General features: G+C 52.1%; 56 protein-coding genes and 1 tRNA gene (2 of these 57 only partly in view). 42 read left to right on the forward strand and 15 right to left on the reverse strand.

What is annotated here, in order from left to right; all coding sequences use genetic code 11:
* The 3 genes from BM231_RS10170 to BM231_RS10180 form a co-directional block, all read left to right on the forward strand.
* Positions 1-412, forward strand: the 3' portion of a protein-coding gene (locus BM231_RS10170) for an outer membrane protein (protein WP_159437957.1). Its footprint begins 1550 nt before the window's first position; the window shows 412 of its 1962 coding nt (coding positions 1551-1962); its start codon lies off the left edge, out of view; it ends in the stop codon at positions 410-412.
* A gap of 824 nt (positions 413-1236) precedes the next feature.
* Complete coding sequence (gene bamE, locus BM231_RS10175) at positions 1237-1626, forward strand: outer membrane protein assembly factor BamE domain-containing protein (RefSeq protein ID WP_244271719.1); 390 nt, start codon at positions 1237-1239, stop codon at positions 1624-1626.
* Positions 1627-1923: 297 nt separating this feature from the next.
* Complete coding sequence (locus BM231_RS10180) at positions 1924-2361, forward strand: DUF134 domain-containing protein (protein WP_093518995.1); 438 nt, start codon at positions 1924-1926, stop codon at positions 2359-2361.
* Between the two features lie 154 nt (positions 2362-2515).
* On the opposite strand, the gene pheT is transcribed toward BM231_RS10180, so the two are convergent.
* Both pheT and pheS read right to left on the reverse strand, forming a co-directional pair.
* Positions 2516-4939: a phenylalanine--tRNA ligase subunit beta gene (gene pheT, locus BM231_RS10185; RefSeq protein ID WP_093518997.1), complete on the reverse strand. Its 2424-nt coding sequence runs from the start codon at positions 4937-4939 to the stop codon at positions 2516-2518.
* Positions 4940-4967: 28 nt separating this feature from the next.
* Entirely contained in the window at positions 4968-6050 is a 1083-nt protein-coding gene (pheS, locus tag BM231_RS10190) for a phenylalanine--tRNA ligase subunit alpha (RefSeq protein WP_093518999.1), read from the reverse strand.
* Positions 6051-6228: 178 nt separating this feature from the next.
* Between pheS and BM231_RS26940 the strand changes: the two genes are divergently transcribed.
* The 5 genes from BM231_RS26940 (at position 6229) to BM231_RS10210 (ending at position 9524) form a co-directional block, all read left to right on the forward strand.
* The gene (locus BM231_RS26940) at positions 6229-6384 is read left to right on the forward strand and encodes a hypothetical protein (RefSeq protein WP_159437958.1); all 156 of its coding nucleotides are present in this window, start codon (positions 6229-6231) and stop codon (positions 6382-6384) included.
* A gap of 215 nt (positions 6385-6599) precedes the next feature.
* Complete coding sequence (locus BM231_RS10195) at positions 6600-7088, forward strand: TIR domain-containing protein (protein WP_093519001.1); 489 nt, start codon at positions 6600-6602, stop codon at positions 7086-7088.
* A 9-nt stretch (positions 7089-7097) separates the two neighbouring features.
* A complete protein-coding gene (locus BM231_RS10200; protein ID WP_093519003.1) occupies positions 7098-7967 on the forward strand; it encodes a macro domain-containing protein in 870 nt (289 codons plus the stop codon).
* 56 nt (positions 7968-8023) lie between these two features.
* Positions 8024-8923 carry a hypothetical protein gene (locus BM231_RS10205; protein ID WP_093519005.1) on the forward strand — a complete coding sequence of 300 codons (900 nt, stop codon included), beginning with the start codon at positions 8024-8026 and terminating at the stop codon, positions 8921-8923.
* A gap of 328 nt (positions 8924-9251) precedes the next feature.
* The gene (locus BM231_RS10210) at positions 9252-9524 is read left to right on the forward strand and encodes a hypothetical protein (protein ID WP_093519007.1); all 273 of its coding nucleotides are present in this window, start codon (positions 9252-9254) and stop codon (positions 9522-9524) included.
* 259 nt (positions 9525-9783) lie between these two features.
* On the opposite strand, the gene BM231_RS27065 is transcribed toward BM231_RS10210, so the two are convergent.
* A complete protein-coding gene (locus BM231_RS27065) occupies positions 9784-9954 on the reverse strand; it encodes a hypothetical protein (protein WP_167550287.1) in 171 nt (56 codons plus the stop codon).
* Positions 9955-10046: 92 nt separating this feature from the next.
* On the opposite strand from BM231_RS27065, the gene BM231_RS10215 reads away from it, so the two are divergent.
* Positions 10047-10907, forward strand: coding sequence for a LysR family transcriptional regulator (locus BM231_RS10215; protein ID WP_093519009.1), 861 nt, complete (start codon positions 10047-10049; stop codon positions 10905-10907).
* Positions 10908-10971: 64 nt separating this feature from the next.
* On the opposite strand, the gene BM231_RS10220 is transcribed toward BM231_RS10215, so the two are convergent.
* Entirely contained in the window at positions 10972-11340 is a 369-nt protein-coding gene (locus BM231_RS10220; RefSeq protein ID WP_093519011.1) for a PH domain-containing protein, read from the reverse strand.
* A gap of 370 nt (positions 11341-11710) precedes the next feature.
* On the opposite strand from BM231_RS10220, the gene BM231_RS26945 reads away from it, so the two are divergent.
* From BM231_RS26945 to BM231_RS26860, 5 genes are all read left to right on the forward strand, one after another.
* The gene (locus tag BM231_RS26945; RefSeq protein WP_159437959.1) at positions 11711-11887 is read left to right on the forward strand and encodes a hypothetical protein; all 177 of its coding nucleotides are present in this window, start codon (positions 11711-11713) and stop codon (positions 11885-11887) included.
* Positions 11884-12687 (forward strand): helix-turn-helix domain-containing protein, encoded by an 804-nt coding sequence (locus BM231_RS10225; protein ID WP_093519013.1) that lies wholly within the window; start codon positions 11884-11886, stop codon positions 12685-12687. Before BM231_RS26945 ends, BM231_RS10225 begins: the two co-directional genes overlap by 4 nt.
* A gap of 118 nt (positions 12688-12805) precedes the next feature.
* The gene (locus BM231_RS10230; protein WP_093519015.1) at positions 12806-13345 is read left to right on the forward strand and encodes a hypothetical protein; all 540 of its coding nucleotides are present in this window, start codon (positions 12806-12808) and stop codon (positions 13343-13345) included.
* Positions 13338-15194: a phage terminase large subunit family protein gene (locus BM231_RS10235; RefSeq protein WP_093519017.1), complete on the forward strand. Its 1857-nt coding sequence runs from the start codon at positions 13338-13340 to the stop codon at positions 15192-15194. The genes BM231_RS10230 and BM231_RS10235 overlap by 8 nt, the downstream gene beginning before the upstream one ends.
* 431 nt (positions 15195-15625) lie before the next feature.
* Positions 15626-15826 (forward strand): hypothetical protein, encoded by a 201-nt coding sequence (locus BM231_RS26860; protein ID WP_139226349.1) that lies wholly within the window; start codon positions 15626-15628, stop codon positions 15824-15826.
* Positions 15827-15939: 113 nt separating this feature from the next.
* On the opposite strand, the gene BM231_RS10240 is transcribed toward BM231_RS26860, so the two are convergent.
* The 3 genes from BM231_RS10240 to BM231_RS10250 all read right to left on the reverse strand — a co-directional run bounded on the left by BM231_RS10240 (position 15940) and on the right by BM231_RS10250 (position 17128).
* Complete coding sequence (locus tag BM231_RS10240; RefSeq protein ID WP_093519019.1) at positions 15940-16149, reverse strand: hypothetical protein; 210 nt, start codon at positions 16147-16149, stop codon at positions 15940-15942.
* A gap of 1 nt (position 16150) precedes the next feature.
* The gene (locus tag BM231_RS10245) at positions 16151-16747 is read right to left on the reverse strand and encodes a hypothetical protein (protein ID WP_093519021.1); all 597 of its coding nucleotides are present in this window, start codon (positions 16745-16747) and stop codon (positions 16151-16153) included.
* Between the two features lie 87 nt (positions 16748-16834).
* On the reverse strand, positions 16835-17128 hold the full coding sequence (locus tag BM231_RS10250) for a helix-turn-helix domain-containing protein (RefSeq protein ID WP_244527157.1): 294 nt from the start codon (positions 17126-17128) through the stop codon (positions 16835-16837).
* 26 nt (positions 17129-17154) lie between these two features.
* Between BM231_RS10250 and BM231_RS10255 the strand changes: the two genes are divergently transcribed.
* From BM231_RS10255 to BM231_RS10290, 8 genes are all read left to right on the forward strand, one after another.
* Positions 17155-17562 (forward strand): hypothetical protein, encoded by a 408-nt coding sequence (locus BM231_RS10255; protein WP_139226350.1) that lies wholly within the window; start codon positions 17155-17157, stop codon positions 17560-17562.
* A 78-nt stretch (positions 17563-17640) separates the two neighbouring features.
* Entirely contained in the window at positions 17641-18285 is a 645-nt protein-coding gene (locus tag BM231_RS10260; protein WP_139226351.1) for a hypothetical protein, read from the forward strand.
* Positions 18286-18291: 6 nt separating this feature from the next.
* A complete protein-coding gene (locus BM231_RS10265) occupies positions 18292-19707 on the forward strand; it encodes a phage portal protein (RefSeq protein ID WP_093519029.1) in 1416 nt (471 codons plus the stop codon).
* Positions 19704-21485, forward strand: a complete 1782-nt coding sequence (locus tag BM231_RS10270; protein ID WP_093519031.1) for a prohead protease/major capsid protein fusion protein — start codon at positions 19704-19706, stop codon at positions 21483-21485. Before BM231_RS10265 ends, BM231_RS10270 begins: the two co-directional genes overlap by 4 nt.
* A complete protein-coding gene (locus tag BM231_RS10275; protein WP_093519033.1) occupies positions 21485-21697 on the forward strand; it encodes a phage head-tail joining protein in 213 nt (70 codons plus the stop codon). The genes BM231_RS10270 and BM231_RS10275 overlap by 1 nt, the downstream gene beginning before the upstream one ends.
* Positions 21698-21712: 15 nt before the next feature.
* On the forward strand, positions 21713-22045 hold the full coding sequence (locus BM231_RS10280; protein ID WP_093519035.1) for a DUF2190 family protein: 333 nt from the start codon (positions 21713-21715) through the stop codon (positions 22043-22045).
* Positions 22046-22053: 8 nt separating this feature from the next.
* Positions 22054-22242 carry a hypothetical protein gene (locus BM231_RS10285; RefSeq protein WP_093519037.1) on the forward strand — a complete coding sequence of 63 codons (189 nt, stop codon included), beginning with the start codon at positions 22054-22056 and terminating at the stop codon, positions 22240-22242.
* Positions 22239-23285 carry a site-specific integrase gene (locus tag BM231_RS10290; RefSeq protein WP_093519039.1) on the forward strand — a complete coding sequence of 349 codons (1047 nt, stop codon included), beginning with the start codon at positions 22239-22241 and terminating at the stop codon, positions 23283-23285. Before BM231_RS10285 ends, BM231_RS10290 begins: the two co-directional genes overlap by 4 nt.
* 74 nt (positions 23286-23359) lie before the next feature.
* Here the strand turns inward: BM231_RS10290 and BM231_RS10295 are convergent.
* A tRNA-Ser gene (locus BM231_RS10295) sits at positions 23360-23449 on the reverse strand.
* Positions 23450-23759: 310 nt separating this feature from the next.
* Here BM231_RS10295 and BM231_RS10300 point away from each other — a divergent pair.
* From BM231_RS10300 to xsc, 6 genes are all read left to right on the forward strand, one after another.
* Positions 23760-24077 carry a hypothetical protein gene (locus BM231_RS10300; protein ID WP_208860253.1) on the forward strand — a complete coding sequence of 106 codons (318 nt, stop codon included), beginning with the start codon at positions 23760-23762 and terminating at the stop codon, positions 24075-24077.
* A gap of 26 nt (positions 24078-24103) precedes the next feature.
* The gene (gene msrA, locus BM231_RS10305; RefSeq protein ID WP_208860254.1) at positions 24104-24778 is read left to right on the forward strand and encodes a peptide-methionine (S)-S-oxide reductase MsrA; all 675 of its coding nucleotides are present in this window, start codon (positions 24104-24106) and stop codon (positions 24776-24778) included.
* A 208-nt stretch (positions 24779-24986) separates the two neighbouring features.
* Positions 24987-25466, forward strand: coding sequence for a MarR family winged helix-turn-helix transcriptional regulator (locus BM231_RS10310; RefSeq protein WP_063286691.1), 480 nt, complete (start codon positions 24987-24989; stop codon positions 25464-25466).
* 416 nt (positions 25467-25882) lie between these two features.
* Positions 25883-27355, forward strand: coding sequence for a methyl-accepting chemotaxis protein (locus BM231_RS10315; protein WP_244527158.1), 1473 nt, complete (start codon positions 25883-25885; stop codon positions 27353-27355).
* A 244-nt stretch (positions 27356-27599) separates the two neighbouring features.
* Positions 27600-29405, forward strand: a complete 1806-nt coding sequence (gene pabB, locus BM231_RS10320) for an aminodeoxychorismate synthase component I (protein WP_093519045.1) — start codon at positions 27600-27602, stop codon at positions 29403-29405.
* 181 nt (positions 29406-29586) lie between these two features.
* Positions 29587-31365, forward strand: coding sequence for a sulfoacetaldehyde acetyltransferase (gene xsc, locus BM231_RS10325; protein ID WP_093519047.1), 1779 nt, complete (start codon positions 29587-29589; stop codon positions 31363-31365).
* A 189-nt stretch (positions 31366-31554) separates the two neighbouring features.
* Here xsc and BM231_RS10330 read toward each other — a convergent pair whose 3' ends face one another.
* On the reverse strand, positions 31555-34029 hold the full coding sequence (locus tag BM231_RS10330) for a GcvT family protein (RefSeq protein WP_093519049.1): 2475 nt from the start codon (positions 34027-34029) through the stop codon (positions 31555-31557).
* Positions 34030-34108: 79 nt separating this feature from the next.
* The gene (gene aptA / locus BM231_RS10335; protein ID WP_093519051.1) at positions 34109-35446 is read right to left on the reverse strand and encodes an omega-aminotransferase AptA; all 1338 of its coding nucleotides are present in this window, start codon (positions 35444-35446) and stop codon (positions 34109-34111) included.
* A gap of 171 nt (positions 35447-35617) precedes the next feature.
* Between aptA and pdxR the strand changes: the two genes are divergently transcribed.
* The 5 genes from pdxR to BM231_RS10360 all read left to right on the forward strand — a co-directional run bounded on the left by pdxR (position 35618) and on the right by BM231_RS10360 (position 41398).
* The gene (gene pdxR / locus BM231_RS10340) at positions 35618-37132 is read left to right on the forward strand and encodes a MocR-like pyridoxine biosynthesis transcription factor PdxR (RefSeq protein ID WP_093519053.1); all 1515 of its coding nucleotides are present in this window, start codon (positions 35618-35620) and stop codon (positions 37130-37132) included.
* A gap of 293 nt (positions 37133-37425) precedes the next feature.
* The gene (locus BM231_RS10345; protein ID WP_093519055.1) at positions 37426-38412 is read left to right on the forward strand and encodes a taurine ABC transporter substrate-binding protein; all 987 of its coding nucleotides are present in this window, start codon (positions 37426-37428) and stop codon (positions 38410-38412) included.
* Between the two features lie 123 nt (positions 38413-38535).
* Positions 38536-39318: a taurine ABC transporter ATP-binding protein gene (locus BM231_RS10350; protein WP_093519057.1), complete on the forward strand. Its 783-nt coding sequence runs from the start codon at positions 38536-38538 to the stop codon at positions 39316-39318.
* Positions 39319-39327: 9 nt separating this feature from the next.
* Complete coding sequence (locus BM231_RS10355) at positions 39328-40197, forward strand: ABC transporter permease (protein ID WP_093519059.1); 870 nt, start codon at positions 39328-39330, stop codon at positions 40195-40197.
* Between the two features lie 331 nt (positions 40198-40528).
* A complete protein-coding gene (locus tag BM231_RS10360) occupies positions 40529-41398 on the forward strand; it encodes an SDR family oxidoreductase (protein WP_093519061.1) in 870 nt (289 codons plus the stop codon).
* 6 nt (positions 41399-41404) lie between these two features.
* On the opposite strand, the gene BM231_RS10365 is transcribed toward BM231_RS10360, so the two are convergent.
* Both BM231_RS10365 and BM231_RS10370 read right to left on the reverse strand, forming a co-directional pair.
* Complete coding sequence (locus tag BM231_RS10365; RefSeq protein WP_093519063.1) at positions 41405-42115, reverse strand: histidine utilization transcriptional repressor HutC; 711 nt, start codon at positions 42113-42115, stop codon at positions 41405-41407.
* Positions 42116-42158: 43 nt separating this feature from the next.
* Complete coding sequence (locus BM231_RS10370; RefSeq protein WP_093519065.1) at positions 42159-43535, reverse strand: formimidoylglutamate deiminase; 1377 nt, start codon at positions 43533-43535, stop codon at positions 42159-42161.
* Between the two features lie 275 nt (positions 43536-43810).
* On the opposite strand from BM231_RS10370, the gene hutI reads away from it, so the two are divergent.
* From hutI to BM231_RS10405, 7 genes are all read left to right on the forward strand, one after another.
* Positions 43811-45046 carry an imidazolonepropionase gene (hutI, locus tag BM231_RS10375; RefSeq protein ID WP_093519067.1) on the forward strand — a complete coding sequence of 412 codons (1236 nt, stop codon included), beginning with the start codon at positions 43811-43813 and terminating at the stop codon, positions 45044-45046.
* 14 nt (positions 45047-45060) lie between these two features.
* On the forward strand, positions 45061-46629 hold the full coding sequence (hutH, locus tag BM231_RS10380; RefSeq protein WP_093519069.1) for a histidine ammonia-lyase: 1569 nt from the start codon (positions 45061-45063) through the stop codon (positions 46627-46629).
* The gene (hutG, locus tag BM231_RS10385) at positions 46630-47457 is read left to right on the forward strand and encodes an N-formylglutamate deformylase (protein ID WP_093519071.1); all 828 of its coding nucleotides are present in this window, start codon (positions 46630-46632) and stop codon (positions 47455-47457) included.
* Between the two features lie 86 nt (positions 47458-47543).
* A complete protein-coding gene (gene hutU, locus BM231_RS10390) occupies positions 47544-49229 on the forward strand; it encodes a urocanate hydratase (protein WP_093519073.1) in 1686 nt (561 codons plus the stop codon).
* Positions 49230-49388: 159 nt separating this feature from the next.
* Positions 49389-50489: a TRAP transporter substrate-binding protein gene (locus BM231_RS10395; RefSeq protein WP_014283772.1), complete on the forward strand. Its 1101-nt coding sequence runs from the start codon at positions 49389-49391 to the stop codon at positions 50487-50489.
* A gap of 190 nt (positions 50490-50679) precedes the next feature.
* Positions 50680-51198 (forward strand): TRAP transporter small permease subunit, encoded by a 519-nt coding sequence (locus BM231_RS10400; protein WP_093519075.1) that lies wholly within the window; start codon positions 50680-50682, stop codon positions 51196-51198.
* A complete protein-coding gene (locus BM231_RS10405) occupies positions 51195-52754 on the forward strand; it encodes a TRAP transporter large permease (RefSeq protein ID WP_093519077.1) in 1560 nt (519 codons plus the stop codon). The genes BM231_RS10400 and BM231_RS10405 overlap by 4 nt, the downstream gene beginning before the upstream one ends.
* Before the next feature lie 53 nt (positions 52755-52807).
* Here the strand turns inward: BM231_RS10405 and BM231_RS10410 are convergent, their stop codons facing one another.
* Positions 52808-53164, reverse strand: coding sequence for a winged helix-turn-helix transcriptional regulator (locus BM231_RS10410; RefSeq protein ID WP_093519079.1), 357 nt, complete (start codon positions 53162-53164; stop codon positions 52808-52810).
* Positions 53165-53248: 84 nt separating this feature from the next.
* On the opposite strand from BM231_RS10410, the gene BM231_RS10415 reads away from it, so the two are divergent.
* A complete protein-coding gene (locus BM231_RS10415) occupies positions 53249-53698 on the forward strand; it encodes a GFA family protein (RefSeq protein ID WP_063309420.1) in 450 nt (149 codons plus the stop codon).
* Between the two features lie 133 nt (positions 53699-53831).
* Here BM231_RS10415 and BM231_RS10420 read toward each other — a convergent pair whose 3' ends face one another.
* The gene (locus BM231_RS10420; RefSeq protein ID WP_093519081.1) at positions 53832-55094 is read right to left on the reverse strand and encodes a NupC/NupG family nucleoside CNT transporter; all 1263 of its coding nucleotides are present in this window, start codon (positions 55092-55094) and stop codon (positions 53832-53834) included.
* 577 nt (positions 55095-55671) lie between these two features.
* Here BM231_RS10420 and BM231_RS10430 point away from each other — a divergent pair.
* Positions 55672-56598, forward strand: a complete 927-nt coding sequence (locus tag BM231_RS10430) for a LysR substrate-binding domain-containing protein (protein WP_057464105.1) — start codon at positions 55672-55674, stop codon at positions 56596-56598.
* Positions 56599-56629: 31 nt separating this feature from the next.
* Here the strand turns inward: BM231_RS10430 and BM231_RS10435 are convergent, their stop codons facing one another.
* On the reverse strand, positions 56630-57671 hold the 3' portion of the coding sequence (locus BM231_RS10435; protein ID WP_093519085.1) for an ABC transporter ATP-binding protein. 56 nt of this gene lie beyond the right edge of the window; the window shows 1042 of its 1098 coding nt (coding positions 57-1098); its start codon lies off the right edge, out of view; the stop codon is at positions 56630-56632.

The following is a 57671-nucleotide window of genomic DNA, read 5'->3' on the forward strand; positions in this document are numbered from 1 at the left end:
TCTGGAGGCCGATATTGCATGGTCCAGCTGGGACCAGAAGCACTTATTCGATGACAAGAGTGAAGTTAATAGTTCCCGAATGCCTTGGCTTGCAACAGCAAGAGCACGCGCAGGCTTAGCTGCGGGGAATGGATTGTTATATGCAACCGCTGGCGTTGCAATTGCACAAACAGAACAGAACTTTGGTGACGCCCGCAATCCGGAAGCTTCCGTCAAAAAAACACACTATGGGTATGTCTTTGGTGCTGGTGTTGAGCATAACTTCTCACAGGATTGGACCGCCCGTCTTGAAGGCCTTCGTGTAGCCTTCCCAAGCATCACCGATAAGTCATTTTCTGACGATTATCCGATAAACTTCACAAGCTCATCCACGATGGTCCGCTTTGGATTGACCAAGCGCTTCAAACTGTAAATCAGTGAAAAATTAATCCTGGCATGGCATTTTGCTTGCCGGGATTTTTAGCCACGGGATCTGCTCGGGTGGAGTTGGTGTTGAGAGTTGTAGCCGGTTCCCTCTAGGCGTCTTCCCGCACTCGATGCGGGATCTAGGGCCAAGGGCACGGGCTTGCCGAACTAATTCCAGATGCAAATCCTGCTAAGTCGGATTGGTGCGCTCATTCTTTCAAGCTTATGGCCAGCACTTCAGCTGTTCTTGCGTGGCTAGTTTCAGCTGGATCCCGCAACAAGTGCGGGAAGACGACGGTGGGGAGCGCATCGGGCTGATGAACTCCAGCTAGTAAGGTAATGCGGGGATAAGTTTAGTTTTGGGTGATGCGAGTGGTACGCTGCCTGAGGCTCATAGCTCCGGCACTTATTCCCCTTCTGCGGGGTGAGATGGCGGTTTGGGTGGTACTGTTCTACCAATTTCCATAGGAACGCAGAAAAACGCAAAGGTGCGCATAGCAACGCAAAAAGACGTTTGCAGGGTTATGCCCGCTGGGGCTCTTGTGATTGTGCTGGAATCTTCCACATGATGTGTGCGGGGCATTTTGCCAGCTTTGGTGTTTTGGGCGTGCTGGCATTTTCTTTAATACGCTGAATTTATTACATTATTTGATATAAAAATCGCACCCTGACAGTTCTGACACGAGTCTTATCTCAGGTTTACAGGGCTGCGTTCTGGCGCCACGCTCGGCTTAGAGAACGAAGTTCTATTCCCAGTTAAGAAGAACTCGCCGTGCGTTGTCTTTACGGAACAACGCAAACCAACGCAAAAGGGGCATAGATTTGCGAATTGTGCACGTTATCCTCGCTCTGGGGCTTGGGCTGGTTGTGGCTGGCTGCGCTTCTGTTGGCAATGAGAGCCTTCGGCATTTGACGCGCGAGGGGTTGGAAAGCCAGCTGGAGAACGGCAAGACGACCAAGGAAGATGTGCGCGTTGCATTGGGCGATCCAAACACCACTGACTTTACCGATAGCGGCAATGAGATTTGGAAATACAGGCATGTACGGACGCAGGCGAAGGTTGAGAACTTCATTCCTGTGGTTGATTTGCTTGCCAGTGGACAGGATGTGACCACCAAGGAAGTGGCCCTGTTTTTTGACCAGGACGGTTTGCTGAGGAACTACTCCATGATTGAGGTGGAGGACGAGGTTCGTACCGGACTTATCACCGCGAACATGTAGCATAGATTTTTGCTGGTTTGATGCGCTCGAGGCTGATGTTTCGGGCGTTTTTGGTGTTTGCTCCCCTCTCTGCTGCTGGTTATGCCCGTTTGCGGCGGGGTGGCATTATGAGCATATGTTCTTTTCCTAGCTTGTCAGCGGCGGATGGGAGGCGCAATATAATGAACATATGCTCATTAGAGTTGGCCGCGTGCTCTCATTTCACGCCCCCTGCTCTAGGTTTATGTTGCTGTGCGTCTCCTTGCCCAAAACTCAATGACGGCTTTTACGGGATACGCTGTGAAGGGAGTGTTTGTTATGCCACGTCCAAGAAAACCACGCCGGATTCATGGAACCGCAGGAGTGCGCTTTTTCAAGCCGCAGGGGGTTCCGCTACGCAAGCTTCAGGCGGCTGTATTATCCGAGGATGGGATGGAAGCCTTGCGTTTGGCCGATGCGGAAGGGCTGGAGCATACAGCTGCGGCGGACCTGATGGGGATTTCGCGGCCCACGTTCTCGCGGCTTGTCTCCCACGCCCGCACGGTGGTTGCGACGGCGCTGACTGAAGGGCTGGCGCTGAAGATTGAGGGCGGTGCTGTTGCGGTGAACGGCGCTTGCTCTCCAGAGGCGGAGTTGAGCGACGAGGACTGTCAGCACATGCAGCGGCGTCGGCGGCGGGGTTTCTGCGGGCGGGCGAGTGTGATCTCTGAGCCTGTGCAGCTGGATGAGGCGGATGCGCGTGAGGGAACGGACTGAGCGTGTTGGCTCTGCGTTTGATTATGCCCGTTGATGCGTGAAGTTATGCCCCTGTTGGCGGGCCGATTTTGGCTAATTTTGCAACAAAAAACGCGGTTTCCGGAATTTTCGGAAACCGCGTTTTTTAGTGTTCGTCAGCGTTGTTCAGCGGGAGTTATCCGCGCAGGGTACCGCCGGTAGCCTTTTGAACGGACGCAACAATCTTGTTTGAGACCGCCTCGATATCCTCATCGGTGAGGGTTTTCTTGGTCGGCTGCAGGGTCACATCAATCGCGAGAGAGCGATGACCTTCCGGCACGCCCTGCCCTTCGTAGATATCGAAGAGATTCACGTTTGTGATCAACGCCTTATCCGCACCTTTGGCAGCTTTCAGAAGCTTCTCAACCGGGATAGAGCTGTCTACCAGGAACGCAAAGTCCCGTTTTACCGGCATAAGATCCGCAGCATTCAGCGCACCCTTGGATTTGGTCGCTTTCTTCTTCGGCTGAGGAACAGCGTCAATGAAGACTTCGAACGCCACGAGCGGGCCTTCAATGTCCAATGCTTCCAAGGTCTTAGGGTGGATCTCACCGAAGTACGCCAGGGTGTTTTTCGGGCCCATTTTGAGGGCACCGGAGCGGCCTGGGTGGTAGTAGGATGGGGCGTCGGTGAAGACCATCAGGTTGTTTACCTGCGCACCAATGGACTGCAGTACCGCGCCTGCATCAGCCTTCGCGTCGAAAACATCAATGTTTTCAGCGTTTCCGGACCAATGGCGACCAGAACCGGTTGGTTTGGCGGTACCACGGCGGATGCCGGCGATGACCATCTTCTGGCCTTTTTCGCTATCGTTTTCAAAGACTTGGCCGACTTCGAACAAGGCGACATCGGCATAACCGCGGTCTGCGTTGCGCTGTGCTGCGGAGAGCAGACCAGGCAGCAGGGACGGACGCATGTCGGACATGTCTGCGGAGATCGGATTTGCCAATGATAGCAGTGGGTTACCACCGCCGAAGTGCTCTGCGTGGGCTTTTGGAATGAAGGACCACAGAACAGCCTCGTCCATGCCGCGTGTTGCGAGTGCGCGGCGGGCATTAGAGCGGCGGATCTGGCTAACAGTTAGAACCTTCTGGGAGATTGGCTCCATGCGCGGCAGGGTAGCAGTTGGCACTTTGTCGATGCCGACAATGCGCATAACCTCTTCTACCAAATCAGCTTTTCCGTGTACGTCCGGACGCCAGCTTGGAGGAGAAACCTTGACCACATCGCCGTTGCCAGCGACCCAGAAGCCCAGCAGGGAGAGGATAGCTTTGATCTCGCCGTGGGATACTTCCAGACCGGAGAGGCGTTTGACTTCGCTGAGAGGGAAGTCGATGATGCGCTCTTCCTGTGGCACTTCTCCTACAACGTGCGCGTCGGAAGCTTCGCCGCCGCCACATAGGTCCATGACCAATTTCGTAGCAACTTCAAGGCCTTCCACCATGTACGCCGGGTCCACACCGCGCTCGAAGCGGTAGCGGGCGTCGGTAGATACTCCCAGTTTACGACCGGTACGAGCGATGTTGAGGGGATCCCAGAGAGCGCTTTCGATCACCACGTTGGTGGTGTTTTCGTCGCAACCTGTTGATTCTCCGCCCATAATTCCGCCGAGGGACTCCAGACCGTTGTCGTCGGCAATGACAACCACGTTCTCATCGACAGCATAAGTTTTTCCGTCGAGGCCAACAAGTTCTTCACCTGCTTTGCCGTGACGGACGGTCAGGTCGCCGGAAACCTTATCTGCATCAAAGACATGCAGCGGGCGGCCCTGATCGAAGGTCATGTAGTTGGTGATGTCCACGAGGGCATTAATCGGGCGCAGACCGATAGCAACCAGACGCTTCTGCATCCATTTTGGAGACGGGCCGTTTTTGATCCCACGGACCACACGGTAGCCGAATGCAGGGCAGTGTTCCGGGCTATCCCCTAGATCCAAAAGGATTTTTAGGTCGTTTGCGTTGCTATGTGCGTTGATTTGCGTTTTTTGCGGGGTTTTTAGCGTTCCTAAGCCGGAAGCAGCCAAATCACGCGCAATTCCGAACACGCTTGCACAGTCGGAGCGGTTTGGGGTCAGGCCTATTTCGATGACCGGATCGTCCAGACCAGCATATGCAACAAACGGGGTGCCGACTGGCGCGTCTTCTGGCAGGTCGATGACGCCGTCGTGTTCGTCGGATAATTCCAGCTCGCGCTCGGAGGCCATCATGCCGTGGCTTTCCACGTCGCGGATTTTACCGACGGACAATGTTACATCGAGACCGGGGATGTAATCGCCCGGTTTTGCGAACACGCCAATCAGGCCTTTGCGGGCGTTTGGTGCGCCGCAGACAACCTGCAGGGGCTCACCTTCGCCGGTGTCCACTTTCAGCACGCGCAGACGATCTGCATTTGGATGCTGCTCGGCTTCCAGAACGCGGGCGATTTTGAATGTGCCAAGGCGATCAGCTGGATTGGTGATTTCTTCCACTTCCAGCCCGATCAGCGTCAGGCGCTCTACAATTTCATCAAGGCTTGCATCGGTCTCAAGATGGTCCTTGAGCCAGGAAAGGGTGAATTTCATTTTATTAGCTCTTTACGTTTGGACCAAATTACTTGGAAAGACCGGAAACCAGCGCTGGCATATCCAGCGGGCGGAAGCCGTAGTGCTTGAGCCAGCGGACGTCTGCATCAAAGAAGGCGCGCAGATCGTTCATGCCGTATTTCAGCATTGCCAGACGGTCGATGCCGATGCCCCATGCAAAGCCTTGGTACACATCCGGGTCCAGACCACAGTTGCGCAGAACGTTGGAGTGCACCATGCCGCAGCCGAGGATTTCCATCCAGTCGTTGCCGGTACCGATTTTCACTTCAGAGCCGGAGCGGTCGCACTTCACGTCCACTTCCATGGATGGCTCGGTGAATGGGAAGAAGCTTGGGCGGAAGCGCAGCTCTACATCATCCACTTCGAAGAAGGCTTTGAGGAACTCTTCCAATGTGCCCTTCAGGTGGCCGATATGCGTGGTCTTGTCGATCACGAGGCCTTCCAGCTGGTGGAACATTGGTGTGTGGGTCTGGTCGCTGTCACAACGGTATGTGCGGCCCGGCATGATCAGGCGCAGCGGTGGCTCCTGAGATTTCATCGCGCGGATCTGCACTGGGGATGTGTGCGTGCGCAGCAACATGCGCTCGCCCTCTTCCTTCTCGTTGAAGAAGAAAGTGTCGTGCATTTCGCGGGCCGGGTGGCCTTCCGGGAAGTTGAGCGCGGTGAAGTTCAGCTCATCGGTCTCGATGTCCGGGCCTTCAGCAACGGAAAAGCCCATGTCGGCGAAGATGGCGATCAGCTCGTCCGTCACCTGAGAAATCGGGTGGATGCGGCCTTCTTCTGCCGGTGTGGTGCGCAGTGGCTGGCTCACATCAACGGTTTCAGAGGCGAGGCGCGCGTTGAGAGCTTCCTCTTTCAGCAGCTCTTTGCGGGCGGTGATGGCCTCACCAACGCGGTTTTTAAGGCCGTTGAGTGCAGGACCCATTTCCTTGCGCTCTTCCGGGCTCATTTTGCCAAGCGTTTTCATTTTTTCAGAAACGCTGCCCTTTTTGCCAAGGGCGGCAACGCGCACGTCTTCCAGTGCGGCTTCGGAGTCAGCACCGGCAATCGCGGTGTTAATCTCGGCTTCGAGTGTTTCGAGGTCGGACATAATCCCTCAAGGGTTTGGATGTGCCAGCAGCTGATTGAGACCTGAGTCCCAGCCGGGCAAATAAAATTCGTGGAGGTCTTTTAGCGAATGCTGGCAGCGCAATAAAGGGGCTGATTGAGTTTCAGCCTCTTAGATTTCCTCAATACTCCCGTTTTTCAGCGGAAACTGAGGAATTACGATGAAAACACCCGCTGGGGCTGCTCGTGGAATGGCACGCCCTGCCCCGCTGCCTAAACGCTCTTGCCTGAATGAAGACGCACAAACGGGCGAGCACAAGGGCTCTGCGGTGCGGTTTTCACTCATGCATTGGGAGCGTTTCAAGCCAAGCGCATAAATCGCCCACACGCCGGACCATCATGGACACGGGCGGTGATTTTTACAGCGATATGCATGCGCAACGGCATTGGGAATCCTTTGAGGATTGGTGGTGGTGTGTGGAGAGTAGCAGAGAGACCAATCCTCGACTAGTCCAATTAGATGAAAAATTATCTTTTAACAATTACTTAAAACTGCAATAAATTAGTCATGCAACTCTCAAAGGATTTACAAATGGCATACCGCAATAAAACCTATGTAGCCTTTGATGGGGATCGAGATATGCATTATTACAATTTAATGCGTGCTTGGAGAGATAATAAAGGTTTTTCATTTAATTTCTTCGATGCGCATGATCTCAACTCAGCCAGAGATAGCAGTCTTGAGTATTCTATCAAGAATCAACTAAGTGAGAGAATGCGAAATACAAAAGTGTTCGTTCTTTTAATTGGTGAAAGTACGCAATACTTGTATAGATTTGTAAGATGGGAAATTGAACAAGCATTAAAGCGAAATCTGCCCATCATCGCTGTAAATTTGAACAACAAAAATGGAATTGATAGAAATCGTTGCCCCGCCATCCTTCGAGATGAGTTAGCATTACACATTCCATTCAAGCAACGTGCAATAGAGGTTGCATTAGATGATTGGCCGAAACAACACGATCATTACACGCGGCGAGGTCAGGCAGGCCCTCATTACTACAATACCTTAGCAGTGTGAGGCCGAACAATGCGGCAAGAGGTAAAGTGGTACGTCTGCTCATTTTTTACGATTGTGGGCATAATCTGGACACTTATCGAAGCGTACAGTTTCTTTAACACACCGGAAAATCGCTGGCAGGATGCATTAATCTCGTTATTAGGAATTTTTTCCATCGCAGGCGCCATAACATATCTCATAAGCTTGTATCCAAAGGCATTTCCCCCTAAGTACTCTTTTCAGATAAAAGGTACTGAGCTAAAAATAGAATTAGTCGTTGGTGATATATTCAAATATGCTGGACCAATAATTGTAGGAACTAATATTAACTTCATCACCTCTTTGGATGTAATTGATAAAAGAAGTATACAAGGATTATATACTAAAAAATTCTTCGAAAGAACCACCGCAATTGACGACATGATCAATGCCCAATTAGGTGTAGGCCCTCACCCTTATGGCGCTGTTGCTCGAATCAATCACCAGAGCAAGAATGCATTCTTTTGCGCAATCGCAGAAATAAACCCACACGGGAAAGCTAAAGGCTCCATGCCGGATTTTCTTACCGCATTAGGAGCTCTTTGGGCTTACTTGAGTGAAAAGGGCAGTAATGAAATTTACAATATCCCTGTCTTAGGGACTGGTTTCACTGGGCTTAACGCCACCCGCGAAGAAGTCATTCACGAAATAGTCCAGTCATTCCTAGCATCACTTGCGGCCTCAAGCTATTGTGAAGGTCTAAGAATAGTGCTGTACAAAGATGACGTCAAAAATCGTGAAATAGATGTGAAACGAATTGCTGCATACATTAAACATAATTGTAATTATGCCCCTCAGATCACCAATGAAACATCCGATGAGGCAGGTCGTCCAATTTCTGCTTCTCAAGTCACAGCCTAATTTAACACCTTAAACCTTTCGAGTACGAGATTTACCAAGATTCCTTTAGAGACAATATGATTGAAGAAGATCCACAAATTAGCTTTGTTTGCTCTCAATGCGACGAAAGGGTAGAGGAGTTTATTTGCTCCCTTCCTGCGTTTGACTATAGCGCTGAAGTCAACTCTGAAGGGCGAGGAATTGAGCATCTCCAAGTAACATGTCCTGAGTGTAGCAAAGCTTATGAAGTTGAGATCACCAACTTCTTTGACCAGTTTGAAGCTTCAATTCCTGAAGAACCAAATCTCTCTGTAAGCATTTCAGTTCCCGACGATCCACACGATTATGACGAACTTGACTACGATGAGTACTTAAAATCGTATGTGCCTGAAGAACCATGGAACAGATACATTCACTCACTTGAGCTTCTCGATGAGATGTTTGTAAATGCAGGTTCACTTCATTCTTATCCCATGTTTCGAAGAATGCTACTTCTTCAACATATTGCAATGATGGAAGCTTACTTGTGTGATCGCTTGATAACTCTGGCAGCAGATAAGGAGGTTCAAGTTAGTCTTATAACTCAATATGACAAACTTGGAGATCAAAAATTCCCGCTTAAGAAACTAGCTAATAACAAAGATCCACTTTTCGAACATGCGGTAACATTCCTCAAAAACCAACTTTATCACGACTTAGAGGTCGTTGATAAGTTGTATACAAGCGCGTTGGGAGCAACCCCATTCGTAGACACGGACAGTAAATCATTTTTGAAGTCCGTCATGATCACTAGACATCACTGCGTTCATCGAGATGGAAAAGATAATCAAGGCAAAGTTCTTCTTAGTATTGATAACAACTACATCAATTCAATCCGCGAACACATTTTGGGCTTAGTCCAAAACATAGAAAAAAGGTTTGCGGACAAAATATCCTCAATCTCCAGCCAAAAGTCTTCGGCACCTCAAATATCTTAGCCCCAACCGTTGCAGAAATGCATGAGTGGGGGAGGTTTTGGGTTTGGGCGTTGACAGGTTGTGGGGTTGTGTTTCACACTCATATGTGAGGCCTAGAAACCTCACGTCAGCGGTACCCGCTCCCGTAGTCTAGCGGTTTTTTTGTGCCTATCTTATAGTGCGCAGACCCTTTGCTATGAGCGGGAGGGCGGTGAATACAACACCTCCTTCGGGAGGGAATAAGCTCGCCTGTCTGACTCAGGTTTCTAGCCTCCCGCTCGCCAGCGAGCCCTAGGAAGCTTTTTTGGCGTTGCGGATCTTCAACACCCTAGTCAGTAAGGGGATTGGAATGGACGATACTGCATGCGCGCCAAGCGCCACAAACACTATCGACAATGAGTTAGATAAAGTTCTCATCACTGTTTCTGATATCGAAAATCTTGCTTATTTTCAGCAACTTGTGCTGAGTGAGCGGATGAACCAGAGCAGTGAGCGGGATGCTTTGTTCACTTTGCATTATGCCTTGCAAGACCGCATAGAAGCGTTGAGAAAGACCTGTGGGGTTCTACAGCAGGTCGTCGACCCACAACCGGTCAGTACAACATTGACGCTTCTTGAGTAACGGGTTGGGCGTGGGGCGCTGAGCCCCCTGCCCTGTTCGGCTGCGTTGGGGCGCCTCATCTCGCTCTTCTACTCGATGTATGAGGTGTGCCTTTTCACTGTGCCGGTGCAAAGTGGCGTTTCGCCGTGGGCGGAGCCTCGCACCCTTTGTCTGCCGCCCTCTCGTTTGTTGTTTGCCTGCGACCGGCAATAGCAAGCGCTTGCACCCTGCTGGTCTGCGGTGAGTAACGCGCTCCGCAGGCCAGAGCTTTGTGCTGATGTTATGGCGTAAAAATGCAGAACAGCGTGAAGATGACTGCCATGATGGCGGCCAGCGCAATGTAATATGGCCGGGCGCAGGCGCTGGCGTAGTTGGTGTAATAATCTTCCAACTGGTGGCGCGTTGGGTTTGGCGGGTTTCTGTCAGGTTCGCGAAGTGGGAAAATCAACATTCTGGCTTCTTTTCATTGAGGAGAACTAAGCCTATCTTTCCCTGTGTTCTTTCTGCCGGATAGCGGCCAAATTTCAAAAGCAGTTTTCAAAAATGAAGGTTCGATTGCTGGATAATCTCAATGCATTCCTCGTGCTTGCGGCTTGCGGCACGTTGAGTGAAGCCGCACAGAGGCTGGCGTGCAGTCCAGCCACACTCAGCCGCCGGATGCAGCAGCTGGAAGAGGATGTGGGGCTGAAGCTGTTTGACCGGGTGCAGGCCGGGTATGTGCTGACCGAGGACGGGCGAGATGTGCTGGAGCAGCTGGAGCCGTTTCAGTGTGCCTATGCCGGGTTTGAGCAGTGGCTGAGCGCGAAATCCCGCAAGCCGCAGGTTCGGGTTTCTGCCGGGAGCTGGACCATGAAGTTTCTCAGCCTGCATATTGCCGCGCTGTGCAAGCCGGAGGATGAATTTGAGGTGGTGTTCATTACCAGCGAGGACCGGCTGAACATCAAAAAACGCGAGATCGACATTGGGCTGCGCAGTTCAGCACCTGCGGAGATTGGTTTAGCGAGCAAACGTCTGCCACCCGTGGAGTTCGCGCCCTATGTGGCGGTTGGGGCTGATGCGGCGGTGGAACAGCGGTGGGTCGGCATCGCACCGGAGTTCGCGACCACCAACTCCTCGCGCTGGCTGCTGGAGCACCATGGCAGTGAGATGGTGATGCAAGTGAGCTCTCAACACACCTTGCTGGATATGCTGTGCGCAGGGGCTGGCGCCTCTATTCTGCCGAGTTTTCTGGGGGATACGTCGCCTCAGTTACGGCAGTGCGGCCCGGTGATTGAGGACCTGACGAAGCACCAGTGGGTGACAATGCATGATGACCGGAGGCACCTGCCCGAGGTGCGGATGATGACGGACCGGATCGTACAGGTGATAGAACAGCATCGCAGGCGGGGCGCTGGCGCGGTGTGAGTGCGCTGCATACCTGCGGTCTATCTCTTCAGCCCGCAGGTGAGCTTTGTAATCGGCCGATTGCTTAAAGGATGGCCTTCGCGATGTGACGGGAGATCTCAACCAGCTCCTCCAGATTGTAGAACCTGAACTTCACCTTCCCAAGCCCAGATATAACGAGGTCGAGCTCAACATCTGCGTCCAGCGTGCCAGCTGTCTCGACAGAATACGCCGTCACCTTCTTATAAGGGATCGATGTGAAGTCACGCTTCTTGCCGGTAAAGCCCTGCACGTCGATTGGCATAACCCGTAAGTTTGTAAAAACAACGCCATCCCGACCAGTTGAATAAGAACCTATAACTTCCTCCCCCTCAATCAGCAGCCCTGGCACCAGCTCTGCAAAGCTGTCATCTGATGACAACGAGAATTTGCTATGGACATCAAAATCTATCATTCAATCCTCACTCAAAATTGCTAATGACAATTACATCAACTTAAAATTGAACTCAACATTATGTGTGAGCGCTGAGAGCATCTGAAAATGAGAAACATCAGCAGCATGAGAACTGCCTGCGATGGACTAACTCAGAGATGAGATGTGATATCGGGAAGGTTGGAAAGAAAAACGCAGAAAAACTGCCAGATAGCTTTGAGTTATTCTGATTTCCAGGGGAATTAATGGCGGAGAGACAGGGATTAACCTGTCGACTTGAAATCAATGCTTTAGTTTGCCCAGCCTCGGCAACACCCCCACTGAAACTATTAGACTTTTTCTCGAAACGACCAGCCCCTTTTTCTCCCTTCTCAGAGGGGAGGAAGCGGCCATGAACAGCCTGCAAACACCCTCTCTGAACGTGCCGCAAGAGCTGAAATCCATCGCCCATGAAGTGCGTAGGATTGGCACCCGCCGCAGGTCAAATCCAGAGACGTTTCTGGTCGAGAAAGAGGAAGCCAGCGAACGCCTTCTGAAGCTCGCCAAAGCGCTGGAGGTGATCCAGTGAGCAACATCACCAGAATCCAAGCCAAGCCCTCTCAGGCCAGTTCTTTCGCTGTGCAGTACTCTGACAAACAGAACTGGTGCGTTGCCATCACCAAGGACCGCAACCTCTCTGCAAATGATGTCCGCGTAGGCATCATCCTATGCGAGCACATAAACGCTAGATCCGGCAGAGCATGGCCGTCCATGGAAACACTCGCCGCAGAAGCTAACGCCAGCCCAAGAACCGCAAAACGCGCCATCAAGAAGCTCTCAATGCTTGGCTACATCACCATTACGCGGAAAACCGGCAGAGGTAATTCCAACGTTTACGAGCTGGTTTTGGCCTCCGTAAAAGGTGACACCACTGACACTATTTACGAAGAAAAGGGGGACACGCCTGACACCTTTTATACCCCAAAAGGTGACAAAACAGACGAGAAAGAGTGCCAAAACCCGACCGAAAAGGGTGACACCGCTGGCACGCAAAATAAAACAAATAATAAAATAAAAATAACAAAACACGCGCCCGCGCACGAGGCGCCACCGGTTGCCAAGTCGCATTTCGTCAGCGTCAACGACGCAATCTGGCCTCATGTGCAAGCGGCCTACCAGCAGCTCAAGCACGACCGACTGCATCCGCAGCAATTCCGAAAAGGCTTTGGAGGAATGGTAGACACCAAGGTCTTTGCCAAAGCATATCTTCTGCAAGCAGGCCAAGACATCACGCCCAAGCTCGCCCCATACCATCCACCAGCAACGCACCAACAGCAAACCACCCCGCCGGAAGGCTGGATCGATCCGCAGCTGGCGGGGGCAGGCTAGGTTGGGTCCTTCCCACCAATGCTCAGTACGGGGGTGCAACACCCCGGGCTCTGGCTACAGATCGATTTGAAATTGCCTAAACGCAACAGCAGTTTAGAGAGGAATTTAGGCCTAAACCATGCAGTCAGCGCATAGCTCGGGCGAGCAACAAATCAGCATTTTCGGGCAGGTTGCCGAGCCGGAGCAACGCACCGCCACCAAGGCCCAGTTCGCGGAAATTCTCGGCGTGTCCCGGGGCCGCATCTCTCAGCTCATCAAGGAAGGCTTGCCCACACTGGGCAACGGGCGGGTTGATATCAAGCTCGGCAAAGCCTGGTACGTTGCCAACACCAGCGCCACCAAGCGCAAGTCGCTGGCGGAGGACGTACCCCTCACCCCAAAGGGCGAGCTGGAGCGCATCAAGGCGGAGCTGGCAAAGCTGGAGCTGGAACGGGAGCTTGGCAACATCATCGACAAGCACGCCGCCCAGAAGGTGATCTTTGAACGCGCCAGGGCGGAGCGGGATGCGTGGATGGGCTGGGCGAGCCGCGCTGCCTCCACCCTCTCCGCCGAGCTGGGCAGCGATCCGCGAGAAACCTACGCCATCCTTGATCGCCTCGTCCGTGATCACCTCGCCGACCTTGCGCAAACACCGCTGGAGGATCTTGCCAATGTCTGACCTCGCCACCACCACCGCCTCATGGGCAGACGCAATCTGGCGCGAGGCATTGGCACCGGAGCGACAGCTCACCGTCAGCCAGTGGGCCAACGCCTATCGCCAGCTGCCACCCACCAGTGCTGAGCCGGGGCGATGGAAAACCGAGCGTGTGCCGTATCTGGGCGAGATCATGGATTGCCTGTCCACCGCCTCCCAGGTGGAGCGGGTGGTGTTTATGGCGGGTGCGCAGGTGGGCAAGACGGAGGCCGGGCTCAACTGGATCGGCTATGTCATCGACCACGCGCCAGGAATGATGTTGTTGGTGATGCCTTCGCTGGATATGCTCAAGCGCAACAGCCGCACGCGTATAGATCCGCTCATCAGCGACACGCCAGCCCTCAAGGCCAAGGTGGCTGCACCCAAAACCCGCGAGAAAGGCAACACCATCGCCATGAAAAGCTTTGTGGGCGGTGAGCTGGTGATGACGGGAGCGAACGCCCCAACGGGTCTGCGCTCAACACCCGTGCGCTATATTTTTCTGGATGAGGTGGACGGCTATCCGGTGGATGCAGATGGTGAAGGCGATCCGGTGGAACTGGCGATCCGGCGCACGGCGACCTATGCAGGCAAGAAGAAGATTTATCTGTGTTCCACGCCAACCCTTTCCGGTGTGTCGCGCATTGAAAAGGCTTATGCGGAATCCGATCAACGCAAGTTCTTCGTGCCCTGCCCGCACTGCGGCGCTATGCAGGTGATTGCGTGGGCGCGGATCAAGTGGCCGGAGGGGGAACCGCTGAAAGCAACACTGCATTGTGAGCATTGCGGCGAGCCGATTGAGGAGCGGCACAAGCTGAAAATGCTGGCGCAAGGTCAGTGGCAGGCGACCAAGGATGGCGATGGCCGCACGGCGGGGTTTTGGTTACCCGGGCTGTATTCTCCGTTTGAGACGTGGGGCGAGATGGCAGCGGAGTTTCTCACCGTCAAAAGCGATCCGCCACGGCTGCAAACCTTCGTCAACACACGGCTGGGAGAAGCCTATGAGGACCGCGACACGGCACCGATTGAGGCGGAGCGTCTGCTGAGCCGGTGTGAGCCGTTTGGCGAGATCCTGCCGGATGAGGTGGCGCTGATCACGGCGGGCGTGGATACGCAGGATGACCGACTGGAGCTGGAGATTGTTGGCTGGGGCAAAGGGGAGGAAAGCTGGAGCCTGGACTATCAGGTGCTTTGGGGTGATCCGGCGTTTCCGGAAGTGTGGCAGCAGCTGGATGCAGTGCTGTTGAAGCGCTACCCACACGTACGAGACGTGCCCCCTCTGCCCATTTCAGCCGTGGCGATCGACAGCGGCGGGCACAGAACGCCCAATGTGATGGAGTATGTGCAACCACGCCAAAACCGCCGTGTGTGGGCGATCAAAGGGCGCGGTGGCCCGGGCATTCCCGCATGGCCCAAACGCCCGCCAAAGCTCAAGGCAGGTCAGCTGGCCCCGCTTTACATTGTGGGCGTGGACAGCCTCAAACACACGCTGATTTCACGGTTACGCATAGAAACCGCCAGTGCGGGTTACTGCCATTTTCCGGAGGGGCGAGATCTGGACTACTTCCGCGGCATCACCGCCGAAAAGCCCGTTCGGGTGTACAAGGGCGGTGTTGCCAAAATCAAATGGGTGGCCGATAGCGGGGTACGGAATGAGCCGCTGGATTGTCGGGTGTATGCCAGTGCTGCGTTGCATGGGTTGGCTGCGAGTGGTGTGAGGGCGGAGCAGGCTATTAAGGCATTACAAGAAAAGCCAAAGAATAAATCCCAAACGAATCAAAACCCCAAGAATTATTATGGAAAGGTAATAGTAAGATCGAAATATCTTGACTAACAATCGTAGTAGGTTGACACACGGCAACCCTCAAAGATTAACAGACAATTAATGGACTGCGATTTCCACTATTTTCGGGGAAAACCTCAAAAAAAGCAACAAGTCATTGATTTAAAATAACTTTCTTCTTTTTCATCTAGTAGTATTCTCTTACATATATACCCTCTTTTAGGGTAGATATGGGGACATAACCGCTTACCGTTACGCCCTAATGACTTGTAATATCTGAAAATCACTTTTAGAAATATTGGTGTCGAAACGACAAAACGACCCAGAGCGGCCACTCTGAGTCGTTGTTAGTCGGGGCGAGGTTCGCACTAACCGAGAGTCATCGCGAGCCCTTAAAGGTAAACCCCACTACATATTTGTGTAGCTGGTTTGTTGCCTGTTAGCAAGATGACTCTGTTGATATTGATCGTAAGAGGTAAATAATGATCAATCACAACGGGCCAATTAAGGCAGTTCGTACACCATCTCGCAGAATTCCAATTTGTGAGATTCCAATGATCAAGAAACGCATTCATCAGGGTGAGTTCTTGAATAGGATCGCTGCGGACTATGACGTGAATCCTGGACGGATCTCAGAGATCAAAAATGGTCAACGATACGCGGAAATTCCTCCCGCCGCCTAAGGTCACTCTAGAGAGATGCAGCTTCGGTTGCATCTCTCGAATAACTCAAGTTCTCAAATGAATAATGCCGCCCATTTTTGAGCGGCATTAAAAAGAATAAGGACATAGTGAGTTTATGCTTCAAGCCACATCTTGGCAGACGCACTTGAACCGCTACGCTCTTCGCCATCAAACTTAAGAGACTTGAGACCCTTTTCTTTAGCGAGAGCGGCAAAGCGACCTTTTGCTTTGGTCGGCGCATTTGTCTCGCGAACAAGGACCCTTTTGACTGCTTTTGTCTTCCTCTCAAGTTTGGCTGAACTTTTATAGCAAGCCAAAGTCATCTCATCTCTCCAGTTCACAGTACTCATTTTGAGCATCATAAGAGAACCCAAATTCTTGAACGTAGTACTGTATCAACTTGTCATTAGCTGGCTTTTCTAGCCTTATCTTTGACTTACCCATATAATGGGCAAATCGATCCGCGATATCAAGCAAAATCAATGTTACATATCCTTTAAGCAAATGGGTGTCGTCAGGGTTTCCTTCTGCGACATAGATTGTAACAGCGTGTTTTTTAACGCGAATAAGACAAAGCGCAGCAAGAATATCCGCTGCACCATTGTTGTAAAACAAGCTTAATAAAAACCTCTCTTTATTACCATCCGCTGATTTCCAGTACTCTTCCCAATCTAGATTCAAGTCTTTAGACGCATGCTTGCCGTAATTGTGATGCCCCAACCAATCTTTTTTCCAAGTCTCGATACACTGGCTTGTCGTCAGTTTCGCTTTTATTTGAAATTCACTATCAACAGAGGGATAATCTTGATCACTTTGAAAGATACCCGAAAACTCATCGACCGACTCGCTTGCAGCTTTCCTTAAGCTATTCAATTTCTTATTTTTTAATAGGTTTACTTTCCGCATCACTTGATATGTCATTTGACGACACATACCTTTGCTTAAATTATAAAGTATAACTATCTTTTCTTGTACAACTTCATGTTATCTCAACGCAACCGAATAACGCTATTTCCTCAATCTCACCCCTACACCACCACCATTTTCAGGAATAAACTCCACTCCAGCTTCCTCTAGAGCGGTCTGCATAGCATTCAGATTGTTGATCCTTGGTACTCGAGCACCACGCTCAAAGTCAGCAAGAGTTTGCGCTCCAACGTTAGCCATTGAAGCAAGTTCTTTTTGCGACATTCCTATGAGTGCTCTGGCAGCCCGACACTGTGCTGGAGTCAATACATTTCTCCAATATTGATATTTTATATTGACTTCGTATTGAAGTTGATAGATTTTATCAAAATACAACTTTTATATCAATCATGGAGAACGCGATGAAAGACCTTTTTCGCGAACGGGAGAAGTGCGCCCAAAACCCGGACCGCCGCGCGGTGCTGACCGGAAGCCTCGCCAGCATTGCTGTGGTGGCAACACCCAGCGCCAAAGCCGCCCCACACGATCCCCTCCCCGAACTGGCAGAGCGCTACAAAACCGCCTGCCAGCACTACTGCGAGCTGAAGATCCCCAAATCCGCCAGCTTTGCCGAGGAGGACGCCCTCCTGCGCCCCTACAGCGATGCAGTGACCACCACCTACCACCACCTCATCGACACCCCGGCCCCAACCCTCACCGGCATAATCACCAAACTCCGCCTCTTCCTCGAAGAAATGACAGTAGCCGGACACCTAGACCCCGACTACGCCCTCATCGCCTCCGCACTGAAGGATTGTGAGACACTATAAAATAATTCATTGAATTATTTATTGACAGGAGATGGCGCCTGAAGCAAAATGCAGTCAATGAGTTTAATGGGTGATCAAATGAGCAAGACAGCAGAAACTCTCCGCAAGGGCCTCAGTCAGGAACAGCAAGAGACACTGGATATTCTTCTGGCTGACGACGAGCGCACTTATCTGGAGTACCTCTCAGGGTTTTCTCAGGAAGAGCTCCAGAAGTACCTGGACGGCATGCAGGTCGTTGGTCTTGCAAAACAACACGAACAGAGAGCACTCCTTCGCTTTAACGAGCGCAGACACAAACTCGCCGCTGTCGTGGAAGTGAGCAAAATCTCAAAGATCACTCTACGCAACTGGCTGACACGCGGACAGCTGAAACTAGATGCAGAAGACGGCCACACCAAAAGCGGCTGGAGAGCATTTTCCGAGCGCGATACAATTCACATTACCCTTGCAGCGCATCTGAGCCGGATGGGCGTTCCTGTCACCCATTTTGATGACATCATCACTCCAATCCTGAAATTTATTGAGGGACTGGCCACCCGCTCTCACGGCTTTGCAACTGAACCTCTCTTCCTCATCACCAATGAAAATGGCTGGGATCTGCAGTCCTACGGCGGAGGCACCCTGCCAAAGCCTGATGAGCTGCCCTCAGTCTACATGGTCGTAAACCCCGCCAAGATTCTCAATGAAGTCATGACCGGCCTTTACGGCCCTCAGAGAGGATAAGGCATTATGATCCAGCCCCGCCGCCCACTTGCAAAACGCCTTCAGAACCTTGTCGCCCGGATGATTGGGCTGGAGGCAGCTGGACGGGGGCACAGGTGGCAGGGCATCGCGGGGATCGGCAATCTTTCCGAGGCAACCGCAGCCGGATCAAAGACCATTCAAGAGCGCGGGGTTGCGCTTTCCACCAACAACCCATGGGGACACGCCGCTGTCTCCGGCCTTGTTGCCAATTACATCGGCGCTGGCATCGTCACCCGCCCCAAATTCCCAACAGACACCATCCGCGATAAGATCCAGAAAGCCCATGAACGCTGGCTGGAGACTTGCGACTTTGAAGGTCGGCACGACTTCTACGGCCTGCAGGCCCAGTTGATGCGCGAGATTGTGGTGAAGGGTGAAAGCTTCGTCCAGCTGGTACAGACCGGAACTGACCTAAAGCTGAAGCTCATTCCCGCCGACATGGTGGACGCTACGTTGTTCCGCGAGCTGGAAGGCAAAGGCCACATTTTCGCAGGCGTCGAGTTTGATGCAGACGGCAGACGCATCGCCTACCACGTTCTGCCCCGCCGCCGTGGCACCGCTCTACTACAAAACCTTGGACACATCCGCGTCCCTGCTGAAGATATGTTGCATGTGTTTGTGCCACTGGAGCCAGGACAAGTGCGCGGCCTTTCATGGCTCTCTCCTGTCCTGCTTCGCGCTCAATCACTGGACAGCTACGAAGACGCCCAGTTGGAACGCCAACGGGTTGCGGCTTTGTTTGCTGGCTTTGTGAGAGACGTCAACGGACAAGCCAATCCATTCGATGGTGAGCAAAAGAATGGCCTTTTAGAAACAGGCATGGAGCCGGGAGCGCTACACTTCCTGCCACCGGGATCAGACATCGAATTCCCCAACCTGCCGGACGTGAAAGACTTCCCCGCCTTCATCCAGTGGCAGCTGAGAGCCATGGCCGCAGGACTTGGCATCACCTACGAGCAGCTGACAGGCGACTATTCCAACTCCAATTACTCCTCCAGCCGCGCGGCCCTGCTTGAGTTCCGCCGTAAGGTGGAGAGCATCCAGCACCTTGTTCTGGTCAAGCAGTTCCTACAGCCGATCTATGAGCGTTTTGTGGGACTGCTGGCCCTACGCGGAACGCTGGATCTAGGCGCCTATTCCGCAGAGCCGGAGGCCTTCCACGCCGCCGAGTACCTGCCACCCGCATGGCCTTGGGTCGACCCAGAAAAAGACGCCAAAGCCGCAGTTATCGAGATTGAAAACGGACTGACCAGCCGGACCCGGGTTGTCGCGCAGCGCGGCTTCTCTGTCGAGGAAATCGACGAGGAGCGCAAACGCGACACAGACAGGGAGCGGGGTATTGGTCAACAGATGTCCGCTGGCACCAACCCCGCTCCCTCAACTGAAGGAAAAGCTGCATGAATGCCCCCGCCTTCCTCACCCGTGATCTGACTTTCAAATCCTCCAGCCTCGATGAAAAACAGCGGACCGTCGAGGCAACTGCCACCGCCTTTGGTAGCGTGGACCGTGGCGCCTTTATTGAGCGACTGGACCCGACAGCCACCACGGCGGAGGCCTTTATCGGCCTGCCAGTTTTAGATAGCCATCGCCAGGATAGCCTGAGTGCAGTGCTTGGCACCGTGACAGCAGCACGAGCGGACAACGGCTGCATCCTCGTCACCATCAAGTTTACATCTGACAGCCGCGCCAACCCCGTGATTGCGGACATTCGCGAGGGAATGATTACAGGCGTTTCCATCGGCTATCAGGTTGAGAAATGGGCGGACAGCAGAGATCCGGACACCGGACGCTCCATTCGCACCATCACCCAGTTCAAACCAAGAGAAGTTAGCTTTGTCAGTGTGCCAGCGGACCCGGACGCAAGGATCAGAGCGATGCCAACGGAGAACCAACCCAACTCACCAGAACCACCCAAAACACCCACGCCAGACTTGGCACAACGCAACCAGCAGATCCGCTCTATCGCAGGGACATTGAACCTGACCACTGAGTGGACTGATAGCCAGATCGACAGCACATCCACACTGGATGAGATCCGAGCCGCCGCAATTACGGAGGCAGAGAAGCGGACAACACCGCCGATCCGGACGCAGTCGGTGCAAATTCTCGCAGATCACACCGATCCGCATACACGCGCAGAACGCATGTCTGACGCCATGATGACGCGCATTGACCCAACCCATAAGCCAGAGGACAGCGCCCGCGATTTCATCGGAATGTCTATTCCGGAGATGGCTCGTGACTGCCTGCGCAATGCCAATGTTTCAACCACGGCCCTTTCCCAGGCAACGATTGTCTCTCGTGCGCTGCATTCCACCAGTGACTTTCCCCTCATCATGGGAAACACCGTTGGGCGGACACTGCGCCAATCCTATGACAGTGTGCCAAGCGCTTTGAAGAAGCTGGCACGGCAAACCACCGTGAAAGACTTCCGCGCAAAGCACCGGATTATTCTTTCTGAAGCTCCCGATCTGGAGAAGCTCAACGAGCATGGTGAATACAAACACGGCACCATGAGCGAGAGCGCTGAAAGCTTCAAGATCGACACCTTCGGGCGAATGATCGGCATCACCCGCCAAGCGCTCATCAACGATGACCTTGGAGCCTTGAATGACCTGCCACGCAGACTAGGCATTGCAGCAGCAGACTTTGAAGCGGAGTTTTTTATCAAGCTGCTGGAGATGAATGGCGGCAAAGGGCCAAAGATGGGAGACGGTAATCCAGTTTTCCATGAAGGCCATCGCAACCTTGCACAAACCAAAGGCAAGCCGTCCATTGAGACACTCTCCGTATTGCGTCAGGCACTGCGCCACCAGGTGAGCCTGTCTGGCAAGCGTCTCAACCTCTCCCCTCGCCATCTGATTATTCCAGCCGAGCTGGAGACACTGGCACAGAAGCTCCTTGCCGAGATCACACCAAACCGCATCGACGATGTGAACCCGTTCTCTGATCTGGGAATGGTCGTGGAAGGCCGCTTTAACAATCCCGATCGCTGGTATCTGGCAACCAGCCACAGCCAGATGGACGGCTTGGAATATGCCTATCTGGAAGGTGAGCCAGGACCACAGACCGAAACCAAAGCCGGATTTGAGATTGATGGCATCAAGATCAAAGTCCGTCTCGACTTCGGTGCCTGCTTTGGCGACTGGCGCGGATGGCAAATGAACGAGGGCAAGTGATGACTAGCCTGGAAGAGCTTATTACCCGTCGTGACAAGTTGGAAAAGACGAGAGCTAAGGGTGTCAAAACCGTTCGCTTCGGTCGCGATGAAGTCACTTATAAATCTGACAGCGAAATGGCCGTAGCGCTCGCAGACCTGAACAGGAAAATTGCAGCAAGCCAAGGTCGCACAGTTCGTCGGGTTCGTATCATTTCAAGTAAAGGCGCTTAGGCGCGGAGATTGCACATGAGGAATTACATTCAAGATGGCGTTGCCATCACATTGACTGCCCCACATGACGTTTCCAGTGGCGATGGTCTGCAAGTTGGCTCTCTATTTGGCGTGGTCGCGACCAATGCGGCCTCCGGAGAGGATGTTGAGACAGTCATGCAGGGAGTGTTTGAGCTTCCTAAGACTGACAGTGAACAAGTTGCACAAGGTGAGCCTCTTTATTGGGATGAAATTGAAAAGCGCCTCACAACTACTGCAAGCGACAACCTGAAAGTTGGTGCCGCAGTGCTGGCAGCAGGCCCAGCAGAACCAAGCGTACGCGCTCGCCTCAGCGGCTACTCAGCATAGGAGCAAGCATGGCACGTCAAACAGTTCCATTTAAACAAGCAGATGTTGTGAGAGCTTATAAAGCCGCCGAGAAAGTTGGCATTGCCCCAGAACAGCTGCGCGTCACGATCCGTCCAGAAACTCAAGAGATTATCATGGAGCCTCTCAAGCAAGAGGCAAATGACAATAGACCAAATCCTTGGGATGACCTTCTATGAGACGAAACCGAAGCGGGTTGCCCCAATATTGTAGCTGGAACAAAGACAGGCACGGCACCCGCCGTGTCCGTTTCCGCAAATCTGGGTTCTCTACTTATCTGACTGGCACACCCTACGGCGATGATTTCATGCGCCAGTATTACGGCGCTTTGGAAGGTGTGAAGACACAATGCACTAACATCGCCGCAGAACGCACCAAGCCAGGAAGCTTTGATGCGCTCTGCGTTGCTTACTATCGCGCTCCTGAGTTTCTCGGCTTGCGAGATAGCACCAAGGTTACTTATCGCGGTGTTATCGAAAAGCTCAGAGAAAGGATCGGCAAACTTCCAATTCGCCGTATGGAACGCAGGCACATCAAGAAGCTGCTCGGGGAAATGGAAGATAGGCCACAGGCTGCAAATCGAGTTCTATCTCTTCTGAAGATCCTGCTCGACGTTGCTATGGATCTGGGAATGATCGCCAATAATCCAGCGCGGGGCGTGAAAGGCTTCAAGAAAAAGACAGACGGCTTTCACAGCTGGACTGAGGAAGAGATCGAACAGTTCATACAAAAGCACCCAGAAGGCACCAAGGCACATCTTGCGCTCACTCTGCTTCTCTACACAGCACAACGGCGCTCAGACGTCGTAAGCATGGGCTGGCAGCATATTTCGGGAAATAATTTGAGGGTCACTCAGCAGAAAACAGGAACAACGCTGATGATCCCGCTGCATGGCATCCTCCAGCAAGCACTTTCACAAACCCCAAAGACGAATATGACTTTCCTCGTTACCGAGTTCGGAAAGCCATTCACAGTGGCAGGCTTTGGGAATTGGTTCAGAGACAGGGTGAAAGAAGCAGAGTTATCTAACTGCTCTCCCCATGGCTTGCGCAAGGCAGCTGCACGAAGACTGGCAGAAGCAGGATGTTCGGCAGATGTGATTAAAGCTCTGACAGGACACCAAAGCCTGAAGGAGCTGACAATCTATACAGCGGCAGCTGATCAACAGCGCTTAGCAACACAGGCAATTGGAAGCCTGAAAGCACAAGACGAGAACAGATAATTGTCCAACCAACTCAAATGAGCTGGACAAAGTGTCTACTAAGCAACTGAGATGTAAGGGAAAAGAAATGGTAATGGCGGAGAGACAGGGATTCGAACCCTGGAGACGGTTCCCCGCCTACACACTTTCCAGGCGTGCGCCTTCGACCACTCGGCCACCTCTCCGCATTCCGCTCACCGAGTGTTCCCGGCGGCGTGAGAGGGGGTATATGCAAAACTATTGGGGGGCGCAAGAGGTCTTTTCGATTTTTTTGCCATGTATCCCCACTCTGTGGAACCAGAATGAAAACAAAGGCATTTTTCTGCCTGTCTGCACGTATTCAATCACAATCCATTACGCAGTTTTGACTGGAATTTAAGAGCGTCTGGCATGCTTGTTCTGATAGGTTGCACCTTAGATTGCATGAGGTACTGTGGATACACGCAGGCTCATTGCGAGTTTAAAAGATAGCTGACAGAAAAAGGAAGCAGACACGTGGTTGGATTTTTACTGCGTTTTATAGGTGTGTGGTTTGTCGCCATAGCGCTGGTCTCATTTGTCGTGGATGCCACTAAAAGCATTGCGACCTCCAGCTGGACCTCTTCACCACTGGGACTGATCTGGTTTGATCTGTCACCAGAAACGCTCAATGCATCCCAGGCGGCCATCCAGCGGTACGTGAGCCCTCTTCTCTGGGATCCGATTATTCAAAGCCTGTTGCTGATGCCGCCGTGGGTTATATTCGGACCTCTCGGCTTAATTATGCTATGGTATGGCGACAAGCGGCGTCGCATCAGCACAACCCTGCTGTGATGCAGAGTTCTTACAGGTAAGTGAATATGTCGTTTCTCAGAATGCTCTCAAACAAGTTTAAAATGCCGGATACAGGCACAGCGCTGCCAGGCCGGGATACACCAATCATGACTCCCGGAAAGCACTTCGTGAATGGTCATGATCTGAATGGGCCTTATCCTGAAGGGATGAAAGAGCTCTATGTGGGCATGGGATGTTACTGGGGTGCGGAGCGCGCCTTCTGGGAACTGCCGGGTGTGTATGTAACAGCTGTTGGCTTTGCAGGTGGTGCAACAAAGAATCCGACCTACCACGAAACGTGTACTGGTCAGACCGGTCACACCGAAATTGTAAAAGTGGTCTACAATCCAGAAGAAATTTCTCTGGAACAACTTTTGAAGGTATTTTGGGAGCGTCACGACCCAACGCAAGGAATGCGGCAGGGCAACGATGTGGGGACACAGTATAGATCTGCGCTTTATTTGACGAGTGAGGCAGATATTGAGGCGGCTAAAGAAACAGCCAAGTCTTATCAGGATGCCCTTAAGGAAATCGGCAAAAACGCAGGGATTACCACGGAAATCGGTCCTCTCGACGTATTCTATTACGCTGAAGAATATCACCAACAATATTTGGCAAAGAATCCAGATGGATACTGTGGCCTTTCGGGCACAGGTGCGACCTGCCCATTGCCGGTTTCGCCCCAATCCCCTAAGCAATAGGTGATCAAAAATAATTTATGGATAATTGCAACCTGCTAATAATCAGGGACCAAATCGGCGGTTTTTATTGATTTTGCAGGTTGCATGGTTTCGAAATACTTATTATTTTCAATTTTATTAAACTTGCATTTGTTAAATTGCAGTTTTAGGATTAACTCTAATGACGCTAAGTCAGAATCGTCAGGATAGTATTTTAGAGATTTAATTTATGATGAGAACCAATCATATTGCAGACCAACTTTCCGCAGTAAGTACAGCACTTGAAGATGCGAGTGTTGATGCTTACGGAGATCTTTCAACAAGTGCCGTCGCGGCTCTTCTTATTATGCGACGCTCTCCGGCCATCTCCATCGGTACAGTTGCGAAAGAAGTTCGTTTAAGCCATTCCGCAACCGTGCGCCTGATTGATCGTCTTGAGAAAGACTGGTTGGTCCGACGTCTGCGCCGCAGAGGCCGGGAAGTTATGGTCGAACTGACCGTTCGCGGTAAGCGTAAAGCCGTTGAAGTGGCTGAAGCACGCCGAAAAGCAGCTCATGCGCTGCTCGGTGACATCGATGAGAGCCAATTGGACAACCTCTCCTCTCTCCTTAAGTTCATCCTGAATGACGTGGAAAGCTCTGCTTGCACACGCTTCTGCTATGATGATCCGATGGAAGATGAACAGGTTGAAGAGAACGAACCGGCCTAAGGCTTAATTTTTCTGGTTTAGTTTTTTTATTGATTTGAGTTTATTTTCCAAGCAAGAACACCGGAGTGAACGCTTCGGTGTTCTTTGCTTTTTACACTTCCCTCACGTCCCATTAAGCTTCTCTTAAGCATAAATCTTATACAAATTACAACTAAGATTTGAATGGAGTAATTTACGCAATTTAATCTTGAGGGCGATCTCTTTTTGAGGCGATTACTGTGCGATTTCGCTCTTTCGTGCGTGTTACTTCTTTCATTCAACCAAGCGGTTTGCTGCTGCAATTGTGCTGGCTAGCTGCTTGAGGTTGTGCGCATTCCTCTTTGTTATCAGAGAGTTATAATTCCAGAATGCGTTTAATAATTGGGTGGATGTATTTGGGTGTGTCATGCACCAATACTATTAAGGGAAGACCTGAAATGAGTGCTGCAGTCGGATTTGAAGAAGAGGTAGGCCAATCTGACATGGGTTCAACCAGTTGGCCAATTACCTTGGGTTGGGTTCTTGCCCTCCTGAGCTTTGGTATGAGCTGGGCTGGTGACACCGGTACAATGAGCATTCTTTCAGGATCAGCTTTCCTTCTTGCCGCCATCCCAACCGCATTGTGGCTGAAAGACAAGGAATCCGGTGCAGCAGCTCTGGCTTCCGGCATTTGCCTTGCTATTCTAGCCGCCGTTGCCAGCTCTGCTGCTACTCTTGGTGGATATGCAGAAGGCTGGCAGATGGATTTCAACATTCTGTTCTTTGCCCCATTGGTTGTTTTAGGTTCCTCTCGCAATGGCGGTGCGCTTGGCAGTTTCCTCGCAATTTCCGCAGTTTATCTTCTTGGCAGTCTATTCGTTTTGCCTGACTTCCTCGTGAGTGATCAGAGCACGATGTCTGGCAATCTCATCATTCTGGTTCTTCTCACCGGTGTTACGATGGCTTTCCTGAGCGGTCAGGGCGATGCTGAAGGTTCCAACTCAACAGACAGCACTGTTTCTTCTCAAGATGCAGCAGTTGCAGCTGAAGTTGCAGAAAACGAACAGAAGATTGCAGAGCAATCAGAACGCATCGTATTCTTTGAAAAGCACATTTCCGGGCTCCGCGACGTGGTGGACGGCCAACTTAAGAGCCTTTCTCAAAACACGCACAGCATTGTGTCTGCTTCCAAAGGTTTGGAGAACGCCACTCATAAATGCTCTGGTCATACGACCGAGGTTGTTTCCTCCTCTGATTCAGCATCCGGCAACGTTCAGACAGTTTCGGCTGCCTCTGAAGAGCTTTCCTCCTCTATCTCCGAGATCGCACGACAGATTGCGCAAGCCAACGAAATGGTTGAAGCTGCAACTCGCGGTGCGCAGGAGACCAATGATACCATTGGCAGCCTCGCAGAAGCTGCAAGCCGCATTGGTGAAGTTGTAACGCTCATTCAGGCGATTGCGGAGCAGACCAATCTGCTGGCCCTTAACGCCACCATTGAAGCTGCCCGCGCAGGTGAAGCAGGTAAAGGCTTTGCGGTTGTAGCAGCGGAAGTGAAAGAGCTGGCCAACCAGACCTCCAAAGCGACTGAAGAGATTGCTTCTCAGGTCTCTGCAATTCAGGGCAGAACCCGCGAAGCAGTGGAAGCAATCGGCTCTATCTCTCTGACCATGGATGACGTGAACGCCCATACTGGTGCAATTGCTGAGGCAATAACCCAGCAGGGTGATGCGACCAATGAGATCTCAGCTAATATCGCAGCTGCGGCTGACGGCACCATGGCCGTTTCCCAGAGCATTGCCAGCCTGAGTGAAGCCATGAACGAGGCGACAGGCTCCGTGTTCGAAGTGACAGAGAAAGCCAGTAAGGTTGATGGTGATCTCAATGAAGTTCACGATACGCTGGAGCGCTTCTTCCACGACGTTGCTTAATCTGCACTACAAATTTTGATGAGGCGGGTCACCTTGGTGGCCCGTTTTGCGTTTGTGCAAAGTTTCTGCTTTTCTGAAATTACGGCCTTGAGGGGCGTTTTTCAGAGTTTCATGCCGTTATTGATCACAATTTACGCAAAATTACTCAACAAACGGACTTGGAGACAATTTTATGATTGCCTTGGTCTGACGGGCTGGTATTGAGCATTCTTAATAAGGGTAACCCAAATAAGAATGGACAGGTATGGCGCAGTTTGCGTTTGGAACAGTACTTTTTGTCGACAGGCTTAGTCATGAGCCTGCGCGTCTCTTCCAAGCCCCAAAGCGCGTGCTGACCTGCCAAACTCTTTCTGAGGTCCCTCAGTTTCTTCAGCAACTGGAACAAGAGCGCAAAGCGGGTCACTATCTGGCTGGCTTCTTCTCCTATGAATTTGGTTTTGCGTTTGAAGAGAAGCTGAAGCAGCGCTTCAAGGGCACGGGCAATGTGCCTCTTGCCTGGTTTGGAGTTTACGATGCGCCTCAGCTTTTGACCCGAGATGAAGAAGCGCAATGGCTGGTTGAGGCTGCTGGCAATGAAGCCGCCCCTTCCATTCACATCAACCAGTTTGACATGAGCAAAGGCGACTATGAGAGTGCCTTTGCGAAAACACAGCAGCATCTTGCGCAAGGTGACATCTACCAGATCAACCTGACCATGCGGGCAGACCTTGAGCAAACTGGAAGTGCGGCAGCTCTGTTTGACAATCTGCTGTTCCAGCAACCGGTTGGGTATGCGGCACTGCTGCATCTGGGCGATCAGAAAGTTCTTTCAATTTCTCCAGAATTGTTTTTGGATCGCAAGGGCAAGCAACTGACGACACGCCCGATGAAGGGCACGGCGCAACGCGGCCGTACGAGCGAAGAAGATGCGCGTGTTCAGGACTGGCTGCAAAGTGATGTGAAGTCGCGCGCCGAGAACACTATGATCCTTGATCTGATGCGCAATGACCTCTCCCGTATCACCAAAGCAGGCAGCGTTTGTGTTCCCTCTCACTGTGAGGTTGAGCAGTACCGCAGCCTGTTCCAGATGACCTCTACCACCACTGGTGAGCTGGTGGATGGCGCTGAACTGCCCGAGATTATCGAGGAACTGTTTCCGTGTGGCTCCATCACCGGAGCGCCGAAGCTTTGGGCCATGGAGATCATTGATGAGCTGGAGAAGAGCCCGCGCGGGATCTACACCGGCTCTATTGGCATGATCGAACCCAATGGCGACTTCACGTTCAATGTGGCAATCCGTACTCTGGTGATTGACGAGGATGGCACAGCAGAAATGGGGACTGGCTCAGGTGTTGTATTCGATTCCGGAGCGTCACCAGAATATGATGAGTGCCTGCTGAAACTGAACTTTCTGAAGGCCTCAGAAGAGCGCTTCACCCTATTTGAAACCATGGGCTGGACGCCTGACGAAGGCTACACGTTGCTGGAACGTCATTTGCAACGGATGGCCGACAGTGCATCTTACTTCGGCTTCAACTGGAATCTGGATCAGGCATTGAGCGTGCTTTCAGACCATGCAGCAGTGTTTGATCGCGATATGCGGGTGCGGCTTGATCTCTATGAAGATGGGCAGTTCATGCTGACTGCGCAGGAAATGCCAGCAGCAAGCGGTGATGACTGGCGGATCTGCCTTGCAGACGAGCGCGTCCATTCACAGGATCGGTTCCTGTTCCACAAAACCAGCCAGCGTCGTTTCTATGATCAGACGCGCACAGATTATGCTGCTCGATATGGATGCTCTGAGGTCATTTTTCTCAATGAAGCTGGGTATCTGACCGAAGGCAGCTTTACCAATCTGTTTATCCGCAAGGACGGCAAGTTGCTCACCCCTGCTCTTACGCATGGGTTATTGCCGGGTGTTTTCCGCGCTGGTTTGCTGGAGCATGGATATGCAGAGGAAGCGGATCTGACAGTCCATGATTTGCAGTCAGCAGATGCTGTTTATATTGGTAACTCCCTGCGGGGATTGATGAATGCCAGCCTCATTTCTCTTGATGCTGACGTAAGTTAGGCTTGCTTGGCTCGGGATGGACAATAGCATTCCGCAGCATCTTCAATACCTTCTACACAACTGACCAATGCTATAGCGGAATCTGGCCCTAAACCCCTCCGCTGGCTCAGGCTAGGTTTGATTGCATATCAGAATGTGCAGATCACAGCCGAGCTGTGACGTGATGGGGAGGATTTGTGCCATGAAGATGACGACCGAAGAGGCCTTTGTAAAAGTGCTTCAGATGCACGGGATTGATAACGCCTTTGGCATTATTGGTTCTGCCATGATGCCGGTTTCGGATCTCTTTCCCGCTGCAGGTGTCAAGTTCTGGGATTGCGCCCATGAATGTAACGCGGGCATGAGCGCGGACGGGTACTCCCGCGCGACTGGTAAGATGAGCATGGCGATTGCTCAGAACGGGCCGGGTATTACCAACTTCGTAACACCGATCAAAACAGCTTACTGGAACCATACACCTCTGCTGCTTGTTACCCCGCAGGCCGCCAACAAGACCATCGGACAAGGTGGCTTTCAGGAGATTGAGCAGATGGCTCTCTTCGAGGATATGGTTTGCTATCAGGAAGAGGTTCGTGATCCTTCCCGTATTGCGGAAGTGCTGAACCGTGTGATTGAGAAAGCCTGGCGTGGGTGTGCTCCGGCGCAGATCAACATACCGCGCGATTTCTGGACGCAGGTGATCGACATCGAACTGCCGCAGATCGTACGCATGGAAAAACCTTGTGGTGGTGTGCAGTCAATCAAGAAGGCTGCTGAGTTGCTGTCTGATGCAAAGTTCCCGGTGATTTTGAACGGGGCTGGTGTGGTTCTGAGTGGTGCTATTCAGGCGTCCGCCGCTCTGGCGGAAAAGCTGAGTGCGCCGGTCTGTTGTGGCTATCAGCACAATGATGCGTTCCCCGGCAATCACCCACTTTCCGTTGGCCCGCTTGGCTATAACGGCTCAAAAGCGGGTATGGAGATGATCTCGAAAGCGGATGTGGTGCTTGCTCTTGGGACGCGCCTCAATCCGTTCTCCACATTGCCTTGCTATGACATGGATTACTGGCCGAAAGATGCCAAGGTCATTCAGGTCGACATCAACTCTGACCGCATTGGCCTGACCAAGAAGGTGAGTGTTGGCATTCAGGGAGATGCTCGCGCTGTGGCAGAGCAGATCCTGGAAGAGCTGGCGGACCATGCAGGCAATGAAGGGCGTGAAGACCGCGAAGCACTGGTGCATCATGCGAAGTCTGCCTGGTTGCAGGAGCTTTCCTCCATGGATCACGAGGATGATGATCCGGGTACAAGCTGGAACGAGCGCGCCCGTACTCGCGAGCCTCAGAAGATGTCTCCACGCATGGCATGGCGCGCTATTCAGGCGGCACTGCCGAAAGAAGCGATTATCTCCTCTGACATTGGCAACAACTGCGCTATTGGCAATGCTTATCCGAGTTTTGATGAGGGGCGGAAGTATCTTGCTCCAGGTCTGTTCGGACCTTGTGGTTATGGTTTGCCTGCTATTCTGGGCGCGAAGATTGGTCGTCCTGATGTGCCAGTTGTCGGGTTTGCTGGTGATGGAGCCTTTGGCATCTCCATGAACGAGATGACTGCTTGTGGTCGTGATGACTGGCCACCAATCACCATGGTGATCTTCCGCAACTATCAATGGGGTGCGGAGAAGCGCAACACGACGCTGTGGTACGACGACAACTTCGTTGGCACTGAGCTCAATCTGGAAGTTCAGTACGCCAAGATTGCAGAGGCTTGCGGCCTGAAGGGCATTCAGGTGTTCGGCACTGATGAGCTGACCAAGACCCTGAACGACGCTATTGAAGGCCAAATGGAGCGTAACGAGACCACGTTCATTGAAGTGATCCTCAATCAGGAACTTGGAGAGCCTTTCCGCAGAGACGCTATGAAAGCACCTGTTGCTGTCGCTGGCATCAACGCGGAAGATATGCGCGAACAAGAACTCGCGTAAGTCCCCCAGCAGTGCCCATCTCACCTCCTCAGAGAGAGGCATGAACCTTAAAGCCCGCGCAGCTGACCACTGCTCGGGCTTTTTTCTTTTAAGGTGTCTGTGGTTGGTTCGCACTCTGAGTAATGCAGCAGCGTCGCACCTATCAGATTAGAAGAACCCCTCGCACGCCGTGCGAGGGGTTGTCTTGAATTATGCGCTTTCCAGTTCCTTCACACCGCGCATACGCAGGCTTTTGGGGTCGTACATCGGTTTGAAGGATGCTTCTGCGTCGCAGAGTGTGCCTTCGACGTCAATCTGATAGCTGGAGGCGAGCATGTCTTTGATTGTTTGGCCTTTGCATGGCACGTAGCCAAGGCCGATAGCACCGCCCAGAGTGTGGCCGTAGTTGCCAGAGGTGAGGTAGCTGACGATTTCACCATCACGCAGGACAGGTTCGTTGTGATGCAGGAGAGGCTCTGCGTCTTTCAGCTTGAACTGCAGCATGCGGGATGACAGGCCTTCTTCTTTCTTACGAAGCACAGCATCCCTACCGATGAAGGATGGTTTCTTGGTGCTGACAGCAAAACCGAGGCCTGCTTCAAGAACATGGTCTTCCTCGGTTATGTCATGACCGAAGTGACGGAAGCCTTTTTCAATACGCAAAGAATCCATTGCGTGGAGGCCGCAGAGTTTCAGGTCAACGTCGGCACCTGCTTCCACCAAGGTTTCATAGGCATGAGCGGTCATATCAGTTGAGACATACAGTTCCCAGCCCAGTTCTCCGACATAGGAAACACGATGCGCACGAGCAAGGCCCATCCCGAGTTCAATCTCCTGCATCGTGCCGAAGGGATGATTTTCGTTGGACCAGTCGTGATTAGAGACCTTGGAGAGCAGCTCTCGCGATTTCGGCCCCATCACAACCAAGGTCGCTTCGCCCGATGTGACGTCTGTGATCACGACGTTTGCTCCGCCCTTGTGCTTGTTGAGCCAACTGAGTTCTCTGATAACAGTGGCAGCGGGAGTTACGAGCAGGTACGCGGTTTCAGAAAGGCGGGTGACGGTAAGATCGGCTTCAATACCACCGCGATCATTGAGGAACTGTGTGTAGACTATCTTGCCGATTGGCACAGACATATCTCCGCCGCACATATGATTGAGCAGGTCTTCTGCATCCGGGCCTTCCACGCGGATTTTCCCGAAGGAGGACATGTCGTAGAGACCGACATTGTCGCGGATGGCGAGGTGTTCTCGTTTGGAGTTTTCAAACCAGTTCTGGCGTTTCCAGGAGTAGTCGTAGGTTGGGTCCTGCCCCTGCTCTGCAAACCAATTGGCGCGTTCCCAACCAGCAACTTCACCAAAAGCTGCGCCTGCTTGCTTGAGATGTTCATGAAGTGGAGAACGACGGACACCGCGTGCTGTAGCTTTCTGGCGGAATGGGAAGTGATCAGCATAGAGCAGGCCAAGCGTTTCCTTGGAACGCTGATAGAGGAACGTTTTGTTGCCCATGAACGGCTGCATGCGCCGGATATCAACGTCGGAGATATCAAAGGGCGGATAACCATGCTCCATCCAATGCGCAAGCGCCATGCCTGCACCACCTGCCGATTGAATACCGATGGAATTGAAGCCAGCACAGACAAAGAAATTCTTCAGTTCCGGTGCTTCGCCCAGATTATAGGCATCATCCGGAGTGAAGCTTTCAGGGCCGTTGAAGAAGGTGTGAATGCCAGTCACTGCCAGCTCAGGGAAACGATTGACCGCTTGTTCCAGAATGGGTTCAAAGTGTTCGATGTCTTCTGGTAGCTGATCAAAGCAGAAATCATCGGAGATGCCCTGCATACCCCATGGCTTTGCGATAGGTTCAAAAGCACCAAGCAGGATCTTACCAGCATCCTCTTTGTAGTAAGCGCATTCATCTGGCACGCGCAGTGTGGGGAGTTGGGGAAGGCCTGCGATATTATCTGTGACCATATAGAAATGCTCACAGGCATGCAGCGGCACGTTGACAGCAGCCATTTTGCCCAGTTGGTGCGCCCACATACCAGCGCAGTTGACCACATAATCGGCTGCAATATGGCCTTGCTCATCACTGCCATCTCGCTGCCATGAGACACCGGAGACTGCACCATTCTTCTTAGCAATGCCTGTAACTTTAATGCCCTCAAACACCTGCGCGCCGCGTTGGCGAGCACCTTTGGCAAGAGCAAGCGCAATGTTACCCGGATCCCCCTGCCCATCCTTTGGCAGGTAAACAGCTGCTGTTACATCCTCAGCATTTACATAGGGGTAGCGATCCAGAAGCTCTGAGGTGGAGATTTCTTCTACTTCCACGCCAAACGCCCGAGCCATCGCAGCTGAACGCAGGATCTCGCTGCGGCGTTCTTCGGTCAAGGCAACTGTGATTGAGCCATTGCGGCGGAAACCGGTTGCGATTTCAGTTTCAGCTTCCAGCTCACCATAAAGCTCCTGCGAGTATTTTGCGAGACGCGTCATGTTTTTGGATGCTCGTAGCTGAGCGATCAGACCTGCTGCGTGCCAGGTGGTGCCGCAGGTGAGCTGCTTACGCTCCAGCAACACGATGTCCTGCCAGCCAAGCTTTGCCAGATGATACGCAACTGAGCACCCGGCAATGCCGCCACCAATGATCACGACACGTGCATTTTGCGGAATAGACTTCGTCATTGATCGCCTCCCCTCAACCAATTTGAAAAACAAAAGAAGAGCACAAATGTGCTCTTCTCAAAACAATACTTTCTTCGATCTATTCAGCCATGAGCGTTTTCCTCATTGCATCCACGATCTCATCAACGTGACTTCGCTCTGCAATGAACGCTGGTGCCAGAATGGCTGTGTCCCCCGTCCATTTGGCGTGACAGCCGTTCCAGAACAACCGCTTTTGCATCTCGTTGCCGCGGATGCCCGGTTTACCGGGAAGCGGGTGAACCTCTACGCCACCCATGAGCCCATAACCTCGAATATCCTTTACAATCGGGATATCCTGCAGGGACCAGATCGCATCAAGGAAGTAATCACTCAACTCGGCTGCCCGATCAAACAGCCCTTCTTCCTCATAGATCTTCAGCGTAGCCAGCCCTGCTGCACAGGCTGCAGGGTGCGCTGAGTATGTGTACCCGTGGAAGAACTCGATGGCATTTTCTGGTGCTGCTTCGGTGATGGTCTCATAAACCTGATCTGACGCAGCAACGGCTCCCATCGGGATTGCTCCGTTTGTGAGTGCTTTTGCCAATGTGATGATGTCTGGCATCACGTTGAACGCATCCACTGCAAACGGTTTGCCAAGACGACCGAAGCCAGTGATCACTTCATCAAACACCAGCAGAATGCCTTGCTCATCACAAATCTGGCGGACACGCTCCAAATAACCCTTTGGTGGGACGAGCGTTCCGGTAGAACCCGCGACAGGCTCAATGAACACAGCAGCGATCGTGGAGCCACCGTAGGTCTCACAGAAGCGCTGCAGATCATTTGCCAGTTCCACACCGGTTTCCGGTTGACCTCTTGTGAAGGCGTTTTCCTCGTTCCACGTATGGCGCATCATGACGATGTTTGGCATGACAACCGGGAAGGTTTCGCGGTTTTTGACCATACCTGCCAAAGAAACACCGCCCATATTCACACCATGATACGCCCGCTCTCGGGAGACAAAGCGCGTGCGCTGCGCATCACCGTTGGCACGATGGTAGGCCATGACCATTTTCAGCGCGGTATCAATGGCTTCGGAGCCCGAATTCACAAAGAACACGTGATTGAAAGGCTCCGGCATAATTTTGGTGAGTTTGGCTGCAAACTCAAAGGATGTCGGCTGGCCCAGCTGGAAGGGCGCTGTGTATCCGTTCTGCATCATTTGAGCATGAACGGCATCTGCAATTGACTTGCGCGCATGGCCTGCTGGCACGTTGAACAAGCCAGAAGACCCGTCTACCAGTCGGTCACCGTTCTGATTCCAAAGGTACATTCCCTCTGAACGGGTGATGAGACGCGGTGCGCTTTTAAATTCTTTGTTTGCGGAAAACGGCATCCAGTGTTGCTCAAGAGAATTGGTTTTCGCTTGTTCAATCGGCTCTGCAAGGACACTCATCTCGATCTTTCTCCTAGAACACTGAGTTATTCGCCAACAGTTCCCCAGAGGTACTGTGAGAAATATCTTGTCGTCGAAATAATAGGTCAGATAGGTCCAGTTGTTCTTGACCATAGAGCCAGATGAACTCATGCTGATACTTCGCTCGTGATTTGGAGGGAGGGGCCAGCCATGAGATACAGCTTGTTTTCCGTTGATCGGGATGACAGTACAACGCTGCAAAGTCAGATTAGGGAGATGCTCGTCTCTGCTATTCTTTCCGGCCAACTTGCTGAAAACACACCGGTTCCTTCAACGCGTGCGTTGGCGAAACGGTTAAGCGTTTCACGCAATACGGTCATGCTGGCCTATCAGGCACTGGCAGCGGATGGGTATTTAATCACCCGGGAACGATCCGGGTTTTATGTGTCGCCAGAGGTGATTGAGAATCTGGGGCAGTTGCCTGATCGGGTCCAACCCAAGGAGCAAGTACCCGGTGATCGTGTGGATTGGGCTACTAAATTGCGGCTCACACCGTCTACGCAATTCAACATTTTGAAGACTGAGAACTGGCACAGTTATCCCTATCCGTTCATTTACGGCCAAGTGGATCCGACGCTGTTTCCGATCAGTGCGTGGCGGGATTGTGTGCGTCAGACAATGAGCATCAAATGGCTGGATGCCTGGACGGATGATCGTTTTACGGCTGACGACCCGATGCTGATTGAGCAGATACAGCGACGCATTTTGATCCGGCGTGGCGTGATTGCCGAAGCTGATGAGATTCTGGTGACGATGGGCGCACAGAATGCCCTGTTTCTGATCGCGCATTTGTTTGTGAGACCGGATACACCTGTTGCGGTGGAAGACCCCGGATATCCCGATGTACGCAACATCATGCAGCTGCGCAGTTCTGATATTCGCGCCATTCCTGTGGATGAGGAAGGCATACGGGCAGACATGCTTGGGGATGCAAAGCTGGTTTATGTGACGCCGAGCCATCAGTTTCCCACCAACACCACGATGACGATGAAGCGACGCCGTGAAGTGCTGGAGTGGGCGGCTCAGTCCGATGCTCTGATTATTGAAGATGATTACGAGTACGAGACCAACTATCGCGGCCAGCCAACCGCTGCTTTGCGGTCTGTCGATGCATCCGGGCGGGTGCTTTATGTGGGAAGCCTTTCCAAGTCCATCATGCCGGGGCTGAGGATTGGGTTTATTGTGGCACCCAAGCCGGTGATAAAGGAAATCCGCGCCATGCGCCGACTGATGCTGCGGCATCCGCCGGGCAACAACCAGCGCAGTGTTGCGTTGTTTCTGGCGCAGGGCTCACAGGATGCGTTGATCAGCAAGCTGCACCATGCCTATTCAAGCCGCTGGAATGCGCTGAGCGAAGCTATGGAAACGCACTTTCCCGGCTGGGCGCAGGTTTCTGCGTTTGGTGGATCGTCCTTCTGGGTGAGCGGGCCACCTGAACTGGATGCGACAGTTCTTGGCCAAGAGGCGCTTAAGCAGGGTGTATTGATTGAACCGGGGAACGTGTTCTTTGCAGATGCGAACCAAGGTAAAAACTATTTCCGCCTTGGTTTTTCTTCAATCCACGCCGATAAAATTCCAAAGGGCATAGAATTACTATCGGAGACCGCAGATAAATTGTTGCATCGCAGCACAAAAAGTAGAAATTGCTCATATACATCGGCGTGAACATAGGATTCTTCGTTTATTTATACAGAGGAAACACTGTTATTGAGAGCCATCAAACTAATCTTCCGCAGAGATATTGGGAATAATATTGGCAGATTGGGCACTTATAAATGAATGGGGATCGAGAAATACTGTCTGGTTCCATCGGGATTCACAAACTGGCACTACCGGGACTTGCGGTTTCATAGTGTCCTCAATTGCTGAAAGCTTAGGTTTAAGAAGTCCCAATAATAAGGAACGCGCAAAAATAACGAGGGAATAAGAACTTAGCACCGCACAGGGGGAGAATAGAGATGGCATTGAAGAAGCTTGCAGGAAAACTGGCTCTTGCAGCAGGCATGGTCGCGAGCCTTGGTATAAGCTCTGCTCACGCGCTTGATAAAATCACCGTAGCCTATTTTCTGGAATGGCCCACCGCGAACCAAGCGGCTCAAATTGATAAGACCTATGACGAAGCACTGGGTCTGGAAGTTGAGTGGCGTGCATTCGGCAATGGAAACGAAATGGTGCAGGCCATGGTTTCCGGCGATGTGCAGATTGCGTACAGCAATGGGTTCGTACCTTTCGTTGTTGGTGTTTCCTCCGGTGCTCCAATCAAACTTGTCGGTGTCGCCGTGACTTATGCAGAGAACGACCTCTGCATCGTGCGCAATGACACCGGTATCACCAAAGCAAATGCCAAGGAGTTAGAAGGCAAGAAAGTTGCCACTCCAATCGGTAACGTCACCCACTACAAGCTGATCCGCACGCTGGACCATTTGGGCGTTGACCTCAACAAGGTGAACCTTGTGCAAATGAACCCGGCTGATGCAGCAGTTGCTGTTTTGCGCGGTGATGTAGCAATGGGCTGTGCCTTTGGTGGTGCACTTGACCGGATGAAAACGGTTGGCACCCCGCTGATGACAGGTGCGGAACAGGAAGCCGTTGGCATCAATACATTTGATGTGGTGAACGTGACCAGCGATTTTGCTGCGGAACATCCTGAGCTCGTGAAGAAGTTCATGGAAGTCACCAATCAGGCCAACACCGCTTACAACACAGACCCTAGTGCCATGTATGACAAGATTGCGCGCGCTGCGGGTATGGACATTGAGCCCGCGAAGAAGATGATCGCGAACTTTGGCTTCCCAACCAATGAAGAGCAGCTGAGTGAGAACTGGCTCGGCGGTGGCATTCAGGCTGCAGCAAAAGGCGTGGCGGATGTCATGGTTTCTGCTGGCGGACTTGATGAAGCGCTGGATGATTACTCCCAGTTCGTCGACGCAAGTTACCTTAAATAAAAGACTTTTGAAAATGGCGGGCAATGTCCCGCCATTCTTCCAATAAAAAGACCGGGCGAACCAGGCATTTTCCAAAGAACCGGGAGAAGCGCTTTGAGTGGAATAGTTGCCGACAATATCTCTATGGTGTTCACCCTTCCCAACGGTGATCAAGTCCATGCTCTCAACAACGTCAATTTGAATGTGAAGGACGGTGAAATCATCTCCGTTCTTGGTCCATCGGGATGCGGTAAAACAACTCTTCTCAACATCATTGCAGGCTTTCTTCGCCCTACCTCCGGGAAGATCATTCGTGAGAATGTGGAGGTGACTGGCCCTGGTTCTGACCGCGGAATGGTGTTTCAGCAGGGCGCTTTGTTTGAATGGATGACGGTTGAAAAAAACATCGCATTCGGACCGAAAATGGCTGGGCGGCCTGCAGCAGAGACCAAACGCAAAGTGGATGAGCTTTTGCAGATTGTTGGCCTGCAGGATTTTGGCAAAAAGCCTGTCTATCAGCTCTCCGGCGGCATGCAGCAACGCGTCGCATTGGCCCGCTGTCTTGCTAATGATCCGGAAGTGATCCTGATGGATGAGCCTCTTGGTGCGCTGGATGCTTTGACTCGCGAGAAGATGCAGAGCCTTGTGCTGAAGCTTTGGAAAGAGACGCGCAAGACCATCATTCTCATCACACACTCTGTTGAAGAAGCCTTGTTCCTTGGGGAGCGGCTTATCGTGATGGCCCCACGCCCAGGCCGTATTCTACGTGAGTACGAGTTGCCGTTTGCGGACCGCGGATTGGTAGAGAGCCCACGCCAGATCAAAGCTTCCCATGAGTTTGTGGAGACGCGTGAGGAAATCCTGTCCCTTATTTGGGGCATGGAAGAAGAGATTATGGGCAATGACCAAGAACTTGAACCAGCATAGGAGGCCAACATGAGCAAACACCATACACCGCCTTCAGGAGTCTCCGTCTGGCTCGGGCTCAAAGACAATGTTTTCACGCAGCAGAAGACCGTTCGCTTTGGTGATGCCAGCGCGGTTAATTCAGGTCGATTTTATTCGATCCTGACTGTTGTCATTCTGCTTTCTGCCTGGGGTATTGCCAGCGCACTCGGTATGCTGGAAAGCTTCTATTGGCCGTCAGTCAACGCAACTCTTGCCCGGATGGGCAAGTTGCTTTCTGAAGGTTTCCGTAATGTCGCCTTCTGGGATCACATTGGTATTTCGGTGTTCCGCGTCCTTGGAGGCGTGCTGTTAGGGGCACTTGTTGGCATTCCTCTTGGACTGGCCATGGGCCTTTCCTCTATTGCACGCGGGTTGTTCGATCCAATCGTGGAGTTCATGCGTCCGATCCCACCGCTTGCTCTGATTCCACTGATCATTCTGTGGTTTGGCATTGATGAGACTGCGAAGATCTTCCTGCTGTTTCTGGCGTCTTTGTTTATCATGACCATTGCAGCGCGATCTGGCGTAAACAGCGTCAAGATCACCAAGGTGCATGCTGCTTATTCGCTTGGAGCATCTCGTACACAGATCCTCTTTCATGTGATTTTGCCAAACGCACTGCCAGAGATTTTCACCGGTCTCAGAACCGCCATGGGCGTTTGCTGGGGCACTGTTGTTGCCGCAGAACTGGTTGCAGCGGACAAGGGCGTTGGTTCCATGATTATGATTGCAAAGAACTTTTTGCAAACGGATACGGTGGTAATCGGGATCATCGTCATCGGGCTCATCGGGTACACCATTGAGCTTGGTATGCGATATTTGGAACGCTTGCTCATTCCATGGCAAGGCAAAGGCTAATTGCAGCCAAAGGCTACTCAAAACCAGAAGGGAAGAGCTGAAGGGCTCTTCCCTTTTTTGCATATCTACTTTGTCCTGAAACCTTGACTATGAACAATTAGCGGTTGATTTTGTCCGTGGAAGCTCCCATTTTTTGAGAGTGGGGTTGAGAGCTATGTCAGTCTTCTTTTGCACGAACTCATCCTACAACAACTTAAAAATCTATCGCCTTTTGAAGAGCTGCTATTCCACGTGAGTTCCTTCTGCGGGCGAAACACCCAAAAGGCATTCAGCGCTTTAATTTTGTTGGCAGCAGACCTTTTGCGGCACCTGATCGTTTGAGGGAATTGTAATGAAGACCGTCGTAATTGCAGGCGCAACCGGCTATCTGGGCTCTTATCTCACCTCCTATTATCAGCGGGAGGGCTGGTGCGTCCGTGCTCTTGTTCGCAATGAACAGGTTGCCCGCACGAAGGGCCTTGAAGCCAGTGAGTTTTTTGAGGGTGAAGTCACTCAACCGAACAGCTTGATCGGGCTGATGGATGATGTTGACCTTGTCGTCTCTGCGCTTGGTATTACCCGCCAGAAAGACGGCTTGAGCTACAACGACGTGGATTTTCGTGCCAACAAGAATCTGCTTGATCTCGCAATAGAAAACAGTGTCCCTCACTTTGCGTATGTCCATGTGCTGAACGCGAGCAAACTGTTGAATGTGAAACTGGTACGCGCCAAGCAGCACTTTGTTGAGGTACTTCAGTCGGCCCCAATCAAAAGCACAGTTATTTCTCCAAGCGGCTACTTCTCCGATATTGAGGAGTTCTGGGACATGGCGAAATCTGGCCGGGTTTACATGTTTGGTTCTGGAGACTTCCGCATCAATCCGATCCACGGGGCAGACCTCGCCGCAGCTTGCTTTGAGATTATCGAAGAAGGCCAAGTCTATGCCGAAGTTGGCGGACCAGTGAAGTACACGCACAACGAGCTGGCTGAGATCGCCTTTAAGAGCTTGAGCAAGAAAACCAAGATCACGCATTTACCCAATTGGGTCAGCGTTACCCTTCAGCGGGCGCTGGAGACATTCACTTCCGTGAAAACATATGGGCCGATCCAGTTTTTCCTGAGTGCCATGCGAATGGATATGATCGGGAAATGCTACGGCAAAATCCGGTTGGAAGATCACTTCGCTCAATTGGTGCAAAAGGAAAAGCAGAATACCGGTTAGATCCCTCTAATTGAAAGTAGGGATTGCTGAACTGCGTGTTGCCATACGATAGCGACTTCCGGGGTGCACAAGGCGCACATAGGTTATGCCCTGCCCTGAAATCCATGTGCGACGCTCAATTGTGAAAACAGGCTCACACTCTTGTAGCTGCAGAAGCCGTTGCTCTTCGGCAGTAGCTTTGTCAGCGCGGAAGACGTGTTCAATATTTGGGTGTGGGACGCGTTGTAGCAGCCATTCATTTGGGCCGATATCCGCGAAACTCTCCTGCGAAGCTTCTGGCAATGCAGAAATATTGATCCAACGCACATCAAGTTGCTGCGGAATGCCGTCACCATAATGCAAGCTTTTGAGAAAAAGAGCTTTCTCGTTTTGCTCCAATCCAAGCTGGGTACGAACATCTTCCGGCGGCAGCGCTTCCAGGCGCTCCAGTAATAGGTACTTATAAGACTGATCTTTGTTTTCGATTTCTTGCCGGATCACTGGAATAGAAATGGTTGCAGGATGGGATTTCGGCTGAACGACACGGGTTCCAGCTTTGCGGCGACGTTCAACCAGTCCGGCATCCGCGAGCTCTCGCATGGCACGGTTGACTGTTGATCGAGTGCACCCGAACTCCTCAGAAAGCGCTTGCTCGCTTGGCAACAAATCACCTGGCTGCCATTGCTGGCTGGTGATCCGTTCCTGCAAGATGCCTCTAATTTCCTTATAGGATCGCAAGCGCTTGTCCTGTCATTTTCAAATGAGATTGATTGCGGCGTTGTTAGGCTGCTTCCAGCAAAACTGCAAGCTGTTCTCTGTATTTAGCCGTGATAGCTGCGCGGTGGATGTGCTGCCCATCTTTCACCATGTGGCGCCCAGCTGACCAAACATCAGTCACGACACGGTCATCACCTGCAAAGATCCAATAATCGAGATATTGGTCGGGTTTCAGGCCGGCAAACTCAACACGAGTGGTGTCGATTGCAACCACATCAGCCAAATGCCCTTCCTTCAGCTCTCCCGTGTTGCGACCAAGTGCTTGTGCGCCGCCTTTTGCAGAAGCCTGATACATGGCGGTACCGACAGAGCCTTCTCCGCGCAACATGATATTGCGAGACTGATCACGCAGGCGTTGGCTGTATTCGAGAATGCGCAATTCTTCAGAGAGCGAGATGCGCAGGTTACTGTCTGAGCCCACGCCATAGACGCCGCCAGCTTCGATAAATGTTGGTCCGTTGAAGATGCCGTCGCCGAGGTTTGCCTCTGTGATTGGACAGAGACCTGCGACTGCACCTGCTTTTGCCATGGCTACTGTTTCTTCTGTAGTCATGTGGGTTGCATGCACAAAACACCAATTGCCTTGCACATCAACATTGCTCAATAACCATTCGATTGGCCGTGCACCCAGCCACGCCTGAATAGCTTCCACTTCCTTCATCTGTTCTGAGATGTGGATGTGAACTGGCTTGCCCGTAAACGTAGCTGCGATCTCACGCAACTGCGATGGATTGGTTGCCCGTAGTGAGTGTGGTGCAATGCCGACCTGACAATCAGCAGGAAGATGAGCTGCCAGCGTTTTCGATGCTTGCTCAATGAGTTGCAGATGACGTTCCAGATCATTACCAAACCGCAGTTGACCGCCCGTGAGTGGCTGTTCGCCTGCTCCGCCATAGGAATACAGCACCGGCAGATGCGTGAGGCCAATGCCTGTCTGGCTGGCAGCTGCAAAGATGCGATCACTCATTTCTGTGAGGGTGTCGTATGGCGCTCCGTCAGCTTGGTGATGGAGATAGTGGAATTCACCCACACTGGCGTAGCCAGCCTCTAACATCTCCATGTAGACCAATGCCGCGATTGCCTCAGCTTGCTCCGGGCGTAACTGACCCAAGAAGCGATACATGAGCTCACGCCAGGTCCAGAAACTGTCTTTCCCCTTTTGGCGCACTTCTGTCATGCCAGCCATTGCACGTTGGAAGGCATGTGAATGCAAGTTGGCTGGAGCAGGACAGATCATTCTGTTTTTGCCAGCAACCTCTTCGCCTTCAGGTATTACCCCAGACTCAACAGCTTTGATTGCGCCGTTGTCGTCCAAGCGCAAACGCACATTTTCCGTTAGACCGGTGGGAAGTAAAGCCTGCCCTGCAAAGATGGTTTTCATTGCTCACTCAATAGGTTTGATGTGAAACGATGATCAGTTCAGATCATTTTTTGCCCTAATAAGCATATACATAAATGCAACTCATACAACCATATCATTTTTCTAAGATATCACCATATAATGCGTTAAATGGCTGAATTTAGCTATTTATCCAAACACCTCAGGCGCAGTAGCTCGAGAATTACGCACATTGCACATTTTTTATGTATAGACATTAAGTGATTTCCATGTAGATTTTTACTGAAGTGAATTCACGTGGAATCTCGGGAGGGTCCATGACAAGCGGGAGAACCGTACTCACCAACCTGACAGCTGCAACTCTTTCTGAGCAGTCGGATGGTTATGGCCTGATCCATTGTGCAGCAATTGCCATTGAAGACGATAAGATCTGCTGGATTGGTCCTGAGCTGGAGTTGCCCGAGGACTGGAAAGGCACTGCGCAAACGGACCTTGGCGGGCGCCTTGCAACACCGTCTCTCGTTGATTGCCACACGCATATTGTCTATGGCGGTTCCCGTGCTCGTGAGTTTGAGATGCGGTTGAATGGCGCGACCTACGAGGAGATTGCCCGTGCCGGTGGCGGTATCCGTTCGACTGTTGCTGCAACACGTGCTGCCAGTGAAGATGAACTGTTAGCCGATGCATTGCCACGCGTTGACGCATTGTTGGCGGAGGGTGTGACACTTCTAGAGATTAAGTCCGGTTACGGGCTGGATCTGGAAACCGAGCTGAAAATGCTGCGAGTTGCGCGAAAGATTGGTGAGCTTCGGCCAGTTAAGGTCCTGACCACCTTCCTCGGTGCTCATGCGTTGCCGCCTGAGTATGAAGGGCGCAGTGATGCCTATATCAGCTTTGTTTGCGATGAAGTGCTCCCGGCTGTTCAGGCAGAGAACCTTGCTGATGCAGTTGATGCGTTCTGTGAAGGGATTGCATTTTCACCTGAGCAGGTGAGCCGTGTGTTTGACTGGGCGCAAGAGCTTGGCCTGCCAGTCAAAATTCATTCTGAGCAACTTTCTAATCTCGGTGGCACGGCTATGGCAGCCAGCCACAAAGCGCTTTCCGCTGATCATCTGGAATATCTGGACACCGCCGGTATTGCGAGCATGAAGGAAGCTGGAACTGTTGCCGTTCTGTTGCCAGGTGCATTTTACTTCCTGCGAGAAACCCAACATCCTCCGCTTCAGGAATTACGCGATGCTGGTGTCTCTATTGCTCTGGCGACAGATGCCAATCCTGGGTCCTCTCCCCTCACCTCGCTTTTGCTGTGCATGAATATGGCATGCACCCTGTTCCGCATGACACCGCAGGAAGCGCTGGCTGGGATTACTCGCAATGCAGCGCAAGCGCTTGGGCAAGCGGAGACGTGCGGAACATTGGAAGCTGGCAAGCAGGCAAACATTGCGATCTGGGATGTGAAGGAGCCAGCTGAACTGGCCTACCGGATCGGGTTCAACCCACTGAACCGCCTGTATTTCCTCGGCAAAAACATCACAAAAACACAAGCAAATTAAGCACTGAGGCATTCATGACGACTTCCCCTACCGTCTCTTCCAAACTTAAACTGGTTTTAAAGCCGGGAGAAATTGCGCTCTCTCAGCTTCAGCAGATCTATCGCACCGAGGCCAATGTAGAACTGGACCGCTCTTGCAAAGAGGGCGTTGAACGGGCTGCTGCTGTTGTGCATGCAGCGGCGCAGGGCGATACACCAGTGTATGGGGTGAATACGGGATTTGGGAAGCTCGCTTCTGTCAAAATACCCGGTGATGATACTGCTACCTTGCAGAGAAACCTCATTCTTTCACATTGCTGCGGCGTTGGTGATGTGTTGCCGCAAAACATTGTGCGTTTGGTGATTGTGCTGAAACTCGCGTCGCTGGGTCGTGGTGCATCTGGTGTGCGATGGGAGTTGATTGAGTGTCTTGAGCAAATGCTGGCGCACAATGTTGTGCCAGTGGTGCCGGGTCAGGGAAGCGTTGGCGCTTCAGGTGACTTGGCCCCGCTTTCTCACGTTGCTGCTGTAATGCTCGGTGAAGGAGAGGCCTTCTTTGGTGGCGTTCGTGTATCCGGCAAGGAAGCGATGCAGCTTGCTGGCATTCCAACTATTCAGCTGGCAGCAAAAGAAGGCCTTGCGCTGATCAATGGCACGCAAGTGTCTACCGCGTTGGCACTCGCTGGTTTGTTCCAGGCCCATCGCCTTGCGAAGACTGCGTTGATTACCGGCGCTATGTCTGTAGATGCGCTGATGGGTTCGGGCGCTCCGTTCCGCCCTGAGATCCATGAGTTGCGCGGTCACAAAGGCCAGATCTCTGCTGCCGCGACCATTCGCGAGTTGATGTCTGGCTCAGCCATCCGCGAAAGCCACCGCGAAGATGATGAGCGCGTGCAAGATCCGTATTGCCTGCGCTGTCAGCCGCAGGTGATGGGCGCTGTGTTAGGGCTTCTGGCTCAGGTTGCTTATACGCTCGAGATTGAAGCCAATGCGGTGACTGATAACCCGCTTGTCTTCAAAGACGGCTCCATTGTTTCTGGCGGCAACTTCCATGCTGAGCCTGTAGCGTTTGCTGCTGATCAGACCGCGCTTGCTATTGCGGAGATCGGTGCAATCTCGCAACGGCGGATTGCGACGCTCGTTGATCCTGCACTGAACTACGGTCTGCCGCCGTTCCTGACGCCAAATCCAGGGCTCAATTCCGGCTTTATGATTGCGGACGTGACCTCAGCAGCCCTTTACAGCGAGAACAAGCAGCGTGCGGCTCCGTGCTCCGTGGATTCAACGCCGACCAGTGCCAATCAGGAAGACCATGTTTCCATGGCAACCCATGCTGCACGGCGTCTGATTGATATGAATGCCAACCTTTCCCAGATCATCGGCATTGAACTGCTGATGGCCGCTCAAGGCATTGAGTTCCGTGTTCCGCTCAAAACCAGCCCAATATTGCAGGAAGTTATCGCAGCTGTACGCACTGAGGTGGAAGAGCTGGAAGACGATCGCTACATGGCGCCAGATCTGGAAAAAGCGGCAGAGCTTGTTGCTTCTGGTCGAATTTTTGATGCGGCCAGCAAAGCTCGGTTTTTCAAGCTAGAGGAGGCCTAATTGACCTATTCCTTCTCCCCCCTGATCAAACGCGGCGACAGCCCGATTGTTCTGGCCCAGCCGCATGGTGGCACAGATGTACCGCTGACTATCTGGGACAGGTTCAACACCGTGGGACAAGCGCTGGCCGATACGGACTGGCACATCAACCGCCTTTATGATGGTCTGCTGGAAAACGCGAGTGTGATCCAGACACCCGTGCATCGTTATGTGATTGATGCCAACCGTGATCCGGCAGGTGTCTCACTTTATCCAGGACAGAACACGACTACGCTTTGCCCGCTGACTGACTTTGACGGACGCCCTATCTATCGAGATGGGCAAGAGCCGTCTAATGATGAAGTTGAGGAACGACGCACCAGTTTTCACGCACCGTATCACGAGGCGATTGCCGAAGAGCTGGAGCGTGTTCGGCAGAAGTTTGGTGTTGCTGTTCTTTACGACTGCCACTCCATCCGCTCTAACATCCCTTTTTTGTTTGAAGGCGAACTGCCAGTCTTCAACATTGGCAGTAATGTTGGACAGACATGCGCTCCGATGATTGAGCAGATCACCGTTGAGGCCTGCCGTGCAGATGTCAACGTGGAAACGGTGGTCAACGCCCGCTTTAAAGGTGGCTGGACCACACGCCATTACGGACAGCCTGAGACTGGCATTCACGCCATTCAGATGGAGACGGCGCAGCGGGCCTACATGTTTGAGCAGAGCCCGTGGGCTTACGCTCCAGAGCGCGCGGACAAGACACGCGCCACTCTCAAATCCATTCTTACTCAGTTAGAAGCGCAGGCCCTTGCAGGGGCATTTTCAAACGCCAGTACAAGTCGCTAAAGTTGACACTTTAGCCATTGTTTTAACGCGTATTCCTACCTGAAAACCGGAAACCACTTTTCGGGAATACGCTAACGGAGCCGACAATGACCGATACGCTCACCCAAGACCCTCGCAAGAATACGCGCGATATCTTTCCACCAACCGGGCCAGAGTTGAATGCCAAGAGCTGGCTGACGGAAGCACCGTTGCGCATGCTTATGAACAACCTGCACCCTGATGTGGCTGAAAACCCGCATGAGCTGGTGGTGTATGGTGGCATTGGCCGTGCTGCGCGCACCTGGAAAGATTTCGACACCATTGTCGATAGCCTCAAAAAGCTGGAAGCTGATGAAACCCTGCTGGTTCAATCCGGCAAGCCGGTTGGCGTGTTCCGCACACACGAAAATGCACCTCGCGTTCTGATCGCCAATTCCAACCTTGTACCGCATTGGGCGAACTGGGATCACTTCAACGACCTGGATAAAAAGGGTCTGGCAATGTACGGCCAGATGACTGCGGGCTCATGGATCTACATCGGCTCTCAGGGCATTGTTCAGGGCACATACGAGACCTTCGTTGAGGCAGGCCGTCAGCACTATGGTGGAGACCTGAAAGGCAAGTGGATCCTGACTGGTGGCCTTGGCGGTATGGGTGGCGCTCAGCCGCTTGCTGCGGTCATGGCTGGAGCGTCTTGTTTGGCCGTTGAGTGTAACGAAGACAGCATCGATTTCCGCCTGCGCACCAAATACGTCGATGAGAAAGCCAAGACGCTTGATGAAGCGCTGGAGATGATTGAGCGCTGGACTGCGGCTGGTGAAGCCAAGTCTGTTGGCTTGCTCGGCAATGCCGCTGACATCTTCGCTGAACTGGTTGAGCGTGGTGTTCGTCCAGATATCGTGACAGACCAGACGTCTGCTCATGACCCGATCAATGGCTACCTGCCACAGGGCTGGACCATGGCGCAGTGGAAAGAAAAACGCGAGAGCGATCCGAAGGCCGTTGAGAAAGCGGCCCGTGCCTCCATGAAAGTACATGTGAAGGCGATGCTGGACTTCCATGAACGCGGTGTTCCAACAGTTGATTACGGCAACAACATCCGTCAGATGGCGTTTGAAGAAGGCTTAGAGAACGCCTTCGACTTCCCAGGATTTGTCCCTGCCTACATTCGTCCGTTGTTCTGTAAAGGTGTTGGTCCGTTCCGTTGGGCTGCGCTTTCAGGTGATCCGGAGGACATCTACAAGACAGACCAAAAGGTGAAGGAACTCATTCCTGATGATCCGCACCTGCACAACTGGCTGGATATGGCGCGAGAGCGTATCTCCTTCCAGGGGTTGCCAGCACGTATCTGCTGGGTTGGCCTTGGACAGCGTCACCGCCTCGGGCTCGCGTTTAACGAGATGGTTCGCAATGGCGAGCTGAAGGCTCCTGTCGTGATTGGTCGTGATCATCTGGATTCCGGCTCTGTAGCGTCGCCAAATCGTGAAACGGAATCCATGATGGATGGCTCTGATGCTGTTTCTGACTGGCCGCTGCTTAATGCGCTGTTGAACACTGCTTCTGGCGCAACATGGGTGTCTCTGCACCATGGCGGTGGTGTTGGCATGGGCTTTTCCCAGCATTCCGGCATGGTGATTTGCTGTGACGGAACAAAAGAAGCTGATGAGCGTGTTGGCCGTGTGCTGTGGAATGACCCTGCGACAGGTGTCATGCGCCATGCGGACGCAGGCTACCAATTGGCAATTGATTGCGCCAAGGAGAATGGTTTGAACTTACCATCTCTAGGTAAGTAACTGACTCGGGAGCACAAACCTTTCCTGATTGAGTCAGCTACTCCATTTCCGGGCAAACTGGTCTAGCCGCGTATTCTGGCATTCCAGACTTTAAACAAAAACCGATGAGGGACCGCAGTTCGCGGCCCCTTGTTATTCTAATTTTTGAGGGGAAAAATTATGAAAAGACGTGATTTTCTTAAGGGTGCAGGTGTTGCAGCAACTGGCGTCGCCGCTGCTTCTGCTCTGGCAGCTCCGGCTGTTGCTTCCGACAAGATCAAGTGGAAGATGGTCACCTCGTGGCCAAAGAACCTTCCGGGTCCTGGCGTTGCAGCGCAGATGCTTGCAGACCGTATCACCATGCTTTCCGGTGGCCGCATTGAGGTAAAACTCTATGCAGCTGGTGAGCTGGTTCCGGGTCGTGGTGTGTTTGATGCAGTATCGGAGGGAACTGCTGAACTTTACCACTCTGTTCCGGCATATTGGGGCTCTAAATCCAAAGGCTTCCTGCTGTTCGGATCTCAGCCATTTGGTTTGACCGCAGATGAGCAATATGGCTGGATGGCGCATGGTGGCGGTCAGGCTCTCTATGATGAGATGTATGCCCGCTTTAACCTTAAGCCGTTCCTGTGTGGCAACTCTGGCCCGCAAGCAGCTGGTTGGTTCCGCACCGAGATCAACTCTGCTGAAGACCTGAAAGGTCTGCGTTTCCGTACCACTGGCCTTGCTTCTGAAATGTGCACCAAGATGGGTATGGCAGTTCAGGCTATGGGTGGCCGTGACATGTTCCAGGCCCTGCAGACTGGCACACTGGATGCGGGTGAGTTTATTGGTCCTTGGACAGACTCAGCTCTGGGCTTCTATCAGGTAGCCAAGAACTACTACTTCCCGGGCGTAGGCGAGCCAAGCTCCGCAGAAGAATGTGCAGTCAACTCCGAGGCTTATAATGCGCTACCAGATGACCTCAAGCAGGTTGTCGCGTTCGCTTGTTCGTCGCTCTATAACGATGTTTGGACAGAGTACACCACCAACCACGCGAAGGCTTTGAAGAAGCTGGTTGCTGAAAAAGGTGTGATGGTGAAGAACCTGCCAGAAGACGTTCTACTGGCAATGGGGAACGCTGCTGGTGAAGTCATCGGTGAACTGCGTGAAAATGACGACGAGCTGGTGAAGCGCATCACAGAGAGCTTCCTCACCTACCGTGAATCCATGAAGGAATACAAACCTCTGGCAGACAACGGCCAGATGAATATGCGCCTTCTGGACATCAACTACGGTTAAGCTGCAGTCTTCTGGCTAACTCCCGGTTTGTCAGAATTTTCCGCGCAATACTCAGTCGGGGTACATCACCCCGGCTGCTCTCCTGCTTTCGTCAGTTTAGTGCGCCCCTTTCTCCGAAAATCAGTATCTATTTTTCGAAGGGGTGCTCTAGAAAGCCAAGAAAAAACTCTGGCCTGATCGGATCCCACCGATGACCTCTGTTGTTTTGAAACTCGACGCTATCAACCGTCTGGTTGGTCATACCATTCGCTGGTTTGCGTTGTTTATGCTGCTTTTACAGTTCGCGATTGTTTTGCTGCGTTATCTGTTTGGCATCAGCTACATCTTTCTCGGCGAAGGAGTGCTTTACATGCACGCCGCTGTTTTCATGCTTGGCGCGGGCTACACGCTTCTGGCTGACAAGCATGTGCGCGTCGACATCTTTTACGGGCAGGCCTCTCCCAAGGCCAAAGCCATTATCAACCTGATCGGTGCTTTGCTCTTTTTGCTGCCAACTGTTGGGCTGCTGCTTTGGATCAGCTGGCCGTTTGTTTACAACAGCTGGAAGATCCTAGAGGGGCCGATCTCTGTTGGCGGCATTCCTGCGAGCTTTCTGCTTAAGAGCCTTATTCCAGCATTCTGCGGCCTTCTGATCATTCAGGGTGTTTCTGGTATTTTGCGCGATGGCCTCTTCTTGTGTGGTGTTGATGTTGAGGAGCCAAAGCTGTGATTGAGTTTCTCGATATCTTTATGTTCGCGGGCCTGTGCTTTGCAATTTTGCTGGGTTACCCAGTTGCCTTCACGATTGCTGGTGTTGCCGTTCTCTTCGCTGTTCTTGGCGCGCTGGCTGGCACATTTGATACAGGCCTGCTGGGTGCGCTTTCGCAGCGCATTTTTGGCACGATGACAAACAACGTGCTGATTGCGATCCCACTCTTTGTGTTCATGGGCCTGGTGCTTGAACGCAGCCGCATTGCAGAGGATCTGCTGGAAGAGATGGGCAAGCTGTTCGGTTCTCTTCGTGGTGGTTTGGGTATTTCCGTTGTGCTCGTTGGTGGGTTGCTCGCAGCTTCCACTGGTATTGTGGGTGCGACAGTGGTGACGATGGCGCTGATTGCGTTGCCCACCATGCTGCGAAATGGCTACGATCCGAAACTTGCTGCTGGCACGGTTTGTACAGCTGGCACTCTAGGGCAGATCATTCCGCCCTCAACACTTCTGATCATCCTTTCTGAGGTGATGTCCAACGCCTACCAGCAAGCCCAGTTTGCTGAGGGCAAGTTCACGGTGGAGACAATCAGTGTGGGGCAGACCTTTGCTGCAGCACTGGTGCCCGGATTGATGCTGGTAGGCGTTTACATCGTCTACCTGCTTGTCCGCGCTTATCTTCAACCTAGCTGTGCGCCTGCTATGGACAAGCAAGTGCTGGGTACAACTTCAGTGCGCCGGATTGCATCTGTGCTCATTCCACCGGTGGCTCTGATTATTGCAGTTCTGGGCTCAATTTTGGGCGGTGTCGCGACACCAACGGAAGCTGCTGCGGTTGGTGCAGTGGGTGCTTTGCTGTTGGCGGGTTTCCGGCTGAGCAATGGGAAGTCTAACGTGCTGCTTGGAGCGAGTGTTGTGGCTCTGCTGGCGGTGATCGCGCTGGCTGGGATGACAACCATCCGCTTGCAACGCAGCGAGTTGACTGTCGCTGATTATGGCCTTGCTGGTGTTGCGATTGTGCTGTTGATCATCGGCATCAGCGGTCTGCTGCAGAGTGTGATGCGTATGTGGCGGTCTCAGTTGCTTGCGCCAGTGATGACCAACACGCTCTCCATTTCAGCAATGATCTTTGCCACAATTATCGGGGCGAGCGTGTTCTCTCTGATTTTCCGCGGTCTTGGAGGTGACGCTCGCATTGAAGAGCTAATCTCTGCAATGCCGGGCGGTGAGTTGGGTGCCCTGCTGTTTGTGATGGCGCTGATCTTTGCCCTAGGCTTCTTCATGGATTTCGTAGAGATCTCTGTGATCCTGCTGCCGATTGTTGGCCCTACCCTGCTGATGATGGGTTTTGATCCGGTCTGGCTTTCTGTGATGATCGCCATCAACCTGCAGACCAGCTTTCTGACACCACCATTTGGATTCTCGCTATTTTACCTACGCGGGGCGGCGCCGCCTGAGATCACAACAGGCATGATCTACAAAGGCGTGCTGCCTTACATCCTGTTGCAGATAGTCGGGATGGGGCTCGTCTGGTTCTTCCCTCAGATTGCGACCTGGCTGCCCTCGGTCTTATTCTGATCGCAGAGTATCCTTGGAAACTGGGAAAGGCTGGATATAGCGTCCAGCCTTTTTTATGGGCTCATCTCCATAAAGCTCTCCGGTGGAATCCACGTTTCCGGCATATGCTTGTTCGCCCACCGGCACATTTCCTGAAGCACCGGTAGGATGTCCCTGCCCCGATCAGACAGCAGATACTGATAGCGTTTGGGATTCGTTTGATAGAGTTCTTTGACGACCATACCAGCCGCTTCCAACTGATTGAGGCGGACGGTCAGAACGCTGGTTGTGATCTTTTCCGGCGAGCTTAAGAACTCAGAGAAAATCTTTTTCCCATTGAACATATCCCGCAGGATCAGGAGACTCCAACGGTCTCCTACAATATCCAGCGTATTTGCGATCGGGCAGCCGGAACGGTTTTCGGTTGACATACCGCCAATCTCTCCTATTGTGAATAGTGACTTGCAATTTACAAGTTACTAAATCATCCCTCAACTCTGATTAAGGATAGTATCATGGAAAGCGCATTTACAGGGTCCTGCCTTTGCGGGAATGTACAGCTGAAATCAACAATGAAGCCGCAGATGGCCGCACATTGCCACTGTGATGATTGTCGCAAGTCATCAGGAACAGGGCACTGTACTCATGCAGCCCTGCCCAAAGAAGCGGTTGAAGTGACTGGGGAGCTCACATTTTTCGACAAACCAGCAGACAGTGGAAACGTGGTCACGCGGGGCTTTTGCCCAACCTGCGGAAGTGCTGTTTACTCACTCAACTCATCCATGACAGATCTGATCTTTGTGCGCGCGTCTGCTGTTGATCAGCCGGAGGTCATCGAGCCTCAAGTAAACGTGTATTCCAGCAGAGCACCGTCCTGGGATGAGATTGATCCGAAGCTTCCAGCTTTCCCAGAAATGCCTCCGCAAGGCTCACGAGACGTTATTGAAGAAGGCGTTAGCAGCTAACGCTTCATTCCTGTGATGCAGGTGCGCGTTCACCCCCAACGTAGCGCGGCCTGTTTTTCTAGAGCAAATAGAAACGGGGGGAGCAATGCTCCCCCCGTCGCAGGCAATTCAGAGATTAAGGAAGAAAACTCTCTTACATTGCCAAGGAGATAAAGATACCCGCGATCGCTGCGCTCATGAGGTTGGAGCAAGTTGCTGCCAACAGAGTGCGAGGACCGTACTTCGCGATGAAGTTCATGCGGTTTGGAGCCAGAACACCCAGACCACCGATAAGAATACCCATGGAAGAGATGTTTGCGAAGCCGCAGAGAGCGAAGGAAACGATTGCTTTGGTCTTTTCCTGAATAACCGGCAGACCCATGTCCATTGCTGTGGCATCGACGAGGTAGTTCTTCAGGTCGAGGTACGCTACGAACTCGTTTACGACCAGCTTCTTACCGATCAGAGAACCTGCAACACCGATGTCAGCCATTGGAACACCCAGCAGGTAAGCGATTGGAGCGAAGATCCAGCCGAGGATCATTTCCAGAGACAGGCTGAAGCCAGCCAGATCACCAACGCCGCCGAGGATCAGGTTCACCAGAGTGATGAGACCGATCATTGCAACAAGGTTTGCACCGATCGCACCAGCAAGCTGAAGACCATTCATTGCGCCCTGACCAGCAGCAGCCAGCACGTTTTCTGGCTTTTCGTCGCCAAAGTCAGCGCTTGTGTCGACTGTGTAGTTCACTTCCTTGGTTTCAGGCATGATGAGTTTTGCGAAGAGCAAACCGCCTGGTGCAGCCATGAAGGACGCAGCCAGCAAGAATTCGATCTTAACACCCATCAGCGCGTAACCACCAAGAACGGTACCAGCAACAGACGCCATACCGCCACACATGATAGCGAAGAACTCACTATCAGACATCTTAGGCATGTAAGGCTTCACAACCAGTGGAGCTTCTGTCTGGCCAACAAAAACGTTGGAAACTGCAGACATGGATTCTGCCTGAGATGTGCCGAGCAGTTTCGCCATGCCACCGCCAATGACACGAATGACGACCTGCATAACACCGAGGTGGTACAGAACTGCAATCAGAGCGGAGAAGAAAATAACGAGGCAAAGCACGTTGAAGGCAAACACGAAGCCAACAGTTTCAGAAAGTGAACCATTGGTGAGGTTGCCGAAAAGGAAGTTAACGCCGGAACGACCACTGTCGATCACACCGGAAATGCCCTTTGACATTGCGTGAAGAATAGCACGGCCAGCTGGAACGTAGAGCACGAAAGCGCCGATACCAATCTGTAGAGCCAGCGCACCACCTACGGTGCGGAGATTGATCGCTTTGCGATTGGTTGAAACCAATACAGCAATAACAATCAGTGTAGCGATGCCAAGAAAACCAGTTGCGAACATTATGAGCTCCTCCCAGAGGCTCTGAGGTAAGTTGTTGATTATGGTTGGGGAGAAATTTGAAGCGCCGGAAGGCGACTAACCGTACCCACCTTCACGTGGACAGTTGAGATGGCCACCCGCATCCAACAAATGCTTTGTCATTGAAAAACAATGCAAAACACCTGCGATTGTAGAACCTTCTGGAGCTTCATCGGGAATTGTCAGCGCTGAGGTCATACACACGGTGGGAGTTCGTGCATACGAGCCGTCAACCTCTGTGAAAGCGCGGCATACGACAGGCGCAGTACACTCACCTTGCGTAGGTGCGAATGTGAACTGACCCGATTGCATAGTTTGCCTCACCTTTTATTTAATTCCCTTTGGTGAGGGCAACCTAGTTGCCTGAGAGGCAATTATTAAGTTTTTTAAATATATCAATCGTTTCGAACTTCGAAACAAACTAGAAAATATTACGTAGAAAACCATGCCACATACGGATTATTTCGTAGATTATAGTTCTTACAGAACATATATAATAAAAATAGTAGAACTTTAAGAGCTACAACCTAGAACAAAATAAGAATAACAAAACAAGTTCATGCACGATCTAATCACATCAGGCCGCATTACTTTGCGAATGCTGCGTTACTTCCATCAAGTGTCAGTAAGTGGGCATTTTGGGCGTGCGGCAGAAGAGCTGCATATTTCTAAGTCACCTATGTCCATACAAATCAAAGAGTTGGAGGTTGCCCTTGGTCTTTCTCTCTTTCAGCGTGACTCTCGAAATGTTTCTCTGACTGCTGCAGGGCGCGTGCTGAAACGTGAGTGCGAGCAGATTTTCAACACATTGGATTACGCTATCACCAACACCCAGCGGCAGGGACGTGCGGAAAACTCGACCCTCAGCATCGGGATGGTGAGCAGTGCCTTTCTGGATGGATTTGCGAACCTGCTCTCTGATTTCAAGAGCAAGCATCCGGATTGTTCTCTGAATTTCACCGAGTTAGCGCCCAATCAGCAGAAAGAAGCGCTGGATGGTGGCATCATTGATCTGGGTATCTGCCGCTATGGCGATACACTCAATGAGCCTGCCTTAAACTCAAAAGTATTGGTGAGAGAAAACCTTACACTGGCAGTGCCTAGTACGCACCCTCTCAAGGATCGCAGGGTGGTGGGACTGGAAGAGCTAAAAGATGAGGAAATGGCTGTTTTGGACCGGAGCATGTCCAACTCGACGCCGTTTTTGATTGCAAGATGTAAAGATCAGGGCTTCTACCCTAAAGCTGCCTTTGAGGTTCAGGAGCCAAGTACCTTGTTGGCGCTGGTTGCTTCTGGTCAGGCGATTGCTTTAGTCAGCGACTGTTTTCGTAGTCAGAAATCCAAGAACGTACGTTTCATTCGCTTGAAGGAAGACATTCCGGCAGATCTTTGCGCAATTTACAAAAAGAACTATGAAACCGATATATTACGTAAGTTTCTGCAGTTCATCGAGTTTGACTACAAACCGCAGATTGATGAGAACTGAGGGAAGCCTGTATGTCCCCTCAGTTTATGACCTAAGCAGTTTCCTGTTCAGAGATGCTGACGTCCATCCGCTTTCCTGTATCAGCATTGAAGAGATGTACGCCTGACAACGTAAGCTCCACGTAGACCTGGTCACCAGCTCGGCGCGTTATCTCCGGATCTTCACGAACAACCATTTGCTCGCCAGTCTCTAACTCAACATGCACATAGGTGGTGTCTCCCAGATATTCTTCCAGCAAGACTTCTGCCTTCAGATAGCTCTCCGCTGCTTGATCATGCAAAATGCCATGGGAAGAACGGATGCCGAGTGTGACGTTAGCGGGGATGACGGAGGCATTGTTGGAGATTGGAAGGAGTGTTCCATCTTTCAACTGCGCACTGTTTTCACTCAGCTTTTCCAACTGAAGGAAGTTCATATTAGGGGAGCCAATGAAACTTGCCACAAACAAGTTTGCTGGTCGCTCATAAAGATCTCGCGGTGTGCCGACCTGTTGGATCTCACCATCATTCAGAACCACGATACGATCTGCCAGTGTCATAGCCTCAACCTGATCGTGGGTCACGTAAACCATAGTTGCTGACAGACGTTGATGAAGGCGTGCGATTTCCAGCCGCACTTGTCCACGCAATGCTGCATCCAGATTTGAGAGAGGTTCATCAAACAAGAAAATCTTGGGATCTCTCACAATTGCTCGGCCAATTGCAACACGTTGGCGCTGTCCACCTGAGAGCTGAGAGGGTTTTCGGTCCATCAAGGCGTCCAGTTCCAGCGCACGGGCGCTTTCAGCAACGCGATCCTTGATTTCTGCCTTTGAGTATCCTGCCTGCTTGAGGACCAGCTCCATGTTTCCCCGCACACTCAAATGCGGATAAAGCGCGTAGGTCTGGAATACCATGGCAATCTCACGCTTGGACGGCGGAAGGTGTGCGATGGATTTGCCTTCAATGGCGATGTCGCCCGCGCTTTCGTCTTCCAGCCCTGCCATGATGCGCAGGAGTGTGGACTTTCCGCAGCCGGATGGTCCGAGCAAAACGAGGAACTCACCGGATTGGATATCGAGATTGATACCATCC

The organism is Pseudovibrio ascidiaceicola (assembly GCF_900114245.1).
GTDB lineage: Bacteria > Pseudomonadota > Alphaproteobacteria > Rhizobiales > Stappiaceae > Pseudovibrio > Pseudovibrio ascidiaceicola.

Coding starts and splice junctions, on each gene's coding strand:
- BM231_RS10360 (WP_093519061.1), top strand. CDS start 40,529: ATGAAGACCGTCGTAATTGCAGGCGCAACCGGCTATCTGGGCTCTTAT.
- pheS (WP_093518999.1), bottom strand. CDS start 6,050: ATGTCCGACCTCGAAACACTCGAAGCCGAGATTAACACCGCGATTGCC.
- BM231_RS10270 (WP_093519031.1), top strand. CDS start 19,704: ATGAATGCCCCCGCCTTCCTCACCCGTGATCTGACTTTCAAATCCTCC.
- BM231_RS10330 (WP_093519049.1), bottom strand. CDS start 34,029: ATGACGAAGTCTATTCCGCAAAATGCACGTGTCGTGATCATTGGTGGC.
- BM231_RS10355 (WP_093519059.1), top strand. CDS start 39,328: ATGAGCAAACACCATACACCGCCTTCAGGAGTCTCCGTCTGGCTCGGG.
- BM231_RS26940 (WP_159437958.1), top strand. CDS start 6,229: ATGAAAACACCCGCTGGGGCTGCTCGTGGAATGGCACGCCCTGCCCCG.
- BM231_RS10245 (WP_093519021.1), bottom strand. CDS start 16,747: ATGACATATCAAGTGATGCGGAAAGTAAACCTATTAAAAAATAAGAAA.
- xsc (WP_093519047.1), top strand. CDS start 29,587: ATGAAGATGACGACCGAAGAGGCCTTTGTAAAAGTGCTTCAGATGCAC.
- BM231_RS10395 (WP_014283772.1), top strand. CDS start 49,389: ATGAAAAGACGTGATTTTCTTAAGGGTGCAGGTGTTGCAGCAACTGGC.
- BM231_RS10200 (WP_093519003.1), top strand. CDS start 7,098: ATGCGGCAAGAGGTAAAGTGGTACGTCTGCTCATTTTTTACGATTGTG.
- msrA (WP_208860254.1), top strand. CDS start 24,104: ATGTCGTTTCTCAGAATGCTCTCAAACAAGTTTAAAATGCCGGATACA.
- BM231_RS10350 (WP_093519057.1), top strand. CDS start 38,536: ATGGTGTTCACCCTTCCCAACGGTGATCAAGTCCATGCTCTCAACAAC.
- BM231_RS10415 (WP_063309420.1), top strand. CDS start 53,249: ATGGAAAGCGCATTTACAGGGTCCTGCCTTTGCGGGAATGTACAGCTG.
- BM231_RS26860 (WP_139226349.1), top strand. CDS start 15,626: ATGATCAATCACAACGGGCCAATTAAGGCAGTTCGTACACCATCTCGC.
- pheT (WP_093518997.1), bottom strand. CDS start 4,939: ATGAAATTCACCCTTTCCTGGCTCAAGGACCATCTTGAGACCGATGCA.
- hutH (WP_093519069.1), top strand. CDS start 45,061: ATGACGACTTCCCCTACCGTCTCTTCCAAACTTAAACTGGTTTTAAAG.
- BM231_RS10275 (WP_093519033.1), top strand. CDS start 21,485: ATGACTAGCCTGGAAGAGCTTATTACCCGTCGTGACAAGTTGGAAAAG.
- aptA (WP_093519051.1), bottom strand. CDS start 35,446: ATGAGTGTCCTTGCAGAGCCGATTGAACAAGCGAAAACCAATTCTCTT.
- BM231_RS10180 (WP_093518995.1), top strand. CDS start 1,924: ATGCCACGTCCAAGAAAACCACGCCGGATTCATGGAACCGCAGGAGTG.
- BM231_RS10265 (WP_093519029.1), top strand. CDS start 18,292: ATGATCCAGCCCCGCCGCCCACTTGCAAAACGCCTTCAGAACCTTGTC.
- BM231_RS10310 (WP_063286691.1), top strand. CDS start 24,987: ATGATGAGAACCAATCATATTGCAGACCAACTTTCCGCAGTAAGTACA.
- BM231_RS10370 (WP_093519065.1), bottom strand. CDS start 43,535: ATGAAAACCATCTTTGCAGGGCAGGCTTTACTTCCCACCGGTCTAACG.
- BM231_RS10315 (WP_244527158.1), top strand. CDS start 25,883: ATGAGTGCTGCAGTCGGATTTGAAGAAGAGGTAGGCCAATCTGACATG.
- BM231_RS10420 (WP_093519081.1), bottom strand. CDS start 55,094: ATGTTCGCAACTGGTTTTCTTGGCATCGCTACACTGATTGTTATTGCT.
- BM231_RS10400 (WP_093519075.1), top strand. CDS start 50,680: ATGACCTCTGTTGTTTTGAAACTCGACGCTATCAACCGTCTGGTTGGT.
- BM231_RS10430 (WP_057464105.1), top strand. CDS start 55,672: ATGCACGATCTAATCACATCAGGCCGCATTACTTTGCGAATGCTGCGT.
- BM231_RS10235 (WP_093519017.1), top strand. CDS start 13,338: ATGTCTGACCTCGCCACCACCACCGCCTCATGGGCAGACGCAATCTGG.
- pabB (WP_093519045.1), top strand. CDS start 27,600: ATGGCGCAGTTTGCGTTTGGAACAGTACTTTTTGTCGACAGGCTTAGT.
- BM231_RS10410 (WP_093519079.1), bottom strand. CDS start 53,164: ATGTCAACCGAAAACCGTTCCGGCTGCCCGATCGCAAATACGCTGGAT.
- hutI (WP_093519067.1), top strand. CDS start 43,811: ATGACAAGCGGGAGAACCGTACTCACCAACCTGACAGCTGCAACTCTT.
- BM231_RS10205 (WP_093519005.1), top strand. CDS start 8,024: ATGATTGAAGAAGATCCACAAATTAGCTTTGTTTGCTCTCAATGCGAC.
- BM231_RS10210 (WP_093519007.1), top strand. CDS start 9,252: ATGGACGATACTGCATGCGCGCCAAGCGCCACAAACACTATCGACAAT.
- BM231_RS10255 (WP_139226350.1), top strand. CDS start 17,155: ATGAAAGACCTTTTTCGCGAACGGGAGAAGTGCGCCCAAAACCCGGAC.
- BM231_RS10285 (WP_093519037.1), top strand. CDS start 22,054: ATGGCACGTCAAACAGTTCCATTTAAACAAGCAGATGTTGTGAGAGCT.
- BM231_RS10280 (WP_093519035.1), top strand. CDS start 21,713: ATGAGGAATTACATTCAAGATGGCGTTGCCATCACATTGACTGCCCCA.
- BM231_RS27065 (WP_167550287.1), bottom strand. CDS start 9,954: ATGTTGATTTTCCCACTTCGCGAACCTGACAGAAACCCGCCAAACCCA.
- pdxR (WP_093519053.1), top strand. CDS start 35,618: ATGAGATACAGCTTGTTTTCCGTTGATCGGGATGACAGTACAACGCTG.
- BM231_RS10195 (WP_093519001.1), top strand. CDS start 6,600: ATGGCATACCGCAATAAAACCTATGTAGCCTTTGATGGGGATCGAGAT.
- BM231_RS10230 (WP_093519015.1), top strand. CDS start 12,806: ATGCAGTCAGCGCATAGCTCGGGCGAGCAACAAATCAGCATTTTCGGG.
- BM231_RS10240 (WP_093519019.1), bottom strand. CDS start 16,149: ATGACTTTGGCTTGCTATAAAAGTTCAGCCAAACTTGAGAGGAAGACA.
- BM231_RS10290 (WP_093519039.1), top strand. CDS start 22,239: ATGAGACGAAACCGAAGCGGGTTGCCCCAATATTGTAGCTGGAACAAA.
- BM231_RS10260 (WP_139226351.1), top strand. CDS start 17,641: ATGAGCAAGACAGCAGAAACTCTCCGCAAGGGCCTCAGTCAGGAACAG.
- BM231_RS10345 (WP_093519055.1), top strand. CDS start 37,426: ATGGCATTGAAGAAGCTTGCAGGAAAACTGGCTCTTGCAGCAGGCATG.
- hutU (WP_093519073.1), top strand. CDS start 47,544: ATGACCGATACGCTCACCCAAGACCCTCGCAAGAATACGCGCGATATC.
- BM231_RS10220 (WP_093519011.1), bottom strand. CDS start 11,340: ATGATAGATTTTGATGTCCATAGCAAATTCTCGTTGTCATCAGATGAC.
- BM231_RS10215 (WP_093519009.1), top strand. CDS start 10,047: ATGAAGGTTCGATTGCTGGATAATCTCAATGCATTCCTCGTGCTTGCG.
- BM231_RS26945 (WP_159437959.1), top strand. CDS start 11,711: ATGAACAGCCTGCAAACACCCTCTCTGAACGTGCCGCAAGAGCTGAAA.